The organism is Mucilaginibacter sp., from assembly GCF_041660805.1.
Taxonomy (GTDB): Bacteria; Bacteroidota; Bacteroidia; order Sphingobacteriales; family Sphingobacteriaceae; genus Mucilaginibacter.
This window is the reverse complement of record NZ_JBAZVP010000009.1, coordinates 115344-173014: the sequence shown is the minus strand read 5'-3', so window position 1 is coordinate 173014 and position 57671 is coordinate 115344. Positions and strand designations below refer to the sequence as shown.

The window sequence follows — 57671 nt, the reverse complement described above, 5'->3', positions numbered from 1 at the left end:
TCACCCAGCATGCGGTTACCCACGTGATCGTGATTTTGCGAAAACACAACAAACTGCTGCCCCGGGTTATCCGTTTTTGTGCCGAATGTTTTTAGGCGCTGCTGCGAATACTGGCCATCATATACGTATGCATCCTGGTATGCTTTTGCGAGATGGGCTATGCCATTAAAATCGCTGTAATAACCATTTCGTTCACCCCCTGCGGTTACCCGCAGTGCATGATGAAACTCGTCTATCCATTGTGCATCCATACCAAAACCATGCTTTTCTATTGGATCAATGAAGCGCTTATCGTTCAGGTCGAATTCAATTATCAGATAATGTGCGCGGCCGGTTTCTGCCACCAAATCGTCAACCGCTTCCTTCATTTCCTGCAGAATGTGTTTCGGACTAAAATCTTTTATGGCGTGCACCGCATCCATCCGCAAAGCATCAATGTGGAAATCCCTAAACCACATCAGCACATTCAGGATAAAATAGTTTCGCACCTCGTCGCACCAGGCATCATCAAAATTGATAGCATTACCCCATGGCGTATGGTATTTATCAGTAAAATACGGCCCAAACTCATTAAAATAATTACCCTCCGGGCCAATGTGGTTATAAACCACATCTAATATTACGGCAAGGCCTGCTTTGTGGCAGGCATTAACCAGTTCCATTAAACCTTGGTGGCCACCATATGAGTTTTGTACAGCATATGGGAAAACACCATCATATCCCCAGTTTCTTTCTCCGGGGAATTGTGCTACCGGCATAATTTCGATTGCGGTTATGCCAAAATTTTTGAGATAAGCCAGCTTATGCTCTATCGATTTGAAAGTGCCTTCGGGTGTAAAAGTTCCGGTATGCAGTTCATAGATAATGTATTCAGCTAATGGCGGGTTTTGCCAGTTTTGATCTGACCATGCAGTAGCCTGCAGATCAATTGCCTGTGATGCGCCGTGTACCCCATCCGGTTGGGATTTGGAAGCGGGGTCGGGCAGTTCTTTATCATCCAATAAAAATTTATACCTGTCATTGGGTTGGATCTGGTCAGATTCCAGCTCCCAGTAGCCCCTGTCCTTTTTTTTAAGAGAAATAGTGAGCTGCTTTTCAGGCAAAACAATGGCCACTTTTCTTGCATACGGAGCCCAAAGTATAACTATGGCTTTTCTGTTAGCCAAAAAGGTAATGCCCGGTTGCATATTTAATGGATTGATGGTCATTTTATGTGAGCGGATGATGCAGTAAAACAATCGACCTTCCTTCTACAGTAATAGATTCTTCCTTATTTAAGGTTTGCTCATGAATTTCATCATTACTGGTATCCATTACAATTTTCCACTTTTTGCTGTATATCTTTTCCGGTAGTTTGTATTCAAGTGCTTCGTGGTGGGCGTTAAAGATCACATAAAAGTTATCATCAAAAATATGCTCACCCTCCGGGCCAACAGCATGCAAACCACGGCCATTCAGGAACACGCCAAGTGATCTTGCAAAGTCGTGGTTCCAGTTCTCTTCTTCCATTTCTATACCTTCCGGCAAGAACCATGCAATATCGTCTAAGCCTTTAGCCTTAACCGGCTGCCCCTGAAACCAGCGCCGACGTCTGAAAATGGGATGCTCCTTCCTTATCTGAATAAGCTTACGGGTAAATGCCAGGAGTTGTTCATCAGCTTCGGCCCAGTTTAACCAGGATATCTCGTTATCCTGGCAATAAGCATTATTATTTCCATGTTGGGTACGGCCAAATTCATCGCCTGCAACTAACATAGGTACCCCCTGCGATAAAAACATGGTTGCTAATAAATTGCGTTTTTGCCGGTCGCGGAGCTTATTTACTTCGGGGTCGTCTGTAGGGCCTTCAACTCCGCAGTTCCATGAACGGTTATGATTTTCACCATCGTTATTGTCCTCGCCGTTGGCTTCATTATGCTTTTCGTTGTATGATACCAGATCGTTAAGGGTAAAGCCATCATGTGCGGTTATAAAATTAATGCTGGCTGTTGGTTTACGATAATCGTCCTGGTAAAGATCAGGGCTGCCGGTAAAACGCTGACCAAATTCGCCCAGCATGCTATCTGCGCCTATCCAGTAATCGCGGATACAATCACGATACTTGCCGTTCCACTCGGCCCAGCCGGGAGGGAACTTGCCTACCTGGTAACCGCCCTCACCTACATCCCAGGGTTCAGCAATCAATTTTACTTGCGATATAACCGGGTCCTGGTGAATAATATCAAAAAACGCGCTCAGGCGGTTTACCTCATGCAGCTCACGGGCAAGGGTAGAGGCCAGGTCGAACCTAAAACCATCTACATGCATTTCCATGATCCAATAACGCAGGCTATCCATAATATACCGCAGCACATTGGGCAGCATAGCATTTAAGGTGTTGCCTGTGCCTGTATAATCCTTGTAGTAACGCCGGTCATCATCTACCAGCCTGTAATACGATGCATTATCTATCCCTTTAAAAGACAGCGTTGGCCCTAAATGGTTACCCTCGCCTGTGTGGTTATAAACTACGTCCAGTATTACTTCAATACCGGCTTTGTGCAATTCTTTCACCATTTGTTTGAATTCCTGTACCTGCTTGCCCGAGTCAATTTCACCTGCATATCGTACATCGGGTGCAAAAAAGGCAATGGTATTATAACCCCAATAATTGGTGAGGCCTTTTTCAACTAAATGGCGGTCGGCAACAAACTGGTGAACAGGCATTAACTCTAGAGCGGTAATGCCCAGGTCCTGCAAGTATTTGATAGTTACCGGATGGCCTAAGGCTTCATATGTGCCTCTTATTTTTTCCGGAATATCCGGATGCTGTTGTGTAAAACCTTTAACATGGGCCTCATATATAATAGACTGGTGATAAGGGGTTCTTGGCGGCTGGTCATCTTCCCATGCAAAATGCGGATCTATTACAACAGACTTAGGCACAAAGTCTGCACTATCTGTATGGCTATAACTTAGGTCCTCATCGGGGTTCCCCAGCTCATACCCAAATAAGGAATCGTGCCAGTCTATCACACCAGAAATTGCTTTTGCATAAGGGTCTATCAGTAATTTATTCGGATTATAACGATGCCCGTTCTCGGGTTCAAAAGGGCCGTAAACACGGTAACCATAAAGCTGCCCCGGTTCAATGCCGGGTATATAGCAATGCCATATTTGATGAGTGCGTTCGGTTAGGATCAATTTTTTTTCTTTGCCATTATTAAACAGGCAAAGTTCAACACTGGTGGCGTTATCTGCATATAATGCAAAGTTCACTCCCTGGTCATCCCATAAAGCACCCAGGGGATAGGGTTTACCCGGGTAAATTTTATTAATCATACAAGATAAAACAGCGTTATAGCTAATTGTTTTTATAATTATGGATTTTCTTAGGCCAATATCCTATCAAACAAATAGCAATTGCAGGATGTTATGTTATAGCCTGATATCTAAAATCATATGAAGAAGTTATTAATTGTAAGCACCGATACGCGCTTTTTGAATAGTATACAAGCAGAGTTAAGCTATCGGAATTTTGAGGTAACGGTGCTCCAATCAGTTGATAATTTATTTAAAGAACTGCGGAACTTTCAACCTGATACGCTTATTATTGACTTTATTTTAGATGAGCTAAACGGCGGTTCGCTTTGCCACCAGTTGAAGTGCGACCCGGATACCCGTAGCTTGCCCGTAGTGATGTTATCTGATTATGGCGGGCTGGAACGCTTCTCTTCCAGGTTTGGTTGTGATAATATCATTTATAAACAAGCCGATATTTATAAAATGACAGATGCCCTTGTTGATGTTATAAAAAACAAAAACGTACTGTCATGATTTAATGCCCCATGTTGAAATTTTGCTAATCTTGAATTTGATCTTTAGACTAACAATTCTTACAAACCGTTGTTGCTAAGGTAATTTTCAAGATACTGCTAATGGAAAAACATATTTATCAAACTGGTTTAATAGGCAACTGCGCCTTTCTCGCCCACATTAACAAAAACACTAATATTGAATGGATGTGCTGGCCGCGGTTTGATAGTCCGTTTGTATTTGGCGGCTTGCTGGATACCAATAAGGGTGGCGAATTCTCTATCCTGCCCCAGGGTGAGTTTACTTCAAACCAATATTATTTAGAGAACACCAACGTACTACGTACGGACATTACCTGCACCCATGGCAAATACAGGGTAACAGATTTTGCACCAAGGTTTTTTTTGCATGGCAGATATTTTAAGCCACTGATCTTAATTCGTAAAATAGAATCATTAGAGGGGACACCCCGCATTAAGGTTAAATGTGAGCCTGTTTGTGATTATGGCCGAGCAAAGCAAGACAGGTTACAGGGTAGCGACTCGATAGAATTTACGGGCTGTGGTGAGAAAATGACCTTAACATCAAATATCTCCCTTGCTTACCTGATAGATGAAGAATACTTTTCATTGAACGAAACCAAATACCTGCTGTTAAACTACGGTACCGAATTTGATGGTTCATTGATAAGTACATCAGAAGAATATCTGCGCGAAACTATTGAATACTGGCGCTTATGGATAAAACACTCTTCCATTGCAGGCTTTTATCAGCCGTACGTAATACGATCAGCGCTGGTATTAAAGATCCATCAGTATGAAGATACCGGTGCTATTATCGCTGCAAGTACCAGCAGCTTACCCGAGTTTCCGGGTAGTGAACGGAATTGGGATTATCGTTACTGCTGGCTCAGGGATACGTATTATGTATTAACATCCCTTAACCACATTGGGCATTTTGAAGAAATGGAACGTTACTTTAACTATGTAACTGATATTTCTTTTTCGGTAGGAGACAGTTTCCGGTACCAACCTTTGTATGGCATCACAGGTAAAAAAGATTTGACCGAAACCATTATGGATCACCTGGATGGTTATATGGGCAACAAGCCCGTGCGCATTGGCAACCAGGCATCAGAACATATCCAGAATGATATTTATGGGCAGGTACTTATATCCCTGTTGCCCTTGTATACCGATCATCGCTTTGTTTTTAGTGAAAGAAAAGATTCTGACAGGTGGATAAAGTTCTTGCTGAGTAAAATAGAACGCACAATTGATGAAAAAGATGCCGGTATATGGGAGTTTAGGAATATAGCACACATACATTGTTATAGTAACCTGTTTCAATGGGCAGGTTGTAATGCTGCCGAAAAAATTGCCAAAACTATAGGAAATACAGAATTGGTAGAAAAAGCACAGCAATTAAAAGCGCGCGCTGCAACACATATTGAAAGCTGTTATGATGCCGAGCGAAAGGTTTATACACATGCGGCAGGGAGCCCGCATTTAGATGCCAGTACCCTGCAATTGATAATGATGAATTACATTGACCCGGCATCGCAAAAAGCAAAAGATCATTTAATAGCATTAGAGAGGGAACTTAAAACAGAAGGCGGACTATTTTACAGGTATATTCACAACGATGATTTTGGTAAGCCTAAAACAACTTTCCTGATCTGTGCTTTTTGGTATGTAGAAGCACTGGCCTGTGTTGGCAGGCTGGATGATGCGATACGGGAGTTTGAAAAACTGATGAAGTACTGCAACCACTTGTTACTGTTTAGTGAAGATGTTGATGAAAAAACAGGCAGCCAGTGGGGGAATTTCCCGCAAGCTTATAGCCATGTGGGCTTAATGAATGCAGCATACCGGATAGCAATTAAGCTTGACCGGCCAATATTTTTATAACAGATGGAAAGGCAAATCAATTTGTGGTCAAAAAATTTATCGCCATGGGTATGGAACCTGGCTGTTATTGGTTTTGTGCTGCTTATTGGCTTTGTGTTTAAGTTTATAATTACCTTATTATTAAATTATTATAAAAATAAAAAAACGGCCGATTACTCCTTCTTCCGGTCGTTGGTTACACATTTAAGCGCACCTTTAAATCACTTTATTCCCTTACTTACCCTTAATGTTATACTGCCTTATCTTACTTTAAAAGATGTTTATGAGGGTAATTTAAAAACCTGGCTGGGTATATTGCTGCTTATATCTTTCGCCAATCTTTTGGTAAATGCTATTAAGATGCTGGAGGATTATGTTTACCATAAGTATGATTTTAACAAGGAGGATAATTTAAAAGAACGTAAGATCCGTACGCAGTTGCAGTTTATCCGCAAGATATCTACAATAGTTATTATCCTGATAACCGTTTCCCTCATTTTGCTAAGTTTTGATAATGTAAGAAAACTGGGTGCCGGTTTGTTAACGGGCGTGGGTATAAGCGGAATAATCATTGGTTTTGCCGCGCAAAAGTCATTGGGTAATTTACTGGCAGGTTTCCAGATAGCGTTTACGCAACCCATCAGAATTGATGATGTGTTAGTGGTTGAGGGCGAGTGGGGCAGGGTAGAAGATATTACGCTTACTTATGTGGTATTAAACATCTGGGATCAGCGGAGATTGATCCTGCCTATTAATTACTTTATTGAAAAGCCGTTCCAAAATTGGACACGCAGTACATCAGAAATATTAGGCACTATATTTTTATATGTTGATTATAATGTGCCGGTAGATATATTGAGGACTGAATTGACCCGTTTGCTCAATGAATCGGCACTTTGGGATAAACGTGTAGGTATTTTACAGGTAACTGATGTTAAGGAACATACCATAGAACTGCGCGCGTTGGTAAGTGCCAGGAACTCATCGCAGGCGTTTGATCTAAGGTGCTACATCAGGGAAAACCTTATCAAATTCCTGAGTGCAAACTATCCGGATAGCCTGCCCAAGAACAGGTATACATTCGACCAATTTCCGCCGGATAAGCTTTCTGAATTGCCCGGTCCCAGGAAAGATTTTTAACAATGTTATGTTGCATGCTACTGCAATAAATAATGAGTATTTTGCCAAAGGAAATTCATTGTAAACCTGCATCGCAATACTAATTATAACATTAATGAGACCAGCTTATTTATTCTTAGCAGTTATTTCAGTATCCATTATTTTCAATTCTTGTAAACAATCGGCATCTAAAGATAAGGATGGTTATAAAGGTTGGGCTGCCTATGCCGGCTCTAAAGATGGCTCACGATACTCTGCCAGCGAGGATATCACACTACAGAATGTTGCTAATTTGAAAGAAGCATGGGTATATAGCTCAAACGATAAAGATTCAAGCGGCCGCACGCAAAATCAATGCAACCCTATTATGGTTGATGGTATGCTGTATGGTTCAACCCCAAGGCTTAAATTGTTCTCTTTAAACGCGGTTACCGGCAAACAAAACTGGCTGTTTGATCCGGCTTCTGTAGATACCGTTGGCAGAAATGAGCCCATGGCTTACTATAAAGTTAACCGCGGAGTTGTTTACTGGCAGGATGCTAATGGCGGCAATAAGCGCATATTTTATAATGTAGGCAATAAGGTATATTGTATTGACGCCACTTTGGGTAAGCCTATCAATAATTTCGGTAATGGCGGCTTTATAGATATGACAGAAAATGTGGGCCGCGTAATCCATTCAATTGTAGCATCTACAACACCGGGTGTAATTTATAAGGATGTATTAATAATGGGTGTGCGTGTTTCAGAAAGTGAAGATGCCGCACCTGCGCCAATCCGGGCCTATGATGTGCTTACCGGCAAACTCCGCTGGAGTTTCAATACTATTCCGCATCCCGGCGAAAAGGGTTATGAAACCTGGGAAAATAAAGACGCCTGGAAAAGCCTTGGCGGTGCAAATAACTGGGCGGGCATGTCGCTTGATGAGGCACGTGGTATCGTTTACATTCCTACCGGATCTATTGGCGGTGATTTTTATGGCGGAAACAGAAAAGGGCAAAACCTTTATGCCAACTCACTAATAGCGCTTGATGCCGCAACCGGTAAATACATATGGCATTTTCAGTTTGTACATCACGATCTTTGGGATCGCGATCTGCCTGCAAACCCCAACTTGGTAACCATAAAACACAATGGCAAAAATGTGGATGCAGTAGCACAAATAACCAAGCATGGCTACATATTTATGTTTGACCGTGTAACGGGCGAGCCTATATTCCCGATCAATGAAAAAGGCGTGCCTACCAATGGGCTGCCAGGCGAAAAACCATGGCCTACACAGCCAATACCAACATTGCCCGAGCCTTTTGCACGCCAAAAATTTACGCCCGAAGATGTAACAGATCTTACGCCCGAGACGCATAAAGATATGATGGAAAAATATCTGAAAGTAAAAAACAGGGTAATGTTTAGTCCGCCAAGTAAAGAAGGGGGCTGGATATTCCCGGGCTTTGATGGTGGTGGCGAATGGGGAGGTGCAGCAGTAGACCAGCAAACCAAGATCATGTACATTAACAGCAGCGAATTGCCCTGGATACAGTTGATGATAGATGTGCCTAAGAATAACACCAATGACCATTCATTAGCCGGGGCCGGGCACGCTATATATAACCAGCGTTGTATTACCTGCCATGGCGTTGATTTGAAAGGAAATGGATCAACCATACCTGCCCTTATCAATCTGCAGAAAAAGCTTACCGAACTACAGGCTAAAAATATTATTGATAATGGCCGTAATATGATGCCTTCATTTAAAGCGATACCTGAGGGAGAGAAGAAGGCCCTGCTTACCTTCCTGCTAAAGATCCCGGAGAAAGAAGCGACCGGCTCCGCAGTGAGAAGCAGCACTCAACCTATTGCAACAATAGTTAAAAGCGCATTGCCACCTGCACCTTACACTATGGCTGGTTATACCCGTTTTGTTGATAAAGATGGTTATCCGGGTATTAAACCACCATGGGGTACCCTTAACGCTGTCGACCTTACTTCTGGTAAGTTATTGTGGAAAGTACCATTAGGAGAATATGACAAATTAACCAAAAAGGGTATCCCAATTACCGGCACTGAAAACTATGGTGGCCCGTTGGTTACTAAAGGAGGCCTTGTTTTTATAGCAGCCACCAAGGATGAAAAGATCCGTGCTTTTGATAAAAAAACCGGTAAAGTGGTTTGGGAAGCTAAACTGCCCGCAGCGGGATATGCCACACCGGCAACCTATGAAATAGATGGTAAGCAATATATTGTAATTGCCTGTGGCGGTGGCAAAATAGGTAGTAAATCTGGCGATAGTTATGTAGCGTTCTCTTTATAATAATAGGAACCTTGCTATAATTCTGGAAGCAATCTGAATGGGAAATAACATTTGCAGGGTCATCCTGAGCTTGTCGAAGGACGTGCGCAAAGGCCCACCCCACAATGTGGTTCGACAAGCTCACCATGACAAGACAAGCTCAGCATGACCCCAATCCTCAAATTTGTCATACTATAGTGAGGCAATGATTGTCTTTTTATTGCATCCTAAGTATACCTTTCTAATTTATCGGCTATTAAATGCACCAGTTGTTTATCTAAGTTGCCGGGGTTTTTGCACACGGTTAAATTCTCATGCGGGTCGGGGTTAAAACTGACAACCAGGGTATGGTCTTTAAATACCTCGAACTTGCATTTTTCACCTTCATGGTGCAGGTAATCCCTAACTTCAAAATCAAATTCTTCCTTGCCTTTTTTAATCCTGATATCAAATCTTTCCATGTTTGTGAATAATGATGGTTTAACATAAAACCGGGAGAGTAGCTTATTGTTGCGCGAAAAACATAATGAATATGCTTTTTTTATAAAATTTAAAATGCGGAGATTTACCAATCGCGATAGTGTATGATCAAATAAGTACACGCCTGATTATATTATAATGAATATTGAAGAAGAATTAAATAAGATATTACCTGCCGGGCGTATCAAAACACGATATATTGATCTGGTATCGTTCGCCTCTGATGCGGGGTTTTATTACCTGGTACCCAAAGCAGTAGTTCAGCCGGCTACCGAGGCAGAGATTGTTTCTTTATTCAAATTCTCTCATCAGTATAGTATCCCGTTAGTATTCCGTACCGGCGGCACCAGTCTTTCCGGGCAATCTATTACCGATGGTATATTGGTAGACCTGAGCCAGTTTTGGGATAAGATCATCATCGACGAATCCGGAGATATGGTGCGTGTACAGCCGGGTATCACGGGCCAAATGGTTAACACTTTTTTAAAGAAATATAAAAGAAAGATAGGCCCGGATCCATCAAGCATCAGCGCTGCAATGATGGGTGGCATTTTGTCAAATAATGCCAGCGGTATGTGCTGCGGGGTTAAATTAAACTCCTATCATACTACCAAATATATAAGATTTATTCTGCCTGATGGGAAGCTCTTCAGCACCGAAAACAAAGAGGACTACGTACGCTTTCAAAATGAATGTTCCCAACTTTATGAGGTGCTGAAAGACCTTAAAGTCCGCATTGAAACAAACGAAACGTTGTACAATAAAGTCAGGAATAAGTATCAAACCAAAAATACAGTTGGTTATTCGCTGAACGCGTTTATTGATCATACACATCCGCTTGATATATTAGCTCACTTATTAATTGGCGCCGAAGGTACACTGGCGTTTATTGCTGAAGCGGTATTGCAAACCGTGCCGGATTACCCTTGCAAATCAACCGCGTTACTTTATTTTCCTGATATATATTCAGCTTGCCAGGCAATTATTCCGTTGACAGAAGCAGGGGCTTTAATGGTAGAACTAATGGACAGGGCATCGTTAAGGTCGGTTGAGGATATGGTAGGCATGCCGGCAATTGTAAAAGAATTACCTCTTTCAGCGGCAGCTTTATTGATAGAATTTCAGGAGAATACTTATGAAGAACTTGAATTTAAAGTAAACGGTTTCTTACAGTCAACAACAGAATTATCATTACTAAATGCCCCTGTTTTTACTAACGACCCAATAGAGCAGGACTTTTTTTGGAAGGTTAGAAAAGGACTTTTCCCGGCAGTGGGGGCGGTACGTGCAAGTGGTACAACCGTAATATTAGAAGACCTTACCTTCCCGGTAAGCAAATTGGGCGATGCTATTTTAGACCTGCAGGAACTGTTTGTAAAATATAATTACAGCAATGCTATCATATTTGGCCATGCAAAAGATGGTAATATCCACTTTGTGGTAACGCAGTCATTTGATACGCCCAAAGAGGTGGAGCGATATGACCTGTTTCTGCGCGAGGTTGTGGCCTTGGTGGTAGATAAGTATGACGGCAGCCTAAAAGCCGAGCATGGTACCGGCCGTAACATGGCGCCCTTTGTTGAAACGGAATGGGGCGGAGAAGCCTACCAGATCATGAAAATGATTAAACAGGCTATTGACCCCAACAGATTGCTAAATCCAGGAGTTATTATCAATGACGACGAGGAAGCACATCTGAAAGATTTGAAGGAGCTGCCATCTGTAGAAGCGGAGGTTGATAAATGTATTGAGTGTGGTTATTGCGAACATAAATGCCCGAGTCGTAATTTAACTACCACGCCAAGGCGGCGCATAGTTATCCGGAGGGTTTTAAAGAAGCTTCAAAAGGCGGGAGACGAAACGAAATATAAACTGCTGCTGGATCAGTATCAGTACGACGGCTTAGAGACTTGCGCGGTTGACGGCCTTTGCGCTACAGCCTGCCCGGTAGATATTAATACCGGCGACCTGGTAAAACGCTTACGAAGAGAAAATCATTCTGCTTTTCAAAACAGGGTGGCCTTGTTTGCTGCAAAAAACTTTAAATCTCTTGAGTGGGGCATTCGTACCGGCTTAAAAATTGGTTTTGCCGCAAACAAAGTTTTAGGTGATAAGGCAATGTTTAATCTCACTAAAACCTTTAAAAAGATAATTCCTACAATGCCTGTATGGTCCGATCAGATGAGTTACCCGCCTGATCTGTCTTTTCAGAAGGCTAATAGTGTCTCTGAAAATAGTGCCGCTACTACAAGCATTGTTTATTTTCCCGCCTGTATTTCAAGAATGTTAGGCACATACAAAGGAAAGGAAAAGAGCATTATGGAAACCTTTATGAGTGTGTGTGCAAAATCGGGGGTTTCGGTACATGTGCTTGAAAACCTGAGTGGCAGTTGCTGTAGTCAGATCTATTCATCCAAAGGATTTAAGGACGCGTATGAATATACAGCCAATGATATCATCCAACGGCTATGGGTGTCAAGTAAAGAGGGGCAATTACCGGTAGTAACAGATGTAAGCTCATGTGCATATACTTTACATAACATGCGTGGAGCGCTTACAGCAGATAACCAGTTAAAGTTTGATAAACTGAAAATATTGGATAGTGTTGAGTTTTTCCATGACCATGTAAAGTCCAATGTAGTTGTAAAACAGAAAAAAGGCAACATTACAGTGCATACGGTTTGTTCATTAGAAAAGATGAAGACCGTTAACAAGTTTGTAGCCCTTGCTAAACATTTTGCCGAAGAAGTGACGGTGCCAAAGCATACAGGTTGCTGCGGCATGGCCGGCGATCGTGGGTTTTTGTTTCCTGAACTAACCGACTCGGCAACTATGCCGGAGGCTCTGGAGGTAAAGCAGCGTAGTTATGATGGGTATTATTCATCTACCAAAACCTGCGAGATGGCTATGTCAAAAGCAGTGTCGCAAAATTATGAATCGATACTTTACTTAATGGACGAAGCTTTATAGGCGACTGGTCAACTTAAATAATCTTCCACGTGTTGGTATCACCGGCAAGCATCTGACAGAATTTACTGCGTGGCGGGATATCAAGATATGGGTATTTGATCTTGCTGAGATACAATCCCTGCGGATAGGCGGGTTTAATAACTTGAAGCAACTGCGGATCAATAAGGTGAGCTTCAAATTCGTCAACGCTTAATTTCCCGGCGCCTATATCCAGTATCTTACCAACAATAATTCGTACCATCTTTCCTAAGAAACGGTTTGCCGAGATATGGAACCTTAACCTATCCCCTGTAGCATCCGCGAAGATACCGGCAGTGCTAACGTTACAAATAGTATGCTGGTTCCTATCAGGCATCTTGCAAAAAGCATGGTAATCATTATATTTTAATAATAAGCCTGCGGCACGTTTCATGCTGTCTAAATCCCAATCCCTAACAATATACATCGAACTGAAATTACTTAAAAAGGGATCTTTATAAGTATGGATAAAGTAATCATAGCTCCGTTCTATGGCATCAAAACGGGCATGAGGTAATCCTTCCATTGGTATAATATCAAAAACAGCGATATCATCAGGCAACAAATTATTAAGCCGGAAGATGAGGTCGAAATCCCACGGATCATCTGCATCCATATGGAAAAAAAACTGACTGGCATGTACCTGTGCATCTGTTCGGCCGCAGCCAACAATGTATACAGGCTTTTTAAATACCTGGCTCAGGGAATTCTCTAAAACTTGCTGTACATTAATTGCATCCGGGTGTTTTTGCCATCCGCTGTAATTAGTACCGAGATAACCTATATGGAAAAAGTAACGCAAGTTTGGTAAGTGTATTAGAATGTAAGCGTAAAACTACTACAATTCAACAAGAAAAAGTCGACCTGGCACGCCATTGAGGTTAAAGGCAATTAAGTTTAATAGTGAGCATTACGTCGGCCAGTAATTATAAAGCTTATACAAAAAGAAACCCCTGTAGTAAAACTAAAGGGGTTTCTTTTTGCTTTTTTTGAATCTCTATTTGCCGGATAGTACTTTTATCCTATCGGCCGCATTCTTATTTTTCGGATTCAGTGCCAAAGATTTTTTATAGTTTAAAAGAGCATTTTTGTTGTCGCCCATCATTTCAAGAACTTCGCCATAGCTATCATAAGTGTTTGCACTTTGAGGATAAAGCGCCACATTGAGTTTGAAAATTGATAGCGCTTCAACGGCTTTTTTCTGGTTTAATAGCCGATATCCCCAGCCGTTAAGGTCATCCTCATCTAAGGTAAACAACGGATCCTTCTTTTTTAAGTTAGCTACCGCAGATGCTGAATTATTGAAACCCTGCTTTAACAACTCTACTCTTAATTTTTGGATGGCAGGGGGCAAACCAAAGCCATTTGCTTCGTGCATTTCGGGTATATAAAAACCGGCTATCTCATCAATAAATTGTTCGGGATTGGAGCCCATTAAATTAGTGAGTACAACTATTGACAGGTCATCCTTTAAATATACAAACAAGGCAGACCTGCCGCCGCCAACAGGGCCTACCGCCGGATGTTGTGCCCTTGTAACAGTAGGCCACCCAAGCGCATAGCCATTAGTAAGGGAATTGAATCCGCCTATTTTTCCGTTTTTTAATATAGCCGGGTTCCATAACGCCTCTATGCTGCTTTGTTGCTTTAACAGCTTGCCGCCTTTTAATGCAATTATCCAGTTACCCATTTCGCCAGCAGTAGATAAAATTCCGGCTGCCGTTCTGAAGAAAACAGGGAACTGCATATAAGCAACACCGGGGCTGCTATTTCTTATGAATTGACCGGCAATATATTTGGTCATAGTGTAAGCACCTGCCGAATTAGGGATCACATCGTAAGAATCACCAAATCGGGTTAGTTTCATTCCTGCTACTTTAAATTGCTTGTCTTCAATAAACTTGGTAAAGTGCATGCCGCTCAGTTTTGTAATGATGTCCCCAAGTAAAACATAACCAGTTTGGTTATAGCGGAATTTCTCGCCTGCATTAAATTCAAGGGGTAACTCTTTTACTTTTTTCAGGGCCGCATTTTCGTCGCCATCTCCCATTACTTGTTCATTAGCATCAAGAATATCAGGTAAGCCGGAAGTGTGCGTTAATACCTGCTGCAGGGTGATCTTTTGCCAGGCTAACGGTAAGCTATCTACATAAAGAGAAACAGGGTCTGTTATCTTCAGTTTTCCTTCTTCTGCCAATTGCATAATGGCTACACCTACAAAAGCTTTGGTAATTGAATTTACAGAGAATATACTTTCATCCGTGGCCGCTATATTATTTTCGAGATTAGCTGTTCCGTAACTTTTGAACTTTATAATTTTTCCCTGGCGGATCACTGCCACCTGTAATGCAGGAATGTGCCGTTGCTGCATCTTGTTTTTTAAAAATACATCTATACTATCTGGCGTAGCAGAGCTTTGGGCTTTAGATAATGCGGGAATCAGGAGCCCAAAGAATAAGAGAGCTGCTGTTGTGTGTTTAAGGTTCATTGGGTGGTATATATTTAGTAAGATATGCCGGGATGCATTTATGTTACATAATGGACATGAAACATTTACAACCTTCTGTATATCGGCTAACAAAAACAGGGCTGCTCAAACCGGGCGGCTTCAAAAATGGCAGTGGAATTAAGGCACTTTTTTTAAAGTCAGATAGTTAGGATTTATTATCTGACTTTGAATTTGCTTTAAGCATTACACGGCCTTTTTTAGTTAATAAACAGGCCGGTGATCTTTCATTTTCTTCGCCCTTTGCAATTTCAATGAGGTTATATGCTTTCAGGTCTTGTAAATCATCTTTGCTTATATTGATCGCCATCCCTTTGTCTGCAATTACTTTAAGGGCTGCAACCACATCTTCGTGTTTCATGATATTGTATTAAGTTGTACTTTATGAAGATTGCATCTATTACAATCGCATATTATTGGCGCAATATACAAGAAAAGCTACCCAATTGGATAGTTTGTATGCACGTTATAAGCACTGTAGATTTAGCTGAGGTAGCTTCTGCCCTGGTTTTAGAGCGTGTGGTAGGGAAAAAATTATCTCCAATGGTAATCTTTTTTCCGTTAAATGAAAATCGCTCCTGCAATAGTAACGTTAGAAGCGGTCTCTTTAAGGCTATAAAATGAGAAAAGCGCTTCCTGAAAAGGAAGCGCTTTTATTTGAAATGTATTAGTAGCCCGGATTTTGTTTTAATTGCGGATTAACGTTTAAAATATCCCTGCCAATAGGGAAAATTTCTGTGTGGTTATCGGCATCAGGCATTTTATCCCACCATGTACCGGTAGTAAATGCGCCCCAGCGTATGAGGTCCGTACGACGCCGGTTCTCTCCTATAAATTCCCGGCCCCATTCATCCAGCATTTCCTGGTCGTTCAGCTGGCTGCCGTCTCCAGAATACAGGCTTGACGAACCGGTAGGGTAGTTCCGCCTTCTAACCGCGTTAAGCAGGGCTGCAGCGCCGGGTTTGTCGCCGGTGCGGTATTTGCATTCAGCCAGTGTATAATAGATCTCAGACAGCCTGATCTCGGCATAGGCGGAGGTGATGCGGTTCGGATCCGGCGTTGGGTACATTGGGTACTTAACCAGAAAAACGCCCGAATTATGATCTGCATGGTTCATATTCGATTCTTTGTCGGCGATCTTTTTGCCCGGTTTAGTACCGAGGAACATGCCCACCTGGTCGCGAATAAACAGCGGATACGGACCTTTATTACCTTTAACAGTGTCTGTGCGGGTTACGCCGCTAACAGTACGGGTATAGGGCAGATAACCGTATAAAAACATTCCCTCGCGGGTGCTGTTGCCCAGGTTTTTGTACTTTTTTAAGCGTAGGTCATCCGGATAATGCTGGAACTTAACAAAGGGTTTACCCAGCTTGAAAGTGTATTCCACGCTGTCAACGTCCCTTCCGGGTTGTAAAGCGAACCTGGGATTGGACTGACCCAAATCAGTAAAGCCGCAGTACAGCGGGGCTGCGTCATAGGTCATGCCCCAAAAGAACATTCCGCCATCATATTGCCAGTGGGTACGGGCCAATGTTCCCGGGAAACCATAAATTACTTCTGAATTGAGAGAGGTATTAGTGTAATCGAAAGGGGCGTCCCACCGGGTGTCTAAAGCATAATTGCCGTATTTGCCACTGATAATGTCCTGGCAAACCACTGCACATTCGGCGAATTTGTCGGTGCCGGTGTATACTTTGGCATTCAGGTAAAGCCTGGCCAGCAGGGTCGCCGCGCCGGCCTTTGTCCATCTCCCGCTACCGGTCGCTCCCAGTGATTCGCGAACAGGCAAGTCAGGGATAGCGGCCTTCAGTTCCGATTCGATGAAGTCAAATGTTTCCTGCGGGGTCGATTGTTTGTTCCCCTGCGTGGAGTTTTTTACATCTGTGATGATCTCTATGTTGCGGTAAAAGTCAAAAGCCCGCAGGTAGAACCAGGCCCTTAGCGTGTGTAATTCCGCCTTGAAATCTGCCAGCTCCTCCGGTTTGAGACTGAGCTTAGCCGGATCTGTTATGCTTTCCATATCCTGAATGGAGTTGGTGGAAAGCACAATGCCCTGGTAAAAATTTGTCCACGCGCCGCTGGTGAAATTGTCATTGGGTGTCCAGGTGTGGTAATGCATTCTTTGATAATAACCACCGTCCTGCCAGTCGCCCTGGCGGTTGTAGGTGCCTATTTCATCTGTGCAGTCTTCACTCGCCGCGTAAAGATCATTGCCCTGTATGCTCCAATAACCATGCTCGAACGGACGCAGAAAATCCCGGATCACGTCATCCCTCCTGGTGAGGAAACCGGCAGCGTCTACCTTGTCATAAACGTGCTCGTCCAGTTTGGTACAACCGCTGCTGATCAAAAGGGACGATAGTAAGATACTACTGAAATATTTGATATGATGTTTCATGATTTTTTTATTTAAAATGTAGCCTGAACGCCTATTAACAACTGTAGTGTGGATGGGTAATAGTTCAACGAAGTATTAACCCCCGGTACCAGCCCGTTTACCTGAACAAGATCCGGATCACCACCTGTATACTTAGTAAAAGTGTGCAGGTTCCTGCCGGTTGCATAGAACCGCAGAGACTTTAAGTATTTGAGGTTAAGCGTATGCGTATAACCCATTGATACATTGTCGATCTTTACAAACGAACCAGACTCGAGGAAATAATCTGAGGCGATAGATGTGGTAGAATTGCTCGTTAGCTTTGAATATTTACTTTTTGGGTCATAAGCAGATCGCAGGACGTTTGCATCAGCCTGGCTGGATGGCGTGCCGATGTAAAATGCTGTGGTGTTAAAGATCTTGTAACCAAATGAACCGCGTAAAAAGATATTCAGGTCAAAGTTTTTATAGCGGAAACTGTTACCCAGTGAACCGATAAACTTGGGCAGCCCGTTTCCTACGTATTGCTTATCATCGTTAGATGCCTGGTTGGCCGGTACCACCTGCCCGTCTTTCTTGTACACGAGCAATGCGCCGTTTGCATCCACTCCTGCTGACCGGAGGGTATAGAACTCGCCTATACTATGTCCTTCTTCTATCCGCTGAATGTTGCCTGGTGAGCCCGGACTGGGAAGACCGGCCACATCCTGAAATATAGCGCCTTTGTATATATCATTAGAAAAAGAGATAAACTTGTTCTTATTGAAGGCGCCGGTAAGCGTTAGGTTGTAATTAAAGTTCGTTCCTTTGATGACACTACCGTTCAATGTAACCTCAATACCGGAGTTTTTCATTGTCCCAACGTTGGTGAATGTTTGGGATTGGGGGTTAGGAGGCAAAGGAACATTGTAATAGCCCAAAAGATCCTTATTCGTCCTTACGTAGTAATCTACTGAACCAGTTAAACGGTTATCAAGCAAAGAAAAATCTAACCCGGCGTTGAAATTGACAGCCCTTTCCCAGCTCAAATCAGGGTTAACATTGGATGATGGACCGTAAACCTGATACTGTACGCCGTTGAAAGGAAAGTAGCCCGCTCCTCCGTAAAGCAGAAGCGACAGGTAGTTGCCGAAATCCTGGTTACCGGTAATGCCGTAGTCTGCCCTTAGCTTTAGTTCATTGATCCACGATACCTTGTCTTTGAAAAAATCCTCTTCCGTAATGCGCCAGGCGCCGGATACGGCGGGGAAATCGCCCCACTTATTATTCATGCCGAATTTGGAAGAGCCCTCATGCCTAAGACTGGCTGTAAGAATATACTTGCTATTGAAATCATAATTAAGCCTGCCAAAAAATGCGATCAGGGTGGATCCATTTTGTGTTGAACCCACAGCACTCTGACCCTGGCCGGCCGCTCCGCCGTTATACAAGCCAGAACCCAGGTTGTTCCACAGATAGGCATCAAACGGGAAATCATAGTTCTGCGCATAAAACTGTTTATAGTTATACAATGAATATGAATAACCGCCCAGTAATTTGAAGTGGTGCTGTTTCAAATTAAGAGAGTAGTTGCCGGTCCATTCCACATTTTTTTGATCGTTCTCCTGCTGTTCCTGTGACGCGAAATTAGTTTGCGTTATCTTATTAGAATGTACTATGGTTGAAAGCGTTGAGGGCCTGAAGTTCATGTTCCTTACCGAACGGCTGATTTCTGACAATGTAACGGTGGTACTAAGATTTTTAAGAATATTTACCTTAAGTGAGCCGTTGATGTCCAGTTCCTTGATCTCTCCGTCAGATTTGATCAAATTGGCGTTCTCGACCGGGTTATTGGAGAAAAAGCCGGTGTTGAGGTAATTGTATTTACCATCCGTGTCATAAATGGGGTAGGTTGGATTGAGTGTAAGGGCGTTGTTGAAGTTCCCCGCATCCGCGTTACTGGTATTCATAAAACGGGGGGCAACGGTTAGCGTGCCAACAAATATGTTATCATCCGTAGCATGGTTGATGCTGATCCGCGCACCATATTCTTTTTTATGTGCCCTCAAATCCACGCCATCTGCGTTTCGGTAATCGGCAGAAGCAAAATAATTCGTCTTAGCGCTGCCTCCTGAAAGCTGCAGGGTGTGCTTTTGACTGAAAGCCGGCGAATTGGTAACGGCGCCTAACCAGTCCGTTTTAGCACCATAATCCTGTCCCTGGCTGTTCTGTACCCTGTTCTTGATAAAATCTTCGGGAGATAGGTTTTGTAAACGGTTGGTAAGGTAATCAAAGCTGGCATAGCCGTCATAAAACATCTTTGACTGTGTGGATCCCTTTTTGGTGGTAATGATGATCACACCGTTGCTTCCGCGGGTACCGTAGATGGCCGATGCCGCACCGCCTTTAAGTACGTCGATGCTTTCAATATCGTTTTGGTTAATGTTGTCAATATTTCCGCCCGGCACGTTATTGATCACGTAAAGCGGGCCCAAACCGGCATTCCTTGATGAGGCGCCCCTGAGCTGTATGTTTGGCGAGGAATTCGGGTCGCCTGTGGCCGTATTGGTGATGTTTAAGCCAGCCACTTTCCCCTGAAGGGACATCAACGGGTTGTTGCTGGCCACAGAAAGCAGGTCTTTAGAAGAAACGTGGGTAATAGCGCTCGAAACCTCCTTTTTATCGAGTGTGCCATAACCTACGCTCACTACAACAACCTCCTGGAGCGCTTTGCTGCTGGCTTCCATCCGGATGTTCAGTGTGGCAGATGTGGTAATGGGAACCTCCTGGCGGTTGTAACCAATATAACTGAGAGTTAGGCTTTTGGCTGTTTGTGGGATGTTAAGCCGGAAATCGCCGTTGGCGTCACTGGTTGTTCCTGTCCCCAGGCCGGTTACGGCGATGCTCACACCGGCAAGCGGTGTTCCGTTCGCTGCATCTGTTACCTTGCCAGACAAGACTCTGGTCTGCGCCAGGGCAGGGAGCGTCAGCAAACAGAAAAAACTAAGCACAAAGGTTTTTAGTAAAGCTGTTATTTGCATAAAAGTTAGATTAATGTTTGTTGTAAGATGTAGTTGATAAACCGGCCACAATTTGTAGCGCATAACGGAGTAACAGCCTATGGCGGCGCCGGAATAATAAAATGGTTCATACAATAATTATTTAGGTAGCGTGCCTGTTTACCGGCCTGTATTGGTAATACAAAGAAATAGGAGGCCGCATGAATTGCAGCAGCCAGAAGAGCCCGTTGATGAAAAATCTAACAGGTTATTTTTATATTTTATTGATAATAAGAGCTTTAATGGTTATGTAACATCAAAAAATCTAACTTTCATTAGCGCCTGTCAATCTTATTCCCATGATTCTGCTCTCAAATTCATCGCTTTGCACAATTGCTTTTGAACGGGTACGGAATCTGTAAGTATATACCGTACTTACAGTATATTCCAAAATGCCGGCAATTTTTTCATTACTTGTTACCCCCAGCCGCATCAGCGCAAAGATCCGCAGATTAGCTGTCAGCCCTTCGTTCGGTTTCGGCCAGATCTGATCTTCCTTTCTCAGCAATGAATTGAACGCGTTGACAAAGTCAGGGAACATTCGTAAAAAAACCTGATCGAAGGTCTCAAATAGTTTCTTCCGTTCGGATTTAATATGAATGATACCCACGGCTTTCAACACATCATCATAACGGCCCGTTAATACCTTTCTTTCTACTGTCCTTTTCAGCTTCTCCAGCCTTAAGATATAGCCTGACAACTCATCAAAAAAGTAACCGATGTATTCCTCCTTTATTCGCCCGTCCTCCGCCAACTTACCATTTGTCCTCTCCAGTTCGGTATTTTTTTCCCTGATCAGCAGGTCCTGAACCCTTAACTTTTTGAATTGTACGAATATGATAAAGAAAATAAGCGCGCCAATCACCATCAACACCAGGATAGCGGCCAGGTAAAGCACGAACCGCTGTTTTTCACGCTCAGCCTGCAGGATCTTTTCGGCTGCTACAATAGGCAGGATCTCTGCCACCTGGTACTTATGTAGTTTGGCGCCGAAAAGGTTAGCCTGATTCATGGCCTGCTGGATAAACAGGTAGGCGTCCGGCACACTCCGCTGGTTGTATAACTCCTTCCCCAGTGCCAGTATAGCTTGCGTTTCATTTGTAGAGGTTCGGATATCATTGATGGCGGCAATAGCCAGCAGGCGTACCTTTTCTTTACCAGAACAATAACGGCTGAGCCCGGTAGAGACCATTGCTTCTTCATGGGGACTAAGTTTTCGTTTTAAAAGTATCAGGTAATACTGGCGCCGGCGTATTTTTACACCCGGTGTATCCGGGAGCTGGGCCTGCAGGATCAGCCGTCCGAAAGAATTTGGTGCGGTCAGTGCGATAGCGGAATCCAGGTAAAGAAATTTTTTCCTCCGGTCGTCCGGTGCATAAAATTTATCCTTGTTGTACTTCGCCAGGTCAGAGTAGGCCCATGCGTTCAATTCATAGTAGGCTCTTTTCAGCCGTTTGTCCAAATATGCTGGCTCAATTTCACGAAGACAGTCAAAAGTTTCCTTGAACATTCCTGAGGCAATGAGTGTAATACCCAGGCGGATCTTATTCTCATTGAGTTTTATAGGGTCACGGAGTTTTTTACTCAGAGCGATCAGCTTCCTCGTATATACAAACGTAGAATCGAACTGATAATCCTGATATTCCTCTGCCAACGCTTTACATGTACTGTATTGCCGGCTTAGGTCATCGGCAGCAACACGTTGGAATGCATCTTTAAGCCTCCGTATCCGTGTCTCTTTTTGCTGGTCATAATACTTTTTTTTGCCCAACTCTGTTTTCAATACGGATAATAGACTGTCTGTTTTGTCGGTTTCTGGAGATGCTTTAAGGGTACAGCAGAAAGCCAGCAGAAGATATGCGGTTAATACAAAGTTTTTCATTGGTGAGAAAGGTATCATAATAGATTCGAGGAATAACAAATCTAGTTCTTCTCCCGCCTCAACGTCAAGAAAATTTTCAGAAAGCCGGTATTGCTGACACTACATGCTTTTATGGCTCGGGCGCCGAAATGACATCGAAGGTCAGGTAATAAAGCTGGTCAAAGTGTTCCGAAATGATTTGATTCATTTAACGCCAAATATTTTAATAAAGAGTGGAAGAGGAGAAAATGAAAAAGCCTTGAAAACGTCGATTTTCGGAAGAGAAGTTCGACTTTCAGGGTTTCTTACGTGTTTTGTAGATGGAACCGGCGAAATGTCGAACTTTTTGGGACTTGCTCCAATTATTGAAATAAAAATCGCGGAATATTCTGATCCGCTAAAAATCAGGTTTTTAGTTTGGAGAGCTTAATTTTACCGATGAGATAATAAATTACCAGGGCGAGGATAGTCCAGTAGAAAGCAAACCCAATAACCAAAAATGGAGGTGGCGGATCTGGCAAATTGATAAGGGGAAGCATGGGGCCTACCAAAACAATTTTGATAGGATATAGAATTGTGGATACGATGCTCTTCCATCCTGTTAGCGATTCCGTTCCCAGAAAAGACTCTCCGCTTTCAGGAATGAGCCTGACGACTGATCGAAAAATTACATTGAAAATAAAAAGAAAGGCAAACCCAGAAATGAGGAAGAGGGAAACAAATTTTTTTCTTGAAATTTTCATAGCGTTTAATTTTTCATCATTATTGAAAGTACTTTGTAATACAAAGTTAAATTAAATACTTGAAATACAAAGTATTTTAAAAAATATTGTGGGCCGACTCCCGAACGCAATTCTAGGAAGCCGGCAACCGCCCAAAAATCGAGCACAAAAAAGCCACATAATGTGACTTAATCGTTGAGGAAGGCGCGCTCAATACCGTACTTCGGAGCAGCCGCCGCCATGCGGGCGATTTCCGCCGCATCAACTGCGGGTGCTGGTCCGTCATTGATTGCCGGCTGACCGGACTCGCGGAAGAAATCCTCGATCCCACCAGGCGTGAAGGCCAAGAGGATCCGGCTCGGGGTTGCTGCGGTGTTGCGGAAGTAGTGCGGCGTACCGCGTGGCCCGAAGGCAAACCCGCCCGGCCCGATGGCATGCACCTCATCGCCGATATGGATTTCGAAAGTTCCGTCGAGGACATACCAGAACTCGTCCTCGTTGGTGTGGATGTGTGGAGGAGGCCCGCCGCCGGGGGTAGTCAGGCACTCCACTACGGTGTAGCTTTTACCGGTGCTCGCAGCGGTCGCCTTGAGCGTCAATGTATCGGCGACGAACCAGATGCGCTCGCCTTCGCCTTCGGCTGTGGCAAAGCCCTTGATGCTGTTTGTGTTGTTACTCATAATCGGATTCATTTAATACTTGATGATGATATTTTATCCCGGACTAATTTATTTTTGTGCTGTTGATTTTATTTCCCCATATTTCCCTGCATGAAAATCCCGGTAGGCAATTGCTATTTCGGCTTGAGAATTCATTACAAACGGACCTTCGGCTACAATAGGTTCTTTATATTCCTCACCGCCAAATAACAGGACATCGACAGTTGTTAAAGAGGTGTTGTTTATTTCAATTTCTCCGGCCAATTTGTCAAACTCAATAAACTCACCTGCTTGAAACTCGGTGCCGTTTAGCGCCACATTTTGCATGGGTAAAAAAGCTGCAACTTCTGTCTCATTTTCTATGGCTACAGAAAATTGTGTGCCTGCTTTCAATTGAATGTGATATAAAAATTGTTCGGAATAATTTGGAATACTCGAACTCAATTCTTCATAGTTGCCAACAATTACTTTTAACCAGCCACTTTCATTTGGCAATGTTTTTTTGGGTATTTCATTGGCTTGAACAGCTATATGAGCCGGATTTTCGGCTTTGTTTATTGCCGGTAGATTTATCCAGAATTGAAAACCCTGGATAAATTTGCTCTCTGTCCGGGAGTCGTAATTTAAATTTTCATCGTGGATTATTCCATTACCTGCTTTCATCCATTGTGCGCCTCCTGAATGAATTATCGCCTCATTTCCTGCACTGTCAAAATGCTCTACTTCGCCCTGAAGAATATAGGTTAATGTTGCAATGCCTCGGTGTGGATGGGCTCCCATACCATTTTTGGTTATGGTTTCTTTAACGACCGGGGGAACATAATCGAGAAATACAAAAGGACCAACTTTGTTAGCGTATCGATTAGGTAACATTCGTTGGATTGATAGCGGGCCTACTGCAGCACTATTACCTTTTGTTGTGAAACTCGTTTTCTTTTTCATTTGCTTAATTGTTTTTACTAAGCCATTCCTGGAGCGGCACAAATTTGTGGGTGGCAGTTTCTTTTGCCAATTCAATTCGTGGCGTTGAATCTGGTCCCATGTAAGTGTATTTTTCAAAATACCCAAACATCTCTGCTAACTCCTTTGCCCCTTCAAAAAAAGTTGAAAATATTTCAGCCGGCACTTGTGAAAAGGTGTACTCTTTGCCATTGGCTTTATAGGCTTCTATGATATCATTAAAACTGTACAACCCTGTTGCCAGGGCAAGGTAATTACCGTTTCCAACTTTTTCGGGCTCCAAAAATGCACCGGTTACTACTTTTCCCAGGTCATTAATGTCCGACATGTGAATCGCTTTTTTTGTTGGGTCAATCGGTAGTGTCCAACCGGTTGTGCCATCTTGTTTTGGTTGTGGCCCCAGCATTCCAACAAGATTTTGAAAATAAAACGGCGGCTGAACAAATGTTGCATATTTGAACCCTGCACTTTGCACCTGGTCATCCACCTTAGCTTTGCCACTAAAATGAGGCACTTCAAATCCTGCTTCACTAATGAGCTCAACATCCGGAAGTGTTGACCAAATAAAATGTTGCACTCCCGTTGCTTTTGCTGCTTCAATGGCATTTTTACCTTGGGTGATTTCGTCTGCACCTTCCCAAAAATTGGTTACCACAAATACGCCATAAGCATTTGTAAAAGCATCTTTTAAGGATTGCAAATCTTTTAGATCTGCATAAACTGCTTCATTTGCCTTGCCAGTATATTTTTCCGGATTACGGGTTATTGCTTTCACATTAAAAGAGCCTTCACTTACAAGGGCATTTACAATACCCTTACCTTGTGAGCCTGTTGCTCCAATTACTACTATTGTTTGCTTTTTCATCTGTTTGTTTTATGATGTAAAATTGCAGCAACAGCACGCCCGGGAACGATGAGAAATGATAAAAAAAAGCGTTGATAAATATCAACGCTTTTGTAAAACCAAAATTTAAAATAGAATTTATTTAATTGCTTGTTTTCTAATTCTGCTTAAAGTTTCTTTAGTTATGCCCAGAAAAGAAGCAATGAGATGTTGGGGAAATCGTTGAATAAATTGAGGGTGGTTATCGGCAAATTCTTCATAGCGTTTTTCTGCTGTATTGCTAATGGTAGAATTCAACCTTCGCTGAGAAACGATGAAACTTCTTTGATCCATTAATCTTGTCATTTGTCCAAATGAAGGTACTCTTTCTATCAGATCCAGCATGTCTGCTACTGTAGCAATGAGTAGTTCGGTAGCTTCCCAGGCATCAATATAATATTTCGATGGAGTAAGCATGACAGCACTTTCACGGTCGCTTGCCCAATAATTTTCAATGTATAATTGTACAATATGCTCCACTCCTTTGTCATCTACACTGTATTGTCGCATAGCACCTTTTACAATAAAACCAACGTATTTACACACATTGCCTTCTTCCAGAAAATATTGCTTTTTTCTGAGTTTTTTTGGTTGAAAAGCAGTTACAATTAACGCTTCTTCATCACTTGTAAGTGGCGATGTAGCGTGTTGCTTGATGTATGCTAATAGGTTTTCGTGCATTGATTTTAATGATTGTTAAATTTAAACAAATGCAAAGATATATTTCACTTTGATAATAAGTACTCGCTTTAAAAGCAAATGTAAACAGGTAATAAAAGTAAAGTTTATCAAAAAAATAAATCAATAAGCAGATTAGTCTTTTAAAAAAATCATCTGTTTATAGTCGTGTTTTCACTGCACCATTAATCTACAATTGCCAGAAATAAAAAAGCCTCAAATCTTTCGACTTGAGGCTTTCAACCTAATATGTAGAAGAAACATGCAATATGTCGACCTTTGTATCTGATATACAGGATATTGTAGATGCAAAAGATTTATTTGGTGAAAATCTCATTTAGTAATAGATAGATGCTGATTTTATGATACGATCTTATTTCTTCAGATACTATTAACTTTCAATAAAAAAGATTAGAGGCCATCTCATAATTCTTGTGGTATTCTCTAAACTAATCTATCGAATTTTTCATTTCGCTCGCTGGCCGCAGCGTGACTGCTACCCGGCAAAAATCCGGCAAATCCGTCAGTTCTTTACCGGTAGCTGCCGGCGTATAATTACCTTGCGGAACAAACTGGATATCGGTAATAGTTATACCATCCAGTTTCAGGCTGCCAAGCTTTTGACGAAGATTAGTCACCAGGGAATCCTGTGCGCCTTCCTGCTGCTTGGCCATCACATTTACAGCAATCAGCAGCAGCCATGCCATCACCAAACCTTTAAGTATATTCATTACTGTTTTTTTAAATATTTTTTTAACGGGCTATCGCTTTCACGGATGCCGGACGCTACCAAACCAGCGTTAATTTGGGCGCCTGCCAGTGTGGTATGTATATGATCCTTCACAAAGTAAAGCGCATCAACCCTGGCTTGCCCATCCAAATCATATTTATCGGCAACCATTTTATTCAGGTTGATAAACAAAGTGCCGGTATTTGCAGCAACTTCGGCGCACCACTTATCATAATCATCTGTATTCCTGACCACCAGACTACCTTTCCATAAATCTTTCGGGATAGGCGAACAGATGACCGGCACTGCCCCGCGCGAGCGGGTATCTGATATAAATTTACGAAGGTACCAGCCATAAGTATGCACGGTTTCCTGCTTTTTTAAAAAACGATTAAATATTACCGCGCTATCGGTGCCGGTGCCTTTTAAGCTCCCCCGAGACCGGGCGGTATCATCAATCGGGCTGTCATCATTGTGCCCGAATTGCATAATGACAAAATCACCTGGTTTCAGCGTGACCATTACACTGTCCCACAGGCCGTTCTTTAATTGATCTGTAGATACAACGCCTTTGGTTTGGTAGGTCCGGCTGCTGGTACCGGGCACCGCCCGGTTCTGTAGCCTGATCTTTGTGGTATCGAAAAAGGAAGCCAGATGCGCGCCCCAACCCTGGATAAAGCTATCTGGCGGAGCGTTAGCTACAGTGGAATCGCCGATCAGGTAAAGTGCCGGCCGCTCTTTTTTAAAGCCGGCAAACAGGCCGGCTGCCACAGCCAGCCCCCCGATAATCATGTGCTTAAATTTCATAATCGTTTAACGATGTGCAGGTTTTACCGGTACTATACTCACAGCACAGCCACCACCGGCAGCCAGCCTGATATGTAAAGTACCCCGGCTATTTAATAACCGTTCTTTAATGATATAAGCTTCGGGGTTGGTATTAAAGCCGGCGCCCGGTGCGTCGCTATAGATCCGGGCTTTATATTCCCAGTCCTTATCTAAAAAACTCAGCGGAATAACCGCGTTTCGTTCAGTCTCATCGGTAATGGCCCCGATATACCAGTTGGATTTGCCTTTTTCTTTGCGGGCAATAGTTACATAATCGCCAGGTTCGGCTGCTAATATTTTGGTATCATCCCAATCTACAGGCACATCTTTTATAAATTGAAACGCATCAGCATGCTCCTTATAATTTTCCGGAAGATCGGCAGCCACCAAATAAAACATTTCACCCAGGCTGTTCGTCGTAAATTCCGCCCTTACTTTCCCCCGGGAAATTGTGTTTTTTTGAGCAAAGGCTGTATGAATAACGGCAAGCAATACTGCAACTGCTATTATTATCTTCCGGTTGATCATCATTTTAATTATTGTATATAAGTTGCTGTTTTAATTTTGCGATTATCGGTAGCTATCAGGTAATAATCTACCCCGGCAGCCTGGATCCCTTCCGGCAATTTCACTTTGTAGGTATGAGCGCTTACTTGTACGGCTATAACCGGCGTCCATTTTTTGGTAGCCCTTGCAGCATTTTTTTTGCCATAATAAAGCGTAACAGAGTTGGTTCTGATATTTTTCGGCATCGTTACATTAACCAAAATATCGCTTCCCCTATTTATGGTTCGTGTTTTTATGATATTAACCTTGCCGAAAGGCTGGCCTTGCTGCTTGAGGTAATAATCAAAATACAGCTGCTGCATACGTTCGCCTGCATTAAGCCGCACATGGTCCAGGTTTGGCCCCCAAACCAAATTTTTGGGGGCATTTACTGCGTTTAAAGTAGCCATTACCGCTTCAGGCCAAAAGTATTTGTCGTTTACACTGGCCTCTATAAAATAGGGGCATTTAATCCCGGGCGCTTTTCGGCCGGCATCAAAATTAGCCAGCCAGGCCATGCGTTCTTTTTCGGGCATGGTGCCCAGCAAATCTTTCCAGTTCGATCCTTTTTCGTAAAAACCACAGCCAAATACAGCATAAGCGGCTTTCACGCGGTTACCGAGCAGGCCGGAGAGCATAGTAGTCATATAGCCGCCCCAACTAAAACCAGTAATGCCGATGTAGTTACGATCAACATTGACTTCATTTTCCAGCAAATTAAAAGCGCCCAGGCCCGCTGTTACGGCATCTACCAGTGTACTGCTATCAACACTTTGGGCAATATCAAACCTGGAATCGGGCTCCTTAGGCCGATTGCGCCAGGCGCCTTCGGATAGCTTTGCTTTGCCGGGGTTGCAAATGCCGGGCTCATCAACAGCCATAGCCACATATCCCTGTGCTGCATACTTGCGGATAAAGCCTTCCAGTTCATCGGCATAACTGCCGCCGCCATGCATCACTAACAAGGCAGGGTATTTACCCGGCGCAGCAGGTGACGCTATTATCCCATAAATGGTATTAACACCCTTGCGGGATGTAAACGTTATCCGGCGTACTACTACGCTGTCTGTATTTACACTTACTGTTTTTACGGAAGTGGGAACGATTTTAAGACAGGAAGTAAACAAACCGGTTGATGGTGCCTGTTTTTGCTGTGCCAATGCCGGGATAATATGAAAAATAATAAAGGTGATAAAGGCTTGAATAATTCTCTTTTTCATCTGTACAGAAATTAATAACTGGTTGAGGTTTTGGCCGAAACAGGTTTACTCCCCATGATAAATGTAATGGTGCCGCCACTCATCAATTCCTGATGGGTAATGTATGGCTTGTAGTAAGGCTTACCGTTGAGGGTTACACTTTCAACTAAAATAAACTTGCCGGATAAATTCATAGCTATCAGGGTTTCAATTCAATTATCAGCAACTGATCCGGCACGGCTAAATTCATCGTCACGATGTTTATGCCCGAAGTGATCGGGTTAGCCGACTCCATGGGCTTATATGTTTTTGCTGTGGCAAACGGCTGTGTAAACGTGATGGAAATATTTTGAGTGTCGGCAGGCAGATCCTGGAAGTTCGGAAAATCATAGTTCACCCCGGATGGCTGGCCTTGCCATAACGCCAAATAATAACGCCCATCCGTTTTTTGAAATAAATAGGTGCGGATATTAGTAGTGTCACCGCTCATCATATAAGTTAATGGCGTGGGTGTAAATGCTGTATTGACATCTTTTAACAGATCGATGGTATTTTTGATAGCGGTAAAGGCCGGTTTAACTGTACCGTCGGTGTGTATTAAGCCGAAATTATTTTCACTGCTGGTTTGGTCGCTGGTGTTTTGATCAAGGAATTCGTAGGCATAAACCCGGGCAGCGCCGCGTTTCATTTGCTCCATAAACAACACCGAATAATACTTACCTGAGCTAAGCTCTGATAGGTAATGGTAAGATGATTGAAGGTATCCCGGCGACCCCGGCACGTTCCAATAGCGTGCATTTTCATAACCGGTTTCCGTGATCATATAAGGTTTTCCCTGTTGTATGGTTGGGAAAAAGCTTTTGGTAAGATCGTAATAAGTAGCGGGAAACATTTTCCAATTGACATTGCCGGCATCATAGCAATGAAAATTAGCATAGTCAAAATAAGTACTGATGTGCGGTGTTATGGCGGCTACCAGGGGTGGCCTGTTTTGCCAATATGCCGTGAGGCTGGTGCTAACTACCGGTATGCCGGCAAAATCAGACCCCGTATGCGCACCGGTATACAAGCCTTTTTGTATATCATAAGTAATTTGGGCCCATTGCGATTTTGAAGGCGTTGTATCCCAGGTATAAATGGTAAGGTCGGGCTCGTTAAACCCCTCAAGTGTTTGAATGGTTTGGCGTAGCTTAGCCGAAGTTCTAAAAACCGACAGATAGTATGCACTATTACGCAAGGCAACACTGTCAAACAGTTTTTTGCTATCTAAAGCATAGGTAACCTTTATGCCAAGGCTATCATATAGCTTAATGAAACGGTTTTTAATGATAGCGGTATCTGAAGCATTAAGAAAACCTTTATATGGCACACCGTCACGAATGTTTTTGATGCCAAGGGTTTTTAGTTTAGGAAAAATGATATTATCAAAGTTGTTTTTATACGCCGTAAATCGCATGTGTATATTTACCCCGATAGAATTGATGTAATCAGAGGCCTTTCTTGGGGTTACGATAAATTGCCCAGGGGCGTTTTCAGTCCTGAGTGTCGTCGTGCCGGGTTTCAGCGCTAAAAGGTTCTCAGTTTTGCACGACATCATCAAAAGCACTAACAATGCTAAAGACAAGGTAATCCGTTGTAGTGGGTTAGTTCTCATTTTGTTGTCGGTTTGATTACTGGTTTATAATTATTTGGTTAATTGTTCAATAAAAACACGGTGCTAAACAGCCGTTTATGATCTTCAAAACTTTCTGGTTTTGCATCTTAAATAAGTATTGGTGATTTTAACCGCTGAAACATTTACCTGCTTTAGCCATTTGGTGTTGCCCGCCGGTTGGTCAATCTTCAGGGCATTTGCATTTAGTTGTTGCACATCATCCAGCCAAATGGCAGGGCGGTTATCGGGATTTAACAGTTGCAGTTGCACGTTATCCAAAGTGAGATTTTTAACGTGCCTCACATACAGCCCATAGGCCGGCAGGCTCCAGCCAAACATCCGGTTTTCGGGGTAAGCATCGGCACTTTCGGGCACCGGCTTTTGCGCGTCGGCAGCGGTCCCTCCGCCCTGGCTTTTGATCAGGATATCCCGTAAGGTGACATTTTCGATGTAGAAACCATTAACGGCAGATATGGTGCTGGCCATACGACTGCGCGAGGTTGCTACCACGTTACTGATGATCACATTTTTAAGCGAACCCGTAGGGTTTTTACGGCTACCCAGGCGGATAAAAATAGGCGTTTGTACTCCCACCATACTGATGTTCGAGATGCTTACCTGATCCATTTGCCCGCCGTCTACAACTTCCAGGGCTATCCCGCTAATGCCGGTAATGGTATCTGTAATAAAATTTGTGGCCGGGGTATACCAGTGATGCAAGGGCGATTCGGACGCTTTGCGTAAAACGCAATTGCTGATGGTAATATTCTTAAAACCGGATACCGAACCCGTACCCATTTTAATAAAATTACAATTTGACGCGATGAGGCAATTGGTTATGGTGATGTTTTCGCAAAGCTTATCCGGGTCCTCACTTTTCAAACAGATCCCATCGTCACTGCTGTCAATATTACAATCGGAAATGATCACATCTTTGCTGTCTATATCAATACCATCATTATTAAAATTAGCGTGCGAATAAATAGTGATACCTTTAATAAGGACACCCTCGCATCCTTGCAGGCGCAGGGTCCAGGCCGCGGCATGTTTTAGGGTGATGTTTGTTATACTGACATGCTTGCTATTCCTTACATACAGCACAGTTGGCCTGTTGGGGAAAGATTCCTGTACGGTAAAACTTTTGCCACTGCCAAACAATGTACCCGCTCCGGTAATGGATACCTGCTCGGCCTGGTCTATCAGTACCAGGCTTAGATATTTGGATTGACCGGCTATGGCCTGCAATACCGCGCCTGCATTCAGGTGAAGCTCCACCCGGCTTTTTAAAACGATCATACCCGTTGCAAACACGCCTGCCGGTACCAGTACGGTACCGCCGCCATGCCCGGCGCAATCATCTACCGCCCGCTGAATCATCTGCGTATTCGCCGTTTTTCCATCCGGCACGGCATGATAGTCTAATATATTATAGGTTTGAGCATGGGCGGCTGTGATACAGCACACCCATGTCAAGATAACCATGATCCTGAAATGCATTATAAAATACGTTTAAGTGGAATTTTAATTCTTAATAACCTGGGTTTTGGGTATATTTTGATGGATTAATATCAAGGATACTTTGCGGTACCGGATAGAGTTTTTGATAATCCTTAATTTGCTCAATACTACCATTAACCAAAATTTTACTATTGCTAAAATAGGCATTCAGGATATCGAAGTGGTTGGTTCTTACCAAATCCCAAAAACGCTGCCCTTCGAAACAAAATTCAAGGCGGCGCTCTTTTAAAATTTTATCTCTAAGATCGGTTTGCCCTGAAACATAAGTACTGGCTATAGCCGGATTGGTGTTTTGATAATTATGTGTTGTGTTACCAAACGCCCTTGCCCTCACCTGGTTAATATAAGGCAGCGCGCCGGGTACATCCCCGGCTTCATTCAGGCATTCGGCATACATGAGCAGCACATCCGAAAACCTGATGATAGGGTTATCCATCCCGCCCAATTGCCCCGTAACCGGGTCAATAAATTTGCGGACCACACCAGTGGTACCCGGTATGCCCAGGATAGAAACATCACGCCTAAGGTCACCGGCTTCAAACGCGGCATAAACATCGGGCGTAGGGAAATTGGTTTGTGAAAAAACATTAGTAATACCTGATTGCTGACCCACTACCGCGCCCGAATATTGATTGGCAAAAAGTATCTCTTTATTGCCGCCATTATTATAAGCAAAAATAGTGGCGTAGCCTGTGGTCACAAGCCCGTATGTCCCCGGGTTATCAATAGCCGATTTAAGTATTGGCGCGGCTTCGGCAAACTTGCTTTGGAACAACAGCACCCGGCCCAATAAGGCCTTGGCCGAAACACTGCTCACCCGGCCCAGATCTGTACTGGTATAAGTTGCCGGTAACAAACTGATGGCCTCGGTCAGGTCCTGCTGAATTTGGGCGTATATCTTAACTTTACTCTCACGGCCATAATCGTACGATTCGCTTACGGTGGCTAAAGATGACGTGACCAAAGGTACATCGCCAAAGGTTTTTATCAGGGTGAAATAATAAAAGGCCCTAAAAAAATCCGCCTCGCCTTTATATTGCTTTTTCAATGCCGCATCCATGGCAATAGGGTCAATCTGGCCAATGATCTTATTGGCCCTGTTAACACCCACATAGCAATTATTCCACCGGTTAGCTAAAATGGTACTGGCTGCAGAAGTGGAAGGAAAAACGGTAAGGTTATCATAATCCGGCTCACCGGCAATTAAACGGCCCGATGCGGTATAGGTGTCATCGGTAGGCAGGTCGCCCAATACAAATTCATTTACAATACCTTCGGTTCGCAAAGTGGCATAAAGGCCGGTTACCGCGTATTGAAAATCGGTGGACGATTTGTAGAAATCCTTTACGTTGCCCGCTGTTAAAGGATAAAGGTCAAGAATGCTTTTTTTGCAACCGGCAAAAAGTAATAGCATCATTGTGCTTATAATATATTTTTTCATAATGATTTTTATGTTTAATGCTTATAATCCTACGTTTAAGCCGAACGTGAAAACACGTGCCTGCGGGTAAACGCCATAATCAACCGACTGTACGCTCGCCTGTTCCCCAAAATGATTGCTATCAGGGCTGTAACCTATATATTTTGTGAAGGTGTAAACATTTTGCGCGGTTAAAACAGCCCTTACAGACCTTAAGCCCAGTTTTTTAATATACTTACCGGGTATGTTATAACCCAGCGCGATATTTCTGACGCGCAGGTAAGTCCCATCATACAACCATCGGTTTAGCGAACTTTCGCTCAATCCCACTGATGGCCCGCGGGCTTGTATTTGCGCCCGTGGCATAATACCATCACCCGGTTCCGCATCAGATTTCCACCGGTTAAGTGCATACTCGCTCAATTGGTTAGAGGTGGTTAGCCCAGTGGCAATAAAGCGTTCTAATAAAAAGAACGTTTTACCACCCTGCAGCCCCTGTAACTGGATACTCAGATCAAAATCCTTATACTTAAAATTGTTGGTTATGCCATAAGTAAACTTAGGGGCCGGGTTCCCTAACAGCGTGCGGTCGTTAGGCGTGATAGTGCCGTTACCATCCACATCAACAAATTTGGTATCGCCGGGGCCGCTGGAAGCATTAAATTTCATGCTGGGGTTGGCCAACACATCTGCCTGGTTCATAAAAATACCGGCGGTTTTGTAACCGTAAAACATCCCTAAAGGCTGGCCAACCCTTAAAATAGTTACCAGCGGATTATCCCCGGTAGTAATAATATCAGCATCGTTTGTACCTAAGTGAACAATTTTATTTTGGTTACCGCCGATATTGAAATTGGTACCCCAGGTAAAATTGCTGGTTTTAATATTAACCGAAGACAAGTTCAGTTCCAGCCCTTTGTTCTCAATTTCGCCAACGTTACCAAATGTGTTTACATAACCCGAAATAGCCGGGATTGGTATGGTGTATAATAAATTGGTGGTGTTCCGTTTATAATAGTCGAGAGAAAAATTGATCCGGTTGTTAAACACGCCAACATCAAAGCCGATATTCACCTGCTTATTGGTTTCCCAGGTCAGCTTATCATTTAAAATACCGCTTGGTACCAGGCCGCCGGCCTGTACATCGTTAAAATTATAATTCAGTTGGTTAAGCACCGCCTGGTAGGGATACAGGTTAGTAGGATAATTACCTGTTACACCATAGCTTACCCTTAATTTAAGGTCGCTTACAAAATTAATCGCTTTAAAAAAGGATTCTTCATTTATACGCCAGCCGGCAGATATGGCCGGGAACCAACCGTGGCGGCTAACTTCGGGAAAACGGCTGGAAGCGTCATTACGTAACGAACCGGATAACAGGTATTTACCTTTGTAGGAGTAACTTAAGCGGCCAAAAAAGCCGATCAGCGCATATTCACTGGCGCTATAGTTACCATTCCGGATAGAGGCCCCGGCCGGAGATGGCACCAAATCATTAATAAAGGTATTGGCCTGCCCGGCAACTGAAACACCTTCGGTATGGAATTGCTGAACGGAGTAACCGCCTACAAAAGTTACATCGTGATACTTGTCAAACAAGCGACGATAGTTAACCGTGTTATCCCAACTGATGGTACGGTATGTATTTTTCGACTCGTTGGCCACAATGTTTGAGGCCCTGGTACCCGGAAAGCTGGGTATTAATACACCGTTAACTGCTGATGATACTGTACTTGGATGGTAAAAACTATTCTCTGTAGCGCGCCAGTCCATACCAATACTGCTTCTGAAGGATAAATTCTTCAGCGGCGTTACATCAATATAAACGGTACCTAAATAGCGGTTAGTGGCCGAAGTATTGCGGTAAGCCTGCTCGTATATGGGTTGTATAGGGCTCAGGTAACGGTTATAGGCATGAGTGTTATAATATAGTTGGTACCCTTCTGTCATACCGTAAAGCCCGTTAGGGTAGCGTGCCGGGATGGTGGGCGGCATTAAAAGCGAAGTGGATATGGTTACTGCCTCGCCACCAGGCGCCCCGCTCCAGTGCCCGTTAGTTGGCAAATTATTATTTTTAGTGTAGGATGGTGTAAAATTAAGCCCCATCTTAACCGTTTTGCTGATGGTAGACTCTATGTTTACCCTGGCGGTATAACGGTCGAAACCGGTGCGCCTGATGATACCGTCCTGCTTATAATAATTACCGGATGCGAAATATTTAAATTTTTCTGATCCGCCCTGAACGCCTACCTGGTAATTAGACTGAATGGCTCGGTGATAGATCTCATTCTGCCAGTTGGTGTTGGCAATAGTGTCGGGGTTATCAAAAGCGGGAATGTAATTATAGGGGGCAAAACTACCGGAAAAAGTACGTGACCCATTTGGTGTAGCCGGGTTGCCACCTACCGATGCCCAGTTGGCAGCGGTTAATTCCTTCATGTATTGAATGTTCTGGTCACGGTTTAGCACCTCTATCTGTTTCGGCAAAACCTGCAAACCGCTGGAGTAAGCAAAATCAATAGTAGGGTTGCCCAACTTACCTTTTTTGGTGGTGATCAATATAATACCGTTGCCGCCACGGGCACCGTAAATGGCCGCCGAAGCCGCATCTTTAAGTACATCTATGGATTCGATATCGCTTGAATTAATGGCATTGATGCCGGTGGCATCTTCCAGCGGGATACCGTCAACCACATAAAGCGGGGCATTACTGGCCCCACCGCCGCCTAATGATCCCGTACCACGTATCCTGATCACCGGGTTACCACCAGGTGTGGCATCGCTCTGTTTAACATCAACACCCGGCATTTGGCCGGCAATGGCAGTCAGGATGTTAGGCGTTGCCTGGTTTTCAATATCTGCTTTTTTTAAGGACGAAACCGCGCCGGTCAGGTCCTTTTTCTTTTGGGTGCCGAAACCAACCACCACAATTTCATTAAGGCCGGTATTCTGTTCTTTTAAAACAATGTTCAAAGAAATATTCTTCCCAATAGTAATTTCCTGGGTTTCATAACCAATCATTGAGAAAACCAGGATGCTTTGCTCGTTAGGCGCGGTTATTTTAAAAAGGCCATCGTTATTGGTAGCTACCGCAGTTGGCGAATCTTTAACCCTTACCGTTGCACCGGGTAAAGGCTGGTTATGGTCATCGGTTACTTTACCGGTTATAGTAACGGCCAGTTCAACCGGGGCTTTAAGAGTCTGGTCTGCTTTTGGGATGATCAAGATGGTTCTTTCTTTGATCTTATAATCAAAAGGCTGGTTGGCAAAGCATTGTTTTAAAGCATCTTCTATAGAGGCATTTTTTACATGAACATCAATATTGCTGGCCTTACTGATCAGGTCCACATCATAAAAAATGCTATAGCCGCTTTGATGGCGGATATCATTCAATGTTTCGCGCAGCGAAGCGTTATTTTTATCTAAATTGATCTTTTGCGCAATGGAGGCCGCACTGACCTGCATGAAAGATATAAGACATAAAAAATAAGACAGTCTCATAATCAACAATAATTTACGTGTAATGCAGGAGTATTCCCCGCATTTTATTGCAGTATAAATTTTATACATTTGAGTGTTAGGTTAATCGAAAAATTGGTTGTTTTGAAATGCGATCGTTGACGGTACTTAACAACAGTTCCCATATCTGTTGCCGGGAGCGGTGGAACGCTTCCGGCATTTTGTTAAATACCTATGTTTTAGTAGTATTTAATTCATAAGTATTACCTTCCTTCCCTCAATTTTATAGTGGATACGCCCTGTTTCGCTCATATTGTCAAGTAACTCTGTGAGGTTTTTATACCTTGATGTGGTACCACCGAATTTTTTAACCTGCACGTTGCCATGATATTCTACCTCTATATCATACCAGCGGGCAGCAATTTTCATAACCTCTTTTATGCTCACATCATTAAATACAAAATTGCCATTAGCCCAGGCCATTACTTGTTCCACATTGGCATTTTTCAATGCGATGCCGGTTTGATTATTCAAAGTAATACCCTGCTGCCCGGGATTTAACAACTTACTGATGTCGCCTTTACTCATCCGTACAGCCCCTTCCAGCAGTGTTGCGGTAATAGCAGCATCATCTGCATAGGCAGAAACATTAAAATGTGTGCCTAACACTTTTATTTCTGCATCATTGGCTTTAACTATAAACGGCTTTTCCTTGTTTTTTGCCACTTCAAAATAAGCCTCGCCTTTCAGTTCTACATGCCTGGTATTACCAGTAAAAGTGGTTGGATAAGTGAGTGAAGATGCGGCGTTAAGCAAAACCTTACTACCATCAGGCAAAACAATTTGATATTGGCCACCCCTGGGGACTGAAATGGTATTATATGCAGGTGCTGTTATGGATTGTATTGCCGGGCCCGGGGCATTATAAACAATTTGGCCATTTGATTTTTTGATAATTTTTGTTGCTCCCTGGCTGGCCAATAATCCATTAGCCGCATTGGTTAAAATTAGCTGCTTGCCATTGCTTAAAGTTAAAATAGCCTTATTAGAGCCTGGTGTAATATCACTTACAGTCGTTTTAGCAATTTTATTTACCGGCTTAGCCTGGTTAAGGTAAAAGTACCCTCCAACAGAAAGCATAAGTAAAATAGAGGCGGCAGCATACCATAATTTAAACGAGCGTTTTGAGATTAACGGTACCGCAGGTTCCTGAACTGATAAGCGCGCTTGAATATTTTGGAGCATAGCAAGTCGCACGGTCTCTTCTTCCTGTACAGACAATTCCAGATCCGAGCGTGTATCTAATCTTTTGTAATATTCTTCAAGCAGGCTTTGCTCCTGCGGGGTTGTGCTGCCTTCAATGTATCTATCTAATAGGTTTAAAAAGATATGCCTTTCCATGGTGCTGTTTATTACAAGTACCCAAAAGCAGGCGACACCCTACGGTAAAATGAAATTAAATATTGGATGGAAGTTTAGCGTCCGGTTATAACGGTAAGAATAGTGATACACATACCCAGGCTTAACCCCTGCCTAAGGTGCTTTAAAGATTTTGACAAGCGTTTTTCAACCGTTTTTTCAGAAATATCCAGCAAGGCAGCGATTTGTTTATAGGTCATGTTTTCTTCCCTGCTGAGGCGGAATGTTTCTTTACATTCCTCGGGTAAGGTATCTACTAAATTTTTGATCAGTTGCTGCTGCTCCTTAAACAGTAAAGGGTTATCAGTAATAATATCTACAGTAACCTGTGCCAAACGATCAAAGAACATCTGATCATGCTTCAGCTTCCTGATCGCTTTAAAAACGCCGAACCGGGTTGCCTGCTGCAAATAAGCTTTTAAGTTTAATATAGTGGCTTCGCCCCGCCGTTGCCATAAGCTGATAAAAACGTTTTGAACAATATCTTGCGCGGTTGTATGATCTTGCAAAATATGATACGCGGTGCGGAAGAGCAATTTCCAGTGTGTATTGTAAATATGCGTGAAAGCCCCTTGATCTCCCTGTTTAAGCAGGACAGTTAATTCTGTATCAGTCATGAAGCGATAATCAGCCATTTAAGGATATAACGGGTTATATAAAGTTAAGAAATAACTGGCCAATGTTAAATAATTTCTTTGGATTGCGATATTAAATTCAATAGGATTATTTTAAGGCTAAGGATTATTGAACCGCAATTAAATTGTTAATATTTTTTCATCTTAAGGATTGAAAAAAGAAACTTTGGCGCATATCTAAATCACTAATACAGCATATAGCGTAACGACAATTTCACCCGCCTAACTAAGGTTGCGTATTACGAATATCGAAAGGAAAGGACAAAAAACAACGATCGATGGACCTATTAAGGATGAAAACATTGGTCAAATCATTAATTGCTTTGGTTATCAGTACATTATGTAATTATGCCGGTTGGGTTAACCGAAGCAGGATCGAACATTTATTTATTTGATTGTCAATGTTTAATAGAAATATCCTGTAAAACAGTCAATCTTATAAGAAAAAGAAAAAGCCTTGAAAGTGCTTAATTCTCAATAGAGAAGTTCGAACTTCAAGGCTTTTTACTTGAAAAGTAGCGGGGAGCAGGATCGAACTGCCGACCTTAGGGTTATGAATCCTACGCTCTAACCATCTGAGCTACCCCGCCGGATATATTTTGATGGTTCCTTAAAAAGGTTTGCAAATATAGCAGAAATTCGTTTTCTTTAGAAAAAATGTTAACATTTACACCTTAATGGCTATTGAGCTTGGAAACCCCTATGTCTGAAAAGAAGAAATTTACTATTGAGTACGAAATAAAATCCTCACCCAGAATACTATACACATTCCTTAATGAAGCAAATGGATTGACTCAATGGTTTGCTGATGATGTGAGCGTAAGGGACCAGATATACACTTTTACATGGGATGGAGAGAAGCAAAACGCCAAGTTGGTAGCCATAAAAGAGAATAAACTGGTGCGTTTTAAATGGATTGACGATGAGCCGCAATGCTATTTCGAGATGGAAATTATCCAGGATGAGCTTACTAATGATGTGGCTTTAAGCATAACCGATTTTGCTACTGAAGATACTATTGCAGAGCGTAAGCAAATTTGGGATAACCAGATAGACTACCTTATAAGTACGCTGGGCGCTTAAGCATTTTAAATTTCCTTATTTTTGTATCATGAAACGCTGTGCACATAACAATTATTTGCATGCATGGCCGTTTCTTCCCTGTATACAAATGCCCTAATGAAAAAAATACATCTGTTATTGCTTAAATCATTTATAAGGCCTTTTATAGTCACCTTATTGATAGTGATGTTTGTGCTGCTGATGCTATTTTTATTCAAATACATTGATGATTTGATAGGCAAAGGTTTTGCGTGGTATATCATCCTTGAACTGATGATGTATAATTCGGCCACAAATCTTGCTATGGCGCTGCCATTATCTGTACTGCTTTCTTCTATCATGACCTACGGGAGCCTGGGAGAGAACTACGAGCTGGTAGCTATTAAATCTGCAGGGATCTCATTGCGCCGGGCCATGTACCCCATGATGGTGGTAGTTTTTGTGATAAGTGTAGCAGCCTTTATATTCTCAGATTATATGCTGCCGGTGGCCAACCTTAAATACTATTCTTTATTGTATGATGCCCGCAAGCAAAAGTCGGCCGATCTGATACCCGAAAATATTTTTAGCAGTCGTTTTCCTGGATATACCATCAGGGTAAAAAGAAAAGATCCCGACGGGCAAACATTATATGACATTATGATCTACCAGCGCGGTGTGATTGATATTAACCATATTGTTACTTTTGCCAAGTCTGGGCAAATGTATCGTACCAAGGACGACCTTTTTCTTATTTTGAAGCTAAAAGATGGAGTTAGGTATGAAGAATCTCCGGGCGAGGTGAATTATAATCAGCGCCAGCGCCTAACGCGTTTCCGTTTTAAGGAGACCGAACAACGGTTTGATCTTTCAGATCTTAAAATGAAGCATACCGATGAAAATGAATTCAGGCAAGCTTCAATGATGATGAATTTGAAGCAGTTGCAACGCTATATTGACTCTACCGGAAGGCAGGTTGATAGCAGCGTAAATGCTAATTACAGGTTAATTATACCTAATATCAAATATTTTACAATTCCTAAAACCTCCAGAACTGTTAAAAAACCAATCCCTGCAGATAGTTTACTATTACATAGCGTAAACGATAATCTTAATGCATTTAATAATGCATCGAGCGAAGTACGCCAGATACAGGAAGCATTAAAACTGCGTACTAACAATTATAAAGACACCACAAAAAGTATCCGCAGGTATATAATGGAGTACCATAAAAAGTTTGTCCTTTCTGCAGGGTGTATTGTTCTGTTCCTGATAGGGGCACCATTAGGGGCTATTATCCGCAAAGGTGGGTTAGGTTTGCCGGTTGTAGTTTCCGTGATCTTTTTCCTTATTTATTATATTATCGGTACCATTGGCGAAAAGTCTGCCAAGGAAGGCAACCTGTCGCCATTAATTGGTGCCTGGGTAGCTGTAGCAGTATTATTTCCGGTCGGATTGTTTCTTACTTACAAGGCCGCTACTGACTCCGCTTTGTTTGATATGGAAATGTACAAACGCTTCTTTAAGCGTCTCCGTTTTCGTAAAGAGGTTAAACCCATATAGTTTTACAAAATACCGACCTTTATCATTTAATTAACGTATAAATTTGTTGTAATATCAGCAAAGTGAAAATTCAATAGCTGATCTCCAAACATAAAAGAAATGCTGAACACCATACCGGAAGCAATTGAGGCTATAAAAGCAGGTAAAACTATAATTGTTGTTGATGACGAAGATCGTGAGAACGAGGGCGATTTTTTAACGGCTGCACGTAATGCCACGCCAGAGACCATAAACTTTATGGCCCGTTATGGCCGCGGATTGGTTTGCGCCCCTATTACCAGAAAACGCGCGCAAGAGCTTGAGCTTGAACCAATGGTGAGCAAAAATACCACTTCGCATGAAACCAATTTTACGGTTTCTGTTGATTTGTTGGGTAACGGATGTACTACCGGTATATCTGCAACCGACCGTTCAAAAACTACATTAGCTTTAATTGATCCTTCAATAAAACCTGAAGACCTGGGCAGGCCCGGGCATATTTTCCCGCTTATAGCTAAGGATGGGGGCGTTTTAAGGCGCTCAGGGCATACCGAAGCGGCTATTGATCTTTCTGTATTAGCGGGTTTTGAACCTGCAGGGGTTATATGTGAAATAATGAAAGAGGACGGTGATATGGCCCGTTTGCCGGAGTTGCTTGTAATGGCTAAAGAGTTTGATCTTAAAATTGTTTCCATAAAGGACCTGATCGCTTACCGTTTAGATACAGAGTCATTAGTTAAGAAAGAAGTATCTGTAAAGATGCCTACCGAATGGGGCGATTTTGACATGATAGCTTATACGCAGCTTGATACCGGCGAAAACCATCTGGCCCTTGTTAAAGGTGAGTGGGAGCCTAACGAACCCATTCTAGTGCGGGTGCATAGCTCATGTGTTACCGGCGATATTTTTGGTTCATGCCGTTGTGATTGCGGCCCGCAGTTGCATAAGGCAATGGAGATAATTAGCAAAGAGGGCAAAGGTGTAATTGTTTACATGAACCAGGAGGGCCGTGGTATTGGGTTGATAAATAAATTAAAAGCTTATCATCTGCAAGAAAATGGTTTGGATACGGTTGAAGCCAATATTAAACTGGGTTTCCAGATGGATCAGCGTGATTACGGTATAGGTGCTCAAATATTGCGCAGCCTGGGTATCTCAAAAATGCGTTTGTTAACTAATAACCCTAAGAAACGTGCCGGGCTTATTGGTTACGGATTAGAAGTTGTTGAAAACCTGCCAATTGAGATAGCATCAAACCCGCATAATGAGGCTTACTTACGTACTAAAAGAGATAAAATGGATCATTCGATAATGCGTGAGCATTAATCGTCTTTTTCTTCATCATCGGGGCCGCCGGTTACTACCGGTTTGGTAGTAACTGCCGGTGTAGGTGATGGGCTTACAGGTGCCCTGTTGCGCCTGCCCTGTCTAAACATATTTCTTAAGAATTCGCCAAAGGTGTCAAAATCGCGCTGGTAAACCAAACCAATGCCGTTTACATATTGCACACCTAAATTATCATTAATAGTGTTTAATGTTGTACTGTTTAGTGCGCGGTAAGAGTACCTTGCACGCAGGTTCCCATCTTTACGAATCAGGTACTGTAGTTCAAAATCCTTAGTTAAAGTCCTGAAATCTGTATTAAGTAAACTTTGTCTGTTGTTAAAGATATCGCTTGTGCCGGTATTTGAATAAATATTCCCGTTAAGCAGCAGGCGATCACCAAAAAACCGGAGACCTAAACTGGCATCATTAAGAGAGCGTATGTTTAAATCAAAGTTTTTAAGATTTGATTGTGATATAAAGCTGTTGAGTTTATTAAATGCAAATTCACTTACCGCTTCACTTGCGGTACCCAACACCTGGTTGGTTAAATTGCTGCCAGTGCCCGATGCAAAACTTCGCCTTACAATGATGCTTAGAGCCTGCTGGCTGCGGTTATTATTGTCAGACAGGTAAGTAACAAGGTCATCCTTAATGGAGGGCTCTACTGGGAAATTAAAGTTAAAATCAATATTTGGTTGCAATAGTGATTTAGTGATCAGTAGCTCGGCCTGTACCAATACCTGTTTTGGCCCAAATGGCGATTGTAAACCGGCTGCTGTGTATAGCGGCGCAATATTGGTACGAACCTCGTACAACGCTTTCAGGTTTATTTCGGCATTTGACGGATTGCCCGTCCAACGGATGGTACCTCCCTGGCTAACGGTAAAATTCTTACTTATAAAATCTTTAGCTGTAAATTCAAATTTACCGGTGGTAATTAAAAAGTCGCCAAACATTTCAAAATCGCCCAAACTGTTAATGTTCAGTTTTAGGTTTCGGGCTGTACCGCTTCCTTCTAAAATGCCATAGTCTGTAGCAATTCTTACAACTGTTTTTTCATCAATAGTTAAATCAAAATTCAGGGTGATGCCATTAAACGCATTAATCTTTTCAGCAACCTTTGTAGTAGTGTCATTATGGTTTACAAAACGTATAAAGTCATAATCAATGGCGGTTACTGATGTGTTTAGCGGTATATTAAATATGGTGCCTTCTCCGGTGGTGGCCTTAATATCTATCTTCATGTTATCTACCGGGCCGGTAAAGCTAAATTTGCCGCTCCCATAAGCAACTCCATAGTAAATATGATTATCCTTAAATGTGGTGTTAAGGGCCATCAGGTTTTCGGCATCAAGGGTAATATCAAGGGTTGGGTTTGATATATTGTTAAGGTCTACTTTGCCATTAGCTTCGCCCTTACCTCCTTTGTAATCTTTCAGCACCATTTTATCAATATTGATAACGCTATTGGTAACATTCAATTTATCGTTAACGGTGTATGCGGTTTTCAGATAGTTTACTGTAACCCCCGTATTGTTTAATGACAGATCTCCGTTTAGCGACGGGCTTGATGGCTTGCCCGACAGCTTAAGGTTTGCCGACACCGTCCCTTTAAGGTTTGATACCAGGTCTTTTATAAATGGCTCAAAAATGATGGCCTCTGTTTTATCCATCTTTATATCAAAATCAAGGTTATCGCTGTCGCCTTTTTTGCCAAGGGCATAAATGCCGGCAATGTTCATGGTCTCTAAACCATGATTGGTAATGTTCAGGTTAACTTTTGCAGCTTCACGTTCATTATCAAGGGTGGATTTGATCTTTACATCGCCAACCAAAGTTTTATTCATCGTAAGCGAATCGATACCTAAATTGGCATCCACTCCCGGCGATTTTGCTATTGAACTTAACAGCACATCTCCATTCAATGAACCTTTAAGTAATACCCCGGATGTTTTTGTAAGCTGGTTTAAGGTAGCCATGCTGAATTTTTCGAAAGTCACCTTCAATTTATCTTCAGGGCTATTAGATATAAGGCCGCTTATTTTAACTTTTTGCTTGCCATTTGAAAGTTCAAAGCCTGATACCTGGGTTTTGCCATCATCCAGTAACCGAATCCTCACCTGGTCCTGTATTTTCCATTTCTCGCGTTCAAGCACCACGTCAGATGGTAGTATCATCAGTTTAGCCGTTGTATCGCGCCCAAACTGAACCAGCCCGTAAAGATCTAATTGGTTGGCGGCTGTTTTATCAGATAGTTTTACGTTAAAGTTTAAACTATCATTTTTTAAAAAGTTGGCTATGTTTATGTTTTTAATGAATAAGCTATCCGTTAAGTCAATCCTGCTTAATGATACGTTGAGCCCCAATAAATCATCGCTCGTGCTTTCGTCAATAATAAAATCGTGGAATACTATCTTACCTAGTTTTATGGTTTTAATATAGCCATTTAGTGTTGCCGTTTTGTTTTCCGAATTAAATTTACCCACAAATGTACCCTGTTCAGGCACTTTCAATTCGGGCATAAAAATAGCCGTTAAAGGATCAAGGTTTTTGAGGGTTAATGAAAAATCAAAGTTTTGTGGCTTTGGAGTAACTATATCCATTTTTAACGATGGAATATACTTTTTGGCTATAGTTTTATAGTACGATGGCAGTGTGGCCAGGTCAAAACTTCCTTTTATACTTCCGTCGGCAATGTCAGATTTTAGGGATATGGTCCTGTCGTTGCCTTTGCCATTGGCATTAAGCGATAAGGTATCAACTACATAGTCGTTTCTTGGATCTATGATCCGTATGTTGGTAAGTAGAATACGGCCATCCAGGTTCTCCAGGCTATTGCCAGAGAAGTTTGTATTGATTTGGGTGTTGAAGGTAATGGTGTCCTTTAACAGTTTTAACTTATTAAGCCTTGCTGTATTAACAGTCCCGGCAAAATTATATACCGGTAATTTTGGGTTAAGATTAACGCTTCCGGTAAGGTCAAGCTTCAGGTTTCTGTCGTTAATGGTAATTTTTCCTGTTGCTGTTTTATTTACGAAACCTCCATTAAGAACCAGGTTAGTATAGTTATATCCTTTAAGATCAATATAAGCGATGTTGGCATTGCCTTTTATTGCAAGGGTTGTAAGGTCATCGCCACGGCCGGTTACATTTGCTGCCAGTGTAGTGCGCCCAATTGTTTTATCATTAAGCAATGTCCCTAAATCAAAATTTGATGTTTGTATCTTACCACTGTAGCTTGGCACACCGGCTTTATTAATTTTAAGGTTAATATCCGGATCAAACCGGCCAAGCAATGTTTTAAATGTACCAAATGCTACAAAGTCATTTTGCAGGCCGGTAAATCTGCCGGTAAAGTTTATGTTGCCAAACTTCCCTACAATGTCTGGCACATGCTGGTTGTTTTTACCGGTAAAGTGGCTGTACAAATAGTCGAGGTCTTTTTTGTTGGTGGCTATTTGGTCAAATTTTAACTGCAGAAAAGTGTTTTCCCAATCAGGAAGGCCGGTTAAATGAAAATCGCCCTTAACAAAAGTTGCTTGCGCGGCTGTTACTGTAAGGTTGGTGGCTCTGAGATTATTCACCATTCCGCGGATACGACCATTAACACCCAGTTCGAAATTTATTTTACCTAACGAGGTGGTGAAGTAGGCAATATCTTTTGATGACAAGTGCGACGATTTAAAATCGGCATCCATATTTACCTTATTCTCTACATCATCAAAGTCGCTGAACGATTTAAACTTCATTCTAAAAAAGTTCCTTACGTTAGAGTTAGGCGTTAATATGTTCAGGTTTTGAAGTAATACCTGGTTGGTATCAATAGTGGCATTGGCATTAAAGTTCCTGACAAAGAACCCGCTTTTTTCGCGGAGGGTCAGTCCGCCTATGCGGGCTTTAAACAGGTGGTTCCTTAAATCCATATTGCGCACAATAGTGCTGAAATGGCTTACATCAATATCATTAAAGTTTACTCCGTTTACTACAGCATCACGTAACTTGTTTTTGTACCTAAAGTGAAAATTGTTGACGGCTATTTTCTGAAAGGTTAGTGTCCATGGCTGGCTTTTCTTTTTGGTAGTATCTGCACCTGAATTGAAATAATCCAATACAAATTGCAGGTTGGTTGTACTATCCTTAAGCTTTTTGAGATAGAAAGAACCGTTATCCAGTTGGATAGATTCAAAATTTATTTTCCTCTTTTTTATGCTGTTGAAGATAGAGAAGCCGCTAAGCTGAACCGCGAGTTTTGGCGTGCTAAGCAAGGTGTCCTGCTGCTTATCTAAAATATATAATCCCTCCAGTACCACCGATGAAAAGGGTACAACTTTAAGACGCTTTACATCTACAGTGGTATTGAGCTCTTTTGATAAATAAGCAGTTGCTTTTTTTGCTGCCCAGGTTTGCACGGGCTCGTACTGTATAAGCACTAACACTATGCTTACCAGTAACAAAATTATCAATACTATGCCTAACGCTATTTTGAGTACTTTTTTAATAACTTTGTGGTTTAATAATTACCGATTTTAGTGAACTTACTGATCTGGTGAACTAGCTATACGCTTTAACGCGTTAATGGTTTTGCTTTTAGTCACTAATTCATTAATATTTAATTCACTAACTCAAAAAGTTTTGCCTGTAATATTAGGAATCGAATCTTCATGTGATGAAACATCAGCGTCTGTTTGTGTTGATGGTGTGATATTAAGCAATGTTATTGCTAATCAAACCATTCACGAAGCTTACGGTGGTGTTGTCCCTGAGCTTGCCTCAAGGGTTCATCAGCAAAATATTGTCCCTGCTGTACAACAAGCATTATTAAACGCAAAAGTAAGCAAAAATGATATTGATGCGGTAGCTTTTACGCGCGGGCCGGGACTTTTAGGTTCTTTATTGGTAGGGGTATCATTTGCCAAGGCATTTGCGCTGGCAAAAAACCTTCCGCTTATTGATATTAACCATATGCAGGCCCATATCCTGGCACATTTTATTGGCGAAAATAAACCAGCATTCCCGTTCTTGTGCCTTACTGTATCTGGCGGGCATACTCAAATTGTTTTGGTGAAAGATTATTTTGAGATGGAAGTAATTGGCCAAACACTTGATGATGCTGCCGGGGAAGCAATGGATAAAACCAGTAAGATCTTAGGCTTGCCATATCCCGGCGGGCCGTTAATAGACAAATACGCGCGCAGTGGTAACCCTGATGCTTATAAATTTCCTGAACCACAGATACCCGGGTTTGATTTTAGCTTTAGTGGTGTTAAAACCGCTATACTGTATTTTATAAGGGATAATGTAAAGGCTAACCCCAATTTTATACAGGAGAACCTGCCGGATATATGCGCATCAGTAGAGAAACGGATCAGTACTATCCTGTTGAATAAATTAAAGCGCGCTGCCGACGAGTATAACATCAAAGACATTGCATTGGCAGGCGGGGTATCTGCAAATACCGGTTTGCGGGAGGGTTTAACCAGGCTTGGTGCTGAAAAAGGGTGGAATGTTTTTATACCTAAATTTGAGTATTGTACCGATAATGCTGCTATGATAGCTATTGCCGGTTACTATAAATTTTTAAAAGGCGAGTTTGCAGGGCAGCAGATTGCACCATTAGCAAGAATGCCCATGTAAATATTTATGAGTTATTGAGTTAGTGAATTAGTGATTAGCTACTCTTTAATTCAGTATTTTTGACGTTCATTTTAAAACTCACTAATTCAGTAAATCATTAATTCAATAATTATCGAATGAGTATTCCTTCATTTATTTTTTGGGCGGTTTTTGTACTGCCGTTGGTAGCATTTTTAGTTTGGATAATGCGCCAGGACAAGCGCCGTGGTGTAACCGGACTTATTGTGCTGGCCATTATGGTTGTAGGCTGTATTGCTTACATGTATTGGAAAACCGGCGGTAAGTAAAATTAGGATGGAGAATAACTGGAAATTCAAGTCTTTACAAAACCTTGAAAAAGGACAACCTATTGCCCCTGGATATTCTTCTCATTTAATTAAGCGTTGCACTGAACTCTTCAATCGACCATTAAATGAATATTCGATTGAAGACATGAGAGTTATGATTGGTCAACAGGTAGGTTTAAATTATCTGATCCCTTTAGCTCTTGAACAATTAAAAATAGATATTTTATCTGAGGGCGATTATTATTCCGGTGACCTGTTAACCGTAGTACTAAAAGTTGATAAAATATTTTGGAGTAAGAATGGCGCTTTATTAACGGTATTGGCAGGGTTAATTGAAAGCAACAAAGATTTATTGCTTCAATCAAATGTTCCTTTAAGCTTGTTAGAGGGATTTTAAGTAAAAAAGCCTCCCTATTTTACAGGAAGGCTTTTAATAATTTATTAAAGAGAAGCTTAAACTTCTGCTAATTGCTCACCTGAAACGGCTGCTTTAATTTTTATTTCCAGTTCATCAGCTAATTCAGGGTTATCTAAAATTAGTTGTTTAACCGCATCGCGACCCTGGCCTAAGCGGGTTTCACCATAGCTAAACCACGAACCTGCTTTTTTAATGATGTTATATTCAACTCCCAGGTCAATAATTTCACCTGCTTTTGAAATACCTTCACCAAACATAATATCAAACTCGGCTATACGGAAAGGCGGCGCTACTTTATTCTTAACAATCTTCACCTTAACGCGGTTACCTGATACCTCATCGGTATCTTTAATTTGCGAGATACGGCGTACATCCAAACGTACCGAAGCATAAAATTTAAGCGCATTACCACCGGTGGTAGTTTCGGGGTTACCAAACATAACACCAATTTTATCGCGCAGCTGATTAATAAATATACAGCAGCACCCGGTTTTGCTGATAGTACCTGTAAGCTTACGTAACGCCTGCGACATTAAACGAGCATGTAAACCCATTTTAGAGTCGCCCATTTCGCCTTCTATCTCGGCTTTTGGCACTAAGGCGGCAACAGAGTCAATTACTAATATATCAATAGCACCAGAGCGGATAAGGTTATCAGCGATCTCTAAAGCCTGCTCACCGTTATCTGGCTGAGATATTAAAAGATTTTCGACATCAACACCCAATTTTTTGGCGTAAAACCTGTCGAAGGCATGTTCAGCATCAATAAAAGCGGCAATACCACCTTTTTTTTGTGATTCGGCTATAGCGTGTATGGCAAGGGTAGTTTTACCTGATGATTCCGGGCCGTATATTTCAATAACCCTTCCTTTAGGTAAACCGCCTACACCCAAAGCGATATCCAAACCTAACGATCCGGTTGATATTACTTCTGTAGGTTCAATAACGGAGTCGCCCAATTTCATAATAGTGCCTTTCCCGTATGATTTTTCCAGCTTATCAAGGGTAAGCTGTAGTGCCTTCATTTTATCTGTATTGCTCATCTCAATTTTTTGTGAAACAAATATAAAATATTATTTATTAAAATACTAATATTTTTAGTAAAAAGTTTTGTGTTTATATTGGTTGAATTTAGTTATCCTAAAAGTATCAATCAAATATCTTTATCAACACTGCGTTTGGCCAACTGCTTACTCATCACATTTAACGCCTTTTTCTTTTTAGCATCTTTTGCCTTCCTTATCTTTAATGCTTCGGCCTTTTGCAGGGCGGTTTCGGTATTAATTTGTTGATAGTATTTGCAAAACCAGCTAAGCGGGCAAATCTCGCATTTGGGGCTGCGTGCTACACAAATATAACGGCCATGCAATATGAGCCAGTGATGGGCCACACCGAGGGTCTCTTTTGGCAGGTATTCCATTAACTGCAACTCTACAGCCAGTGGGGTACGGGCGCGGGTGGTTAAACCAATACGGTTTGCTACCCTAAAAACGTGTGTATCAACCGCAATGGCAGGGGCGTCAAATATTACAGATGCAATAACATTGGCGGTTTTGCGGCCAACGCCCGGCAGTTTCTGCAAATCATCTAAACCAGAGGGTACTTGCCCGTTAAAAACCTCTACCAGCATTTTGCCCATGCCAGCCAGGTGTTTGGCCTTATTATTTGGGTAACTCACACTTCGGATGTAAGTGAAGACCTCTTCGGGAGTAGATTGGGCTAAAGATCCGGCATCAGGGAAACGCTCAAACAGGGCAGGAGTTACCTGGTTAATGCGTTTATCGGTACATTGTGCTGATAATATAACTGCCACCAGTAACTGGTATGGGTTATTATAATGTAGCTCTGTAACCGGTGTCGGTTGGTTTTTTATAAAGTAATCAACAAAATGGCGGTATCGTTCGGCCTTAAGCATTCGTTCAATTGTTCATTTAGTACTTGTATTTGGCGAGTACTGGTTAAATGCCAAAATTATTAAACTATTTATCAATGGACGAATGAACTATGTTAAAATAGAAAGGTTCATAAATCAAACTTTAGGCTATTGCCGGCTGTGTGATCTATGAACCAGTACTTGACGGGCGGTAGTACTTAACGCAAGCTCTTTGAATAATCAAGGATGTGGTGAATGGTCTGCAGTTTTGGCTTTTTCTTTAAAAGATCCAAATCAGCACGGATAGAGTGATAGAATATCACTGCGTCCGCTTCCAGATTTTCTTGTACCACCGATTCTTTCACTTGAGCTTTGTTAGTGACCGCATTAAAATTTGATGTAAAGGTTTCACCCATAAGCTATCATTTGTTAATTTATACTAAATAACGGAAGTTTTATGTGAATATTTTGCGAAAATGAAAATTTAATGAAATTTTTTACGGTTATGCTAACTATTTGATTATGTTGACGAAAACAATTATTTATTGTGTTATTTTGACACGAATAACAACATTCAGGCATAACACTAAATTTCTTCATTTCACAGTGATGTTTTGGCTAAAAAAAGCTTCCAAAATAATAAGAGCCATTGAATAATCAACGGCTCTTATTTAATAATAGTGTGGTTTGCTATTTAATTTTTTAAACTCATTTCTTTGCCTTGCATCATCTTGCGCAGGTTATTAAGCGCGTAGCGCATACGGCCCAAAGCGGTGTTGATACTTACATCGGTAACGTCGGCAATTTCCTTAAAGCTCATGTCGCCAAAATGGCGCATAATTAATACCTCTTTCTGTTCAGATGGCAATAATTGTATCAAAGTTTTAAGGTCCTTATGGGTTTGCTCGCGCACCAGGCGGTCTTCGGCACTTTCATCATAATGGCCCAGTACTTCAAAAATATCAAAGTCGTCACCATTGGTTACCATAGGCGCGCGTTTTTCACGGCGGAAATGGTCTATTACCAGGTTATGGCCAATGCGGGTTACCCATGGTAAAAACTTGCCTTCTTCGTTATACTTTCCTGCTTTTAGCGTGTTGATTACTTTAATAAATGTATCCTGGAAAATATCTTCAGCTAAAGCTTCGTCTTTAACAAGCAGATAAATAGAAGTGTAAATTTTTGATTGATATCGCCGTATTAACTCTACAAGCCCAGCCTCATCGCCGGCAATATACAGATGGATTAGATCCTGATCACTTTTCAATTGAAAATCCATAGAAAGCTACTAATAAACTAAATTAAAATTTTTGTCGTTATTAAATGTAGAGTTCTATCTATATCGTTTCTTTTAGGGTTAAGAAATTGTTACCCTCAAATATAATAATCTTAAAAAATAAAAACAAATATTTTTTAACGGGGTATCTTGTGCATTGGCAAAAATAAATTTCTGTCAGCAAAATGCAAAGTATTTCACTAATCACTTATAAACCACTTACTAATACTTAAACCTATTTGGATAACGCTAAATATTTTAGGATTTTTGCATTCCGAAATATGGTTCAGAGTAAATGAAAACACATTTAATTGTTTTAAACCCTTTTTAAGATAAATATTCAAGAACGGTTTTAGGATTTAGATTTTAACTCCTTAAACAGTTGGACTGAAATATATCTGAAAGTTTAATTCATGTGTAACAATTTTATTATGAACCGCCAATAATGAGCAAAAGATACTAATGATTAAAGAAGCAGAAAAAGATCCGCAACATCATATCATCATAAAAGGGGCAAGGGTGCACAACCTTAAAAACATGGATGTGGCCATCCCTAAAAATAAACTTGTAGTGATTACCGGCATGTCGGGCTCGGGTAAATCTTCCCTTGCATTTGATACTTTATATGCCGAAGGCCAGCGCCGTTATGTAGAGAGCCTTTCATCATACGCCCGCCAGTTTCTGGGCCGGATGAATAAACCCGATGTTGACTATATTAAGGGTATAGCCCCGGCAATAGCCATTGAGCAGAAGGTAATTACCAGTAATCCACGATCAACCGTAGGCACATCTACCGAAATTTACGATTACTTAAAGTTGTTGTTCTCGCGTATCGGTAAAACCATTTCACCCATATCTGGCGGGATAGTAAAAAAAGATTCGGTGACCGATGTTATCAACTTTATTACCGCCATGCCCGATGATACGCAGGTAACCATACTTTGCCCGCTGCATCCGCATAACAACCGAAGCTTAAAAGAAGAGCTTGCTGTGTTGCTGCAAAAGGGATTTGTAAGGGTGGAGTATAACGGCAAACTCTCCCGCATTGAAGAGATGCTTGAAGATGAGAGCATCAATAATAATTTACTGTTAATTGAAGACGAGGTTGAAAGCGTAAAACCGAAGGCTAAAAGCAAGAAAGCGAAAGCCGAAAGTGATGCAAAAGCCGAGGCTGATAAACAACAGGCCGAAAGCGATGAAACTACCCGTAATATGTCGCTTACTACGCACAAATTACCGGTACGGATTGTTATTGACCGGATCACTAAGAACGAAGAGGACGAAACCATAAGCCGTTTAGGCGACAGTATACAAACCGCCTTTTTTGAGGGTAAGGGAGATTGTTATGTACGTTACCGCCAGCCGGAAGAAGCCTCACCTAAATCCTCTCCAGAGGAGAGGACTTCTGAGGATACTGAAGCAGAGCGTTTCTTCTGCGACCGTTTTGAGTTGGATGATATGCGTTTTGAAGAGCCGTCACCAAACTTTTTCAGCTTTAACAACCCTTACGGTGCCTGCAAAAAATGCGAAGGCTACGGCAAGGTTATCGGCATTGACGAGGACCTTGTTATCCCCGATAAAAGTAAAACAGTTTACGAGGGCGCTATTGCCCCATGGCGTGGCGAAAAAATGCGCGAATGGAACGAGGTGTTGGTAAAGAATTCGTTGAAGTTTGATTTTCCTATCCATCGCCAATATAACCAGTTGACCGAAGAGCAGCAACGCTTATTGTGGACAGGTAACCAATATTTCCGCGGACTGGATGCTTTCTTCAAAGAAATGGAGGAGCAGACCTATAAAATTCAATACCGTGTACTGTTATCCCGTTATCGTGGGAAAACTACCTGCCCGGAGTGTAAGGGCAGCCGTTTACGTAAAGATGCATCATATGTAAAAATAGATGGCATGTCTATCACAGATGTGGTGCTGATGCCATTAGATAAAGCGCTGGATTTTTTCAGCAATTTAAAGCTGAACGAAACCGATATTAAGGTAGGTAAGCGCCTGCTGCTGGAGATAACTAATCGCCTGAGTTTTTTAAATGATGTAGGCTTAAGCTATTTAACGCTTAACCGTTTGTCTAACACCTTATCAGGTGGCGAATCTCAACGTATTAACCTGGCTACTTCTTTAGGGAGCAGTTTAGTGGGCTCAGTTTATGTATTGGATGAACCAAGTATAGGCTTGCACCCGCGCGACACGCAACGCTTGATAACCGTACTGCGGTCATTACGTGACGTGGGTAATACCGTTTTGGTGGTTGAACACGAGGAAGAGATAATGAAAGCCGCCGACTATATCATTGATATTGGCCCGGAAGCAGGTACGCATGGCGGTAATCTGATCTTCACCGGTACATATGACCAGATCATTGTTGATGATAAAAGTTTAACCGGTAAATATCTGAGCGGCCGCGAAGAAATTGCAATACCAACAAGCAGGCGTAAATGGAACGATTTTATAGAGATTAAAGGCGCCCGCGAAAATAATTTAAAGCATGCCAATGCTAAATTCCCGTTAGGGGTGCTTACTGTGGTAACGGGTGTATCGGGTTCGGGCAAAACCAGTTTGGTTAAACGGATATTGGCACCTGCCCTGCAAAAAACATTGGGTAACTACAGTGGCGACCAAACCGGTGCCTATGATAGTATTGAAGGCGATTATTCTAAAATAGAACAGGTAGAACTGGTTGACCAGAACCCGATTGGCCGTTCGTCACGATCAAACCCGGTTACTTATGTTAAGGCCTGGGACGAGATCCGTAACCTGTATGCTGCCTTGCCTGTTGCTAAAGCTGCCGGACTAAAACCATCGGCATTCTCTTTTAATGTTGAAGGTGGCCGTTGTGATGTTTGCCAGGGCGAAGGCGAGGTGAAGATTGAAATGCAGTTTATGGCTGATATCTTTTTAACGTGCGAAGCCTGTAATGGTAAGCGTTTTAAACAACACATTTTAGATATTACCTATCAGGATAAAAATGTATCTGAAGTGCTGGAGATGACCATTGACGAGGGTTTGGAGTTCTTTGCTAAAGAGCCTAAGATCATCAATAAAATAAAGCCTTTGGTTGATGTTGGTTTGGGATATGTGCAGTTAGGCCAATCGTCAAATACATTATCAGGAGGCGAGGCACAGCGTATAAAGCTGGCATCTTTCCTGGTGAAAGGTAACAACACACATAAAACCCTGTTCATTTTTGATGAGCCTACAACAGGCCTGCATTTTGCCGATATTAAGAAACTGCTGAAATCATTTGATGCCCTGTTAGAGCATGGTAACACTATTATTGTTATTGAACATAACATGGATGTTATAAAATGTGCCGACTGGGTAATAGACATTGGTCCCGAAGGTGGCGACCGAGGCGGTAAAGTAGTATTTGAAGGCACACCCGAAGACCTGATAAAAGTTGAAGATAGCTACACCGGCAAGTTTTTGAAGGAAAGGTTTTAACCCCCCGGCCCCCTGAAGGGGGAGCAGAATGTTACTATGCAAACCACGGGCTGAAAGCCCGTGGTTTGCATAGTAACAGCTTTTAGCTGATGTAAGCCGGAGGCTTAAGCCATGATTTCCACGAGTTATACTGCGCTAAACTTGCGGCAGGTTGGGATAAATCGATACTACACTAATGGTTTTTGACATACCCCATGGTGGCGCTAATTTGTCAGTATCAATATTATTGATATCTGATTATCAGTTATTTAACTATGTTAACGGGCGTTCACGGTGGTGAACGTGAACACTTAGCCTGTGGTCGGTGTCATCCGCACCACTCAACCCCACCAAAAAAGCCTCCCCACTCGGGAGGCTTTTTGCAATATTTCAATTCGAAATTGAAAATCCGATATTCTAAATAATTATGAAATACATTTGTTACATGGACGGAATGTCATAATTATTTATTAATACATAGAAATGTTTCTATGTATTAATGTTTTTATACCTTTGTGTCTGCTAATGATTGTGAGCCACGGCTTATCGTCAGCTAAGATAATGGACAATAAAAAAATAGAAAAAATTTCCCGGGCGTTGAGCGATGCAAGCCGCATTGCCATTTTACAGGAATTTAAGAAGAAAAAGGATTGCCTGTACTGCGCGGAGATCAATGATCTGCTGGACATGACTCAGCCTTCTGTTTCGCACCACATAAAACAATTGGTAGATGCCGACTTGCTATTACCAAAAAAAGAGGGGCGGAACCTAAAGTACGTGCTTAATCAGCAGGTGCTTAACGACTATATAGCCAGCCTCAACGAATTAAAAGACTAGCATCTATTTTAAATATCAGTATAGAGTACTATCGACAAATACATAGAAACATTCAAATATATAAATAAACCTATGAAAAAATCTATCTACATAATGGCTTTGGGCGCCTTTGGTATTATTACCACAGAATTTGGAGTTATTGGCATATTACCTCAATTGGTAAAAGAGTTTAATATTTCAATTGACACCGCGGGCCTGCTGCTTAGCATGTTTGCCCTAACTGTAGCTGTGACCGGCCCCTTTACCAATATGCTTATGGCAAAGGTGAACCGTAAAACGGCCATGTGTTTGGTGCTGGCCATATTTGTGGTTTCCAATCTTATTTCGGCAATTGCGCCTAATTTTACTG

At 42.1% G+C, this 57671-nt stretch carries 44 protein-coding genes and 1 tRNA gene (2 of these 45 cut by a window edge); 14 read left to right on the top strand and 31 right to left on the bottom strand.

The window, feature by feature from the left end; translation table 11 throughout:
- Positions 1 to 1208 carry the 5' portion of a malto-oligosyltrehalose trehalohydrolase gene (treZ, locus tag WC743_RS13985; protein ID WP_373012681.1) on the bottom strand. 616 nt of this gene lie to the left of the window's left edge, so the window shows 1208 of its 1824 coding nt (coding positions 1-1208); the start codon lies at positions 1206 to 1208; its stop codon lies off the left edge, out of view.
- Between the two features lies 1 nt (position 1209).
- Positions 1210 to 3321 (bottom strand): glycogen debranching protein GlgX, encoded by a 2112-nt coding sequence (glgX, locus tag WC743_RS13980; RefSeq protein WP_373012679.1) that lies wholly within the window; start codon positions 3319 to 3321, stop codon positions 1210 to 1212.
- A 120-nt stretch (positions 3322 to 3441) separates the two neighbouring features.
- Between glgX and WC743_RS13975 the strand changes: the two genes are divergently transcribed.
- From WC743_RS13975 to WC743_RS13960, 4 genes are all read left to right on the top strand, one after another.
- Positions 3442 to 3816 (top strand): response regulator, encoded by a 375-nt coding sequence (locus tag WC743_RS13975; protein WP_373012677.1) that lies wholly within the window; start codon positions 3442 to 3444, stop codon positions 3814 to 3816.
- A 101-nt stretch (positions 3817 to 3917) separates the two neighbouring features.
- Complete coding sequence (locus WC743_RS13970; RefSeq protein ID WP_373012676.1) at positions 3918 to 5705, top strand: glycoside hydrolase family 15 protein; 1788 nt, start codon at positions 3918 to 3920, stop codon at positions 5703 to 5705.
- A 3-nt stretch (positions 5706 to 5708) separates the two neighbouring features.
- A complete protein-coding gene (locus WC743_RS13965) occupies positions 5709 to 6824 on the top strand; it encodes a mechanosensitive ion channel family protein (RefSeq protein WP_373012674.1) in 1116 nt (371 codons plus the stop codon).
- A 94-nt stretch (positions 6825 to 6918) separates the two neighbouring features.
- Entirely contained in the window at positions 6919 to 9114 is a 2196-nt protein-coding gene (locus WC743_RS13960; protein ID WP_373012672.1) for a PQQ-binding-like beta-propeller repeat protein, read from the top strand.
- A gap of 206 nt (positions 9115 to 9320) precedes the next feature.
- On the opposite strand, the gene WC743_RS13955 is transcribed toward WC743_RS13960, so the two are convergent.
- Positions 9321 to 9554 carry a hypothetical protein gene (locus WC743_RS13955; protein ID WP_373012671.1) on the bottom strand — a complete coding sequence of 78 codons (234 nt, stop codon included), beginning with the start codon at positions 9552 to 9554 and terminating at the stop codon, positions 9321 to 9323.
- 157 nt (positions 9555 to 9711) lie between these two features.
- Between WC743_RS13955 and WC743_RS13950 the strand changes: the two genes are divergently transcribed.
- Positions 9712 to 12543 carry an FAD-binding and (Fe-S)-binding domain-containing protein gene (locus WC743_RS13950; protein WP_373012669.1) on the top strand — a complete coding sequence of 944 codons (2832 nt, stop codon included), beginning with the start codon at positions 9712 to 9714 and terminating at the stop codon, positions 12541 to 12543.
- A 13-nt stretch (positions 12544 to 12556) separates the two neighbouring features.
- Here WC743_RS13950 and WC743_RS13945 read toward each other — a convergent pair whose 3' ends face one another.
- From WC743_RS13945 to WC743_RS13835, 23 genes are all read right to left on the bottom strand, one after another.
- Positions 12557 to 13363, bottom strand: coding sequence for a tRNA pseudouridine(38-40) synthase TruA (locus WC743_RS13945; RefSeq protein ID WP_373012667.1), 807 nt, complete (start codon positions 13361 to 13363; stop codon positions 12557 to 12559).
- 195 nt (positions 13364 to 13558) lie between these two features.
- On the bottom strand, positions 13559 to 15049 hold the full coding sequence (locus tag WC743_RS13940) for a serine hydrolase (protein WP_373012665.1): 1491 nt from the start codon (positions 15047 to 15049) through the stop codon (positions 13559 to 13561).
- Positions 15050 to 15215: 166 nt separating this feature from the next.
- Positions 15216 to 15428 carry a hypothetical protein gene (locus tag WC743_RS13935; RefSeq protein ID WP_373012663.1) on the bottom strand — a complete coding sequence of 71 codons (213 nt, stop codon included), beginning with the start codon at positions 15426 to 15428 and terminating at the stop codon, positions 15216 to 15218.
- Positions 15429 to 15734: 306 nt separating this feature from the next.
- The gene (locus WC743_RS13930) at positions 15735 to 17468 is read right to left on the bottom strand and encodes a RagB/SusD family nutrient uptake outer membrane protein (protein WP_373012661.1); all 1734 of its coding nucleotides are present in this window, start codon (positions 17466 to 17468) and stop codon (positions 15735 to 15737) included.
- 11 nt (positions 17469 to 17479) lie between these two features.
- A complete protein-coding gene (locus WC743_RS13925; RefSeq protein WP_373012659.1) occupies positions 17480 to 20467 on the bottom strand; it encodes a SusC/RagA family TonB-linked outer membrane protein in 2988 nt (995 codons plus the stop codon).
- Between the two features lie 283 nt (positions 20468 to 20750).
- Positions 20751 to 22367 carry a DUF6377 domain-containing protein gene (locus WC743_RS13920; RefSeq protein ID WP_373012657.1) on the bottom strand — a complete coding sequence of 539 codons (1617 nt, stop codon included), beginning with the start codon at positions 22365 to 22367 and terminating at the stop codon, positions 20751 to 20753.
- 383 nt (positions 22368 to 22750) lie between these two features.
- Entirely contained in the window at positions 22751 to 23089 is a 339-nt protein-coding gene (locus WC743_RS13915) for a hypothetical protein (protein WP_373012656.1), read from the bottom strand.
- Between the two features lie 167 nt (positions 23090 to 23256).
- Positions 23257 to 23748 carry a quercetin 2,3-dioxygenase gene (locus WC743_RS13910; RefSeq protein WP_373012654.1) on the bottom strand — a complete coding sequence of 164 codons (492 nt, stop codon included), beginning with the start codon at positions 23746 to 23748 and terminating at the stop codon, positions 23257 to 23259.
- 48 nt (positions 23749 to 23796) lie between these two features.
- Positions 23797 to 24669 (bottom strand): pirin family protein, encoded by an 873-nt coding sequence (locus WC743_RS13905; protein ID WP_373012652.1) that lies wholly within the window; start codon positions 24667 to 24669, stop codon positions 23797 to 23799.
- Between the two features lie 4 nt (positions 24670 to 24673).
- Positions 24674 to 25552, bottom strand: a complete 879-nt coding sequence (locus WC743_RS13900; RefSeq protein ID WP_373012650.1) for an NmrA/HSCARG family protein — start codon at positions 25550 to 25552, stop codon at positions 24674 to 24676.
- A 117-nt stretch (positions 25553 to 25669) separates the two neighbouring features.
- Positions 25670 to 26251 carry a Crp/Fnr family transcriptional regulator gene (locus tag WC743_RS13895; RefSeq protein WP_373012648.1) on the bottom strand — a complete coding sequence of 194 codons (582 nt, stop codon included), beginning with the start codon at positions 26249 to 26251 and terminating at the stop codon, positions 25670 to 25672.
- Positions 26252 to 26697: 446 nt separating this feature from the next.
- Complete coding sequence (locus WC743_RS13890) at positions 26698 to 26979, bottom strand: hypothetical protein (protein ID WP_373012646.1); 282 nt, start codon at positions 26977 to 26979, stop codon at positions 26698 to 26700.
- A complete protein-coding gene (locus tag WC743_RS13885; protein WP_373012644.1) occupies positions 26979 to 27785 on the bottom strand; it encodes a rhamnogalacturonan acetylesterase in 807 nt (268 codons plus the stop codon). Before WC743_RS13885 ends, WC743_RS13890 begins: the two co-directional genes overlap by 1 nt.
- A 6-nt stretch (positions 27786 to 27791) precedes the next feature.
- The gene (locus WC743_RS13880; RefSeq protein ID WP_373012642.1) at positions 27792 to 28337 is read right to left on the bottom strand and encodes a glycoside hydrolase family 97 C-terminal domain-containing protein; all 546 of its coding nucleotides are present in this window, start codon (positions 28335 to 28337) and stop codon (positions 27792 to 27794) included.
- Between the two features lie 5 nt (positions 28338 to 28342).
- Positions 28343 to 29572: an alpha/beta hydrolase family protein gene (locus WC743_RS13875; protein ID WP_373012641.1), complete on the bottom strand. Its 1230-nt coding sequence runs from the start codon at positions 29570 to 29572 to the stop codon at positions 28343 to 28345.
- Positions 29573 to 29583: 11 nt separating this feature from the next.
- The gene (locus WC743_RS13870; protein WP_373012639.1) at positions 29584 to 29745 is read right to left on the bottom strand and encodes a glycoside hydrolase domain-containing protein; all 162 of its coding nucleotides are present in this window, start codon (positions 29743 to 29745) and stop codon (positions 29584 to 29586) included.
- 5 nt (positions 29746 to 29750) lie between these two features.
- Positions 29751 to 31205 carry a hypothetical protein gene (locus WC743_RS13865; RefSeq protein WP_373012637.1) on the bottom strand — a complete coding sequence of 485 codons (1455 nt, stop codon included), beginning with the start codon at positions 31203 to 31205 and terminating at the stop codon, positions 29751 to 29753.
- An 84-nt stretch (positions 31206 to 31289) separates the two neighbouring features.
- A complete protein-coding gene (locus WC743_RS13860; RefSeq protein ID WP_373012636.1) occupies positions 31290 to 32702 on the bottom strand; it encodes a glycoside hydrolase family 28 protein in 1413 nt (470 codons plus the stop codon).
- 31 nt (positions 32703 to 32733) lie between these two features.
- A complete protein-coding gene (locus WC743_RS13855) occupies positions 32734 to 34164 on the bottom strand; it encodes a RagB/SusD family nutrient uptake outer membrane protein (protein WP_373012634.1) in 1431 nt (476 codons plus the stop codon).
- Between the two features lie 21 nt (positions 34165 to 34185).
- Positions 34186 to 37644: a TonB-dependent receptor gene (locus WC743_RS13850; RefSeq protein WP_373012632.1), complete on the bottom strand. Its 3459-nt coding sequence runs from the start codon at positions 37642 to 37644 to the stop codon at positions 34186 to 34188.
- Between the two features lie 207 nt (positions 37645 to 37851).
- Entirely contained in the window at positions 37852 to 39003 is a 1152-nt protein-coding gene (locus WC743_RS13845) for a FecR family protein (protein ID WP_373012630.1), read from the bottom strand.
- Positions 39004 to 39077: 74 nt separating this feature from the next.
- On the bottom strand, positions 39078 to 39638 hold the full coding sequence (locus WC743_RS13840; protein WP_373012628.1) for an RNA polymerase sigma factor: 561 nt from the start codon (positions 39636 to 39638) through the stop codon (positions 39078 to 39080).
- A gap of 534 nt (positions 39639 to 40172) precedes the next feature.
- Positions 40173 to 40246: transfer RNA gene (locus tag WC743_RS13835), tRNA-Met, on the bottom strand.
- Positions 40247 to 40358: 112 nt separating this feature from the next.
- On the opposite strand from WC743_RS13835, the gene WC743_RS13830 reads away from it, so the two are divergent.
- The 3 genes from WC743_RS13830 to WC743_RS13820 all read left to right on the top strand — a co-directional run bounded on the left by WC743_RS13830 (position 40359) and on the right by WC743_RS13820 (position 43565).
- Complete coding sequence (locus WC743_RS13830; protein WP_373012627.1) at positions 40359 to 40739, top strand: START-like domain-containing protein; 381 nt, start codon at positions 40359 to 40361, stop codon at positions 40737 to 40739.
- Between the two features lie 96 nt (positions 40740 to 40835).
- A complete protein-coding gene (locus tag WC743_RS13825; RefSeq protein ID WP_373012626.1) occupies positions 40836 to 42260 on the top strand; it encodes an LptF/LptG family permease in 1425 nt (474 codons plus the stop codon).
- A gap of 99 nt (positions 42261 to 42359) precedes the next feature.
- Positions 42360 to 43565 (top strand): bifunctional 3,4-dihydroxy-2-butanone-4-phosphate synthase/GTP cyclohydrolase II, encoded by a 1206-nt coding sequence (locus tag WC743_RS13820; protein ID WP_373012624.1) that lies wholly within the window; start codon positions 42360 to 42362, stop codon positions 43563 to 43565.
- On the opposite strand, the gene WC743_RS13815 is transcribed toward WC743_RS13820, so the two are convergent.
- Positions 43562 to 48028 (bottom strand): translocation/assembly module TamB domain-containing protein, encoded by a 4467-nt coding sequence (locus WC743_RS13815; protein ID WP_373012622.1) that lies wholly within the window; start codon positions 48026 to 48028, stop codon positions 43562 to 43564. The genes WC743_RS13820 and WC743_RS13815 overlap by 4 nt on opposite strands.
- Positions 48029 to 48197: 169 nt before the next feature.
- Here WC743_RS13815 and tsaD point away from each other — a divergent pair, with 169 nt between their 5' ends.
- From tsaD to WC743_RS13800, 3 genes are all read left to right on the top strand, one after another.
- A complete protein-coding gene (gene tsaD / locus WC743_RS13810; protein WP_373012620.1) occupies positions 48198 to 49199 on the top strand; it encodes a tRNA (adenosine(37)-N6)-threonylcarbamoyltransferase complex transferase subunit TsaD in 1002 nt (333 codons plus the stop codon).
- A gap of 116 nt (positions 49200 to 49315) precedes the next feature.
- Positions 49316 to 49486, top strand: coding sequence for a hypothetical protein (locus WC743_RS13805; protein WP_373012619.1), 171 nt, complete (start codon positions 49316 to 49318; stop codon positions 49484 to 49486).
- Positions 49487 to 49493: 7 nt separating this feature from the next.
- Positions 49494 to 49883: a contact-dependent growth inhibition system immunity protein gene (locus tag WC743_RS13800; RefSeq protein WP_373012617.1), complete on the top strand. Its 390-nt coding sequence runs from the start codon at positions 49494 to 49496 to the stop codon at positions 49881 to 49883.
- A 56-nt stretch (positions 49884 to 49939) separates the two neighbouring features.
- Here WC743_RS13800 and recA read toward each other — a convergent pair whose 3' ends face one another.
- From recA to WC743_RS13780, 4 genes are all read right to left on the bottom strand, one after another.
- Positions 49940 to 50947: a recombinase RecA gene (recA, locus tag WC743_RS13795; RefSeq protein WP_373012616.1), complete on the bottom strand. Its 1008-nt coding sequence runs from the start codon at positions 50945 to 50947 to the stop codon at positions 49940 to 49942.
- Between the two features lie 110 nt (positions 50948 to 51057).
- Positions 51058 to 51819, bottom strand: coding sequence for an endonuclease III (gene nth / locus WC743_RS13790; protein WP_373012615.1), 762 nt, complete (start codon positions 51817 to 51819; stop codon positions 51058 to 51060).
- A 176-nt stretch (positions 51820 to 51995) separates the two neighbouring features.
- Entirely contained in the window at positions 51996 to 52193 is a 198-nt protein-coding gene (locus WC743_RS13785; protein ID WP_373012613.1) for a hypothetical protein, read from the bottom strand.
- 278 nt (positions 52194 to 52471) lie between these two features.
- Positions 52472 to 53056, bottom strand: a complete 585-nt coding sequence (locus WC743_RS13780) for an RNA polymerase sigma factor (protein ID WP_373012612.1) — start codon at positions 53054 to 53056, stop codon at positions 52472 to 52474.
- Positions 53057 to 53515: 459 nt separating this feature from the next.
- Between WC743_RS13780 and uvrA the strand changes: the two genes are divergently transcribed.
- From uvrA to WC743_RS13765, 3 genes are all read left to right on the top strand, one after another.
- Positions 53516 to 56506: an excinuclease ABC subunit UvrA gene (uvrA, locus tag WC743_RS13775; protein ID WP_373012610.1), complete on the top strand. Its 2991-nt coding sequence runs from the start codon at positions 53516 to 53518 to the stop codon at positions 56504 to 56506.
- A gap of 540 nt (positions 56507 to 57046) precedes the next feature.
- On the top strand, positions 57047 to 57322 hold the full coding sequence (locus WC743_RS13770) for a helix-turn-helix transcriptional regulator (protein WP_299465804.1): 276 nt from the start codon (positions 57047 to 57049) through the stop codon (positions 57320 to 57322).
- 72 nt (positions 57323 to 57394) lie between these two features.
- Positions 57395 to 57671 carry the start of an MFS transporter gene (locus WC743_RS13765; RefSeq protein ID WP_373012608.1) on the top strand. Its footprint extends 923 nt past the window's final position, so the window shows 277 of its 1200 coding nt (coding positions 1-277); it begins with the start codon at positions 57395 to 57397; its stop codon lies off the right edge, out of view.

Excerpts from the sequence above, each read along its gene's own strand:
- WC743_RS13825 (WP_373012626.1), top strand. The coding sequence starts at position 40,836 with ATGAAAAAAATACATCTGTTATTGCTTAAATCATTTATAAGGCCTTTT.
- WC743_RS13955 (WP_373012671.1), bottom strand. The coding sequence starts at position 9,554 with ATGGAAAGATTTGATATCAGGATTAAAAAAGGCAAGGAAGAATTTGAT.
- WC743_RS13875 (WP_373012641.1), bottom strand. The coding sequence starts at position 29,572 with ATGAAAAAGAGAATTATTCAAGCCTTTATCACCTTTATTATTTTTCAT.
- WC743_RS13805 (WP_373012619.1), top strand. The coding sequence starts at position 49,316 with ATGAGTATTCCTTCATTTATTTTTTGGGCGGTTTTTGTACTGCCGTTG.
- glgX (WP_373012679.1), bottom strand. The coding sequence starts at position 3,321 with ATGATTAATAAAATTTACCCGGGTAAACCCTATCCCCTGGGTGCTTTA.
- WC743_RS13800 (WP_373012617.1), top strand. The coding sequence starts at position 49,494 with ATGGAGAATAACTGGAAATTCAAGTCTTTACAAAACCTTGAAAAAGGA.
- WC743_RS13895 (WP_373012648.1), bottom strand. The coding sequence starts at position 26,251 with ATGCACGAAAACCTATTAGCATACATCAAGCAACACGCTACATCGCCA.
- WC743_RS13860 (WP_373012636.1), bottom strand. The coding sequence starts at position 32,702 with ATGCATTTCAGGATCATGGTTATCTTGACATGGGTGTGCTGTATCACA.
- WC743_RS13930 (WP_373012661.1), bottom strand. The coding sequence starts at position 17,468 with ATGAAACATCATATCAAATATTTCAGTAGTATCTTACTATCGTCCCTT.
- WC743_RS13910 (WP_373012654.1), bottom strand. The coding sequence starts at position 23,748 with ATGAGTAACAACACAAACAGCATCAAGGGCTTTGCCACAGCCGAAGGC.
- WC743_RS13960 (WP_373012672.1), top strand. The coding sequence starts at position 6,919 with ATGAGACCAGCTTATTTATTCTTAGCAGTTATTTCAGTATCCATTATT.
- WC743_RS13780 (WP_373012612.1), bottom strand. The coding sequence starts at position 53,056 with ATGGATTTTCAATTGAAAAGTGATCAGGATCTAATCCATCTGTATATT.
- uvrA (WP_373012610.1), top strand. The coding sequence starts at position 53,516 with ATGATTAAAGAAGCAGAAAAAGATCCGCAACATCATATCATCATAAAA.
- WC743_RS13925 (WP_373012659.1), bottom strand. The coding sequence starts at position 20,467 with ATGCAAATAACAGCTTTACTAAAAACCTTTGTGCTTAGTTTTTTCTGT.
- WC743_RS13965 (WP_373012674.1), top strand. The coding sequence starts at position 5,709 with ATGGAAAGGCAAATCAATTTGTGGTCAAAAAATTTATCGCCATGGGTA.
- WC743_RS13850 (WP_373012632.1), bottom strand. The coding sequence starts at position 37,644 with ATGAGACTGTCTTATTTTTTATGTCTTATATCTTTCATGCAGGTCAGT.
- WC743_RS13900 (WP_373012650.1), bottom strand. The coding sequence starts at position 25,552 with ATGAAAAAGCAAACAATAGTAGTAATTGGAGCAACAGGCTCACAAGGT.
- WC743_RS13935 (WP_373012663.1), bottom strand. The coding sequence starts at position 15,428 with ATGAAACACGAAGATGTGGTTGCAGCCCTTAAAGTAATTGCAGACAAA.
- WC743_RS13785 (WP_373012613.1), bottom strand. The coding sequence starts at position 52,193 with ATGGGTGAAACCTTTACATCAAATTTTAATGCGGTCACTAACAAAGCT.
- WC743_RS13940 (WP_373012665.1), bottom strand. The coding sequence starts at position 15,049 with ATGAACCTTAAACACACAACAGCAGCTCTCTTATTCTTTGGGCTCCTG.
- WC743_RS13855 (WP_373012634.1), bottom strand. The coding sequence starts at position 34,164 with ATGAAAAAATATATTATAAGCACAATGATGCTATTACTTTTTGCCGGT.
- WC743_RS13915 (WP_373012656.1), bottom strand. The coding sequence starts at position 23,089 with ATGAAAATTTCAAGAAAAAAATTTGTTTCCCTCTTCCTCATTTCTGGG.
- WC743_RS13950 (WP_373012669.1), top strand. The coding sequence starts at position 9,712 with ATGAATATTGAAGAAGAATTAAATAAGATATTACCTGCCGGGCGTATC.
- WC743_RS13865 (WP_373012637.1), bottom strand. The coding sequence starts at position 31,205 with ATGAGAACTAACCCACTACAACGGATTACCTTGTCTTTAGCATTGTTA.
- WC743_RS13975 (WP_373012677.1), top strand. The coding sequence starts at position 3,442 with ATGAAGAAGTTATTAATTGTAAGCACCGATACGCGCTTTTTGAATAGT.
- WC743_RS13770 (WP_299465804.1), top strand. The coding sequence starts at position 57,047 with ATGGACAATAAAAAAATAGAAAAAATTTCCCGGGCGTTGAGCGATGCA.
- WC743_RS13890 (WP_373012646.1), bottom strand. The coding sequence starts at position 26,979 with ATGAATATACTTAAAGGTTTGGTGATGGCATGGCTGCTGCTGATTGCT.
- WC743_RS13920 (WP_373012657.1), bottom strand. The coding sequence starts at position 22,367 with ATGAAAAACTTTGTATTAACCGCATATCTTCTGCTGGCTTTCTGCTGT.
- WC743_RS13905 (WP_373012652.1), bottom strand. The coding sequence starts at position 24,669 with ATGAAAAAGAAAACGAGTTTCACAACAAAAGGTAATAGTGCTGCAGTA.
- nth (WP_373012615.1), bottom strand. The coding sequence starts at position 51,819 with ATGCTTAAGGCCGAACGATACCGCCATTTTGTTGATTACTTTATAAAA.
- recA (WP_373012616.1), bottom strand. The coding sequence starts at position 50,947 with ATGAGCAATACAGATAAAATGAAGGCACTACAGCTTACCCTTGATAAG.
- WC743_RS13845 (WP_373012630.1), bottom strand. The coding sequence starts at position 39,003 with ATGGAAAGGCATATCTTTTTAAACCTATTAGATAGATACATTGAAGGC.
- WC743_RS13830 (WP_373012627.1), top strand. The coding sequence starts at position 40,359 with ATGTCTGAAAAGAAGAAATTTACTATTGAGTACGAAATAAAATCCTCA.
- WC743_RS13820 (WP_373012624.1), top strand. The coding sequence starts at position 42,360 with ATGCTGAACACCATACCGGAAGCAATTGAGGCTATAAAAGCAGGTAAA.
- WC743_RS13840 (WP_373012628.1), bottom strand. The coding sequence starts at position 39,638 with ATGACTGATACAGAATTAACTGTCCTGCTTAAACAGGGAGATCAAGGG.
- WC743_RS13880 (WP_373012642.1), bottom strand. The coding sequence starts at position 28,337 with ATGATGATCAACCGGAAGATAATAATAGCAGTTGCAGTATTGCTTGCC.
- WC743_RS13885 (WP_373012644.1), bottom strand. The coding sequence starts at position 27,785 with ATGAAATTTAAGCACATGATTATCGGGGGGCTGGCTGTGGCAGCCGGC.
- WC743_RS13970 (WP_373012676.1), top strand. The coding sequence starts at position 3,918 with ATGGAAAAACATATTTATCAAACTGGTTTAATAGGCAACTGCGCCTTT.
- WC743_RS13870 (WP_373012639.1), bottom strand. The coding sequence starts at position 29,745 with ATGAATTTATCCGGCAAGTTTATTTTAGTTGAAAGTGTAACCCTCAAC.